The sequence below is a fragment of the Polaromonas sp. genome (assembly GCF_013817205.1).
GTDB lineage: Bacteria > Pseudomonadota > Gammaproteobacteria > Burkholderiales > Burkholderiaceae_C > Polaromonas.
The window spans coordinates 1-52,744 of the sequence record NZ_JACDDD010000015.1 but is presented as its reverse complement, the minus strand read 5'-3'; the positions used below and the strand labels follow the sequence as shown (position 1 = coordinate 52,744).

46 protein-coding genes and 1 pseudogene are annotated in these 52,744 nt (G+C 56.5%); 38 read left to right on the top strand and 9 right to left on the bottom strand.

Annotated features, from left to right (window positions below; translation table 11 throughout):
• Positions 1-61: 61 nt before the first annotated feature.
• The 5 genes and pseudogenes from H0W47_RS18630 to H0W47_RS05590 all read right to left on the bottom strand — a co-directional run bounded on the left by H0W47_RS18630 (position 62) and on the right by H0W47_RS05590 (position 5,546).
• Positions 62-533: pseudogene (locus tag H0W47_RS18630) on the bottom strand (DUF5946 family protein).
• A 252-nt stretch (positions 534-785) separates the two neighbouring features.
• Positions 786-2,015 carry a CaiB/BaiF CoA-transferase family protein gene (locus H0W47_RS05605; RefSeq protein WP_296921706.1) on the bottom strand — a complete coding sequence of 410 codons (1,230 nt, stop codon included), beginning with the start codon at positions 2,013-2,015 and terminating at the stop codon, positions 786-788.
• Positions 2,012-2,338: a polyhydroxyalkanoic acid system family protein gene (locus H0W47_RS05600; RefSeq protein ID WP_296921704.1), complete on the bottom strand. Its 327-nt coding sequence runs from the start codon at positions 2,336-2,338 to the stop codon at positions 2,012-2,014. The genes H0W47_RS05605 and H0W47_RS05600 overlap by 4 nt, the downstream gene beginning before the upstream one ends.
• 20 nt (positions 2,339-2,358) lie before the next feature.
• Positions 2,359-3,369, bottom strand: coding sequence for an aminopeptidase (locus H0W47_RS05595; protein ID WP_296921716.1), 1,011 nt, complete (start codon positions 3,367-3,369; stop codon positions 2,359-2,361).
• Between the two features lie 74 nt (positions 3,370-3,443).
• Positions 3,444-5,546, bottom strand: a complete 2,103-nt coding sequence (locus H0W47_RS05590; protein ID WP_296921702.1) for a molybdopterin oxidoreductase family protein — start codon at positions 5,544-5,546, stop codon at positions 3,444-3,446.
• Positions 5,547-5,610: 64 nt separating this feature from the next.
• Between H0W47_RS05590 and H0W47_RS05585 the strand changes: the two genes are divergently transcribed.
• From H0W47_RS05585 to H0W47_RS05550, 8 genes are all read left to right on the top strand, one after another.
• Positions 5,611-6,741, top strand: a complete 1,131-nt coding sequence (locus tag H0W47_RS05585; protein ID WP_296921700.1) for an ABC transporter substrate-binding protein — start codon at positions 5,611-5,613, stop codon at positions 6,739-6,741.
• Positions 6,742-6,871: 130 nt separating this feature from the next.
• Positions 6,872-8,002: an ABC transporter substrate-binding protein gene (locus H0W47_RS05580; protein WP_296921698.1), complete on the top strand. Its 1,131-nt coding sequence runs from the start codon at positions 6,872-6,874 to the stop codon at positions 8,000-8,002.
• Between the two features lie 265 nt (positions 8,003-8,267).
• Positions 8,268-9,122 (top strand): decaprenyl-phosphate phosphoribosyltransferase, encoded by an 855-nt coding sequence (locus H0W47_RS05575; RefSeq protein ID WP_296921696.1) that lies wholly within the window; start codon positions 8,268-8,270, stop codon positions 9,120-9,122.
• Entirely contained in the window at positions 9,119-10,051 is a 933-nt protein-coding gene (locus H0W47_RS05570; protein ID WP_296921694.1) for a lysylphosphatidylglycerol synthase transmembrane domain-containing protein, read from the top strand. Before H0W47_RS05575 ends, H0W47_RS05570 begins: the two co-directional genes overlap by 4 nt.
• A 10-nt stretch (positions 10,052-10,061) precedes the next feature.
• On the top strand, positions 10,062-11,600 hold the full coding sequence (locus H0W47_RS05565) for a glycosyltransferase family 39 protein (RefSeq protein WP_296921693.1): 1,539 nt from the start codon (positions 10,062-10,064) through the stop codon (positions 11,598-11,600).
• Positions 11,588-12,271 carry an HAD-IB family hydrolase gene (locus H0W47_RS05560; protein ID WP_296921691.1) on the top strand — a complete coding sequence of 228 codons (684 nt, stop codon included), beginning with the start codon at positions 11,588-11,590 and terminating at the stop codon, positions 12,269-12,271. The genes H0W47_RS05565 and H0W47_RS05560 overlap by 13 nt, the downstream gene beginning before the upstream one ends.
• 16 nt (positions 12,272-12,287) lie before the next feature.
• A complete protein-coding gene (locus H0W47_RS05555; RefSeq protein WP_296921689.1) occupies positions 12,288-13,484 on the top strand; it encodes a M20 aminoacylase family protein in 1,197 nt (398 codons plus the stop codon).
• A complete protein-coding gene (locus H0W47_RS05550; protein WP_296921688.1) occupies positions 13,481-14,578 on the top strand; it encodes a M14 family metallopeptidase in 1,098 nt (365 codons plus the stop codon). Before H0W47_RS05555 ends, H0W47_RS05550 begins: the two co-directional genes overlap by 4 nt.
• Positions 14,579-14,654: 76 nt before the next feature.
• On the opposite strand, the gene H0W47_RS05545 is transcribed toward H0W47_RS05550, so the two are convergent.
• The 4 genes from H0W47_RS05545 to H0W47_RS05530 all read right to left on the bottom strand — a co-directional run bounded on the left by H0W47_RS05545 (position 14,655) and on the right by H0W47_RS05530 (position 18,229).
• Complete coding sequence (locus H0W47_RS05545; protein WP_296921686.1) at positions 14,655-15,428, bottom strand: hypothetical protein; 774 nt, start codon at positions 15,426-15,428, stop codon at positions 14,655-14,657.
• Positions 15,429-15,465: 37 nt separating this feature from the next.
• On the bottom strand, positions 15,466-16,125 hold the full coding sequence (locus tag H0W47_RS05540) for a TetR/AcrR family transcriptional regulator (protein ID WP_296921684.1): 660 nt from the start codon (positions 16,123-16,125) through the stop codon (positions 15,466-15,468).
• Positions 16,126-16,203: 78 nt separating this feature from the next.
• Positions 16,204-17,418, bottom strand: coding sequence for a patatin-like phospholipase family protein (locus H0W47_RS05535; RefSeq protein ID WP_367265084.1), 1,215 nt, complete (start codon positions 17,416-17,418; stop codon positions 16,204-16,206).
• A 301-nt stretch (positions 17,419-17,719) separates the two neighbouring features.
• The gene (locus H0W47_RS05530; protein WP_296921682.1) at positions 17,720-18,229 is read right to left on the bottom strand and encodes a phasin family protein; all 510 of its coding nucleotides are present in this window, start codon (positions 18,227-18,229) and stop codon (positions 17,720-17,722) included.
• Between the two features lie 184 nt (positions 18,230-18,413).
• On the opposite strand from H0W47_RS05530, the gene H0W47_RS05525 reads away from it, so the two are divergent.
• The 30 genes from H0W47_RS05525 to H0W47_RS05380 form a co-directional block, all read left to right on the top strand.
• Positions 18,414-20,411: an SDR family oxidoreductase gene (locus H0W47_RS05525; RefSeq protein ID WP_296921680.1), complete on the top strand. Its 1,998-nt coding sequence runs from the start codon at positions 18,414-18,416 to the stop codon at positions 20,409-20,411.
• A 105-nt stretch (positions 20,412-20,516) separates the two neighbouring features.
• A complete protein-coding gene (rfbB, locus tag H0W47_RS05520) occupies positions 20,517-21,581 on the top strand; it encodes a dTDP-glucose 4,6-dehydratase (RefSeq protein ID WP_296921678.1) in 1,065 nt (354 codons plus the stop codon).
• Between the two features lie 7 nt (positions 21,582-21,588).
• Positions 21,589-22,491 carry a dTDP-4-dehydrorhamnose reductase gene (gene rfbD / locus H0W47_RS05515; protein ID WP_296921676.1) on the top strand — a complete coding sequence of 301 codons (903 nt, stop codon included), beginning with the start codon at positions 21,589-21,591 and terminating at the stop codon, positions 22,489-22,491.
• A gap of 108 nt (positions 22,492-22,599) precedes the next feature.
• Positions 22,600-23,145, top strand: coding sequence for a dTDP-4-dehydrorhamnose 3,5-epimerase (gene rfbC / locus H0W47_RS05510; protein WP_296921674.1), 546 nt, complete (start codon positions 22,600-22,602; stop codon positions 23,143-23,145).
• 180 nt (positions 23,146-23,325) lie between these two features.
• Positions 23,326-24,609: a nucleotide sugar dehydrogenase gene (locus H0W47_RS05505; protein WP_296921672.1), complete on the top strand. Its 1,284-nt coding sequence runs from the start codon at positions 23,326-23,328 to the stop codon at positions 24,607-24,609.
• Between the two features lie 11 nt (positions 24,610-24,620).
• A complete protein-coding gene (locus tag H0W47_RS05500) occupies positions 24,621-25,676 on the top strand; it encodes a Gfo/Idh/MocA family oxidoreductase (protein ID WP_296921670.1) in 1,056 nt (351 codons plus the stop codon).
• A gap of 28 nt (positions 25,677-25,704) precedes the next feature.
• Complete coding sequence (locus H0W47_RS05495) at positions 25,705-26,283, top strand: acyltransferase (protein WP_296921712.1); 579 nt, start codon at positions 25,705-25,707, stop codon at positions 26,281-26,283.
• 64 nt (positions 26,284-26,347) lie between these two features.
• Positions 26,348-27,442 carry a DegT/DnrJ/EryC1/StrS aminotransferase family protein gene (locus H0W47_RS05490; RefSeq protein WP_296921710.1) on the top strand — a complete coding sequence of 365 codons (1,095 nt, stop codon included), beginning with the start codon at positions 26,348-26,350 and terminating at the stop codon, positions 27,440-27,442.
• Positions 27,439-28,524 carry a non-hydrolyzing UDP-N-acetylglucosamine 2-epimerase gene (wecB, locus tag H0W47_RS05485; RefSeq protein WP_296921668.1) on the top strand — a complete coding sequence of 362 codons (1,086 nt, stop codon included), beginning with the start codon at positions 27,439-27,441 and terminating at the stop codon, positions 28,522-28,524. The genes H0W47_RS05490 and wecB overlap by 4 nt, the downstream gene beginning before the upstream one ends.
• A 48-nt stretch (positions 28,525-28,572) precedes the next feature.
• A complete protein-coding gene (locus H0W47_RS05480; RefSeq protein ID WP_296921666.1) occupies positions 28,573-29,508 on the top strand; it encodes an NAD-dependent epimerase/dehydratase family protein in 936 nt (311 codons plus the stop codon).
• A gap of 14 nt (positions 29,509-29,522) precedes the next feature.
• Positions 29,523-30,455 carry an NAD-dependent epimerase/dehydratase family protein gene (locus H0W47_RS05475; RefSeq protein ID WP_296921664.1) on the top strand — a complete coding sequence of 311 codons (933 nt, stop codon included), beginning with the start codon at positions 29,523-29,525 and terminating at the stop codon, positions 30,453-30,455.
• A gap of 16 nt (positions 30,456-30,471) precedes the next feature.
• Complete coding sequence (locus H0W47_RS05470) at positions 30,472-31,530, top strand: NAD-dependent epimerase/dehydratase family protein (RefSeq protein ID WP_296921662.1); 1,059 nt, start codon at positions 30,472-30,474, stop codon at positions 31,528-31,530.
• 5 nt (positions 31,531-31,535) lie between these two features.
• On the top strand, positions 31,536-32,537 hold the full coding sequence (locus tag H0W47_RS05465; protein WP_296921659.1) for an NAD-dependent epimerase/dehydratase family protein: 1,002 nt from the start codon (positions 31,536-31,538) through the stop codon (positions 32,535-32,537).
• Between the two features lie 24 nt (positions 32,538-32,561).
• Entirely contained in the window at positions 32,562-33,461 is a 900-nt protein-coding gene (locus H0W47_RS05460; RefSeq protein ID WP_296921657.1) for a class I SAM-dependent methyltransferase, read from the top strand.
• A gap of 18 nt (positions 33,462-33,479) precedes the next feature.
• Entirely contained in the window at positions 33,480-35,366 is a 1,887-nt protein-coding gene (gene asnB / locus H0W47_RS05455; protein ID WP_296921655.1) for an asparagine synthase (glutamine-hydrolyzing), read from the top strand.
• A 5-nt stretch (positions 35,367-35,371) separates the two neighbouring features.
• Positions 35,372-36,256 (top strand): NAD(P)-dependent oxidoreductase, encoded by an 885-nt coding sequence (locus H0W47_RS05450; protein ID WP_296921708.1) that lies wholly within the window; start codon positions 35,372-35,374, stop codon positions 36,254-36,256.
• Between the two features lie 23 nt (positions 36,257-36,279).
• A complete protein-coding gene (locus tag H0W47_RS05445; protein WP_296921653.1) occupies positions 36,280-37,038 on the top strand; it encodes a hypothetical protein in 759 nt (252 codons plus the stop codon).
• The gene (locus H0W47_RS05440) at positions 37,035-37,958 is read left to right on the top strand and encodes a formyltransferase family protein (RefSeq protein ID WP_296921651.1); all 924 of its coding nucleotides are present in this window, start codon (positions 37,035-37,037) and stop codon (positions 37,956-37,958) included. The genes H0W47_RS05445 and H0W47_RS05440 overlap by 4 nt, the downstream gene beginning before the upstream one ends.
• Entirely contained in the window at positions 37,955-39,328 is a 1,374-nt protein-coding gene (locus H0W47_RS05435) for a hypothetical protein (protein WP_296921649.1), read from the top strand. The genes H0W47_RS05440 and H0W47_RS05435 overlap by 4 nt, the downstream gene beginning before the upstream one ends.
• Positions 39,325-39,987 (top strand): formyltransferase family protein, encoded by a 663-nt coding sequence (locus tag H0W47_RS05430; RefSeq protein WP_296921647.1) that lies wholly within the window; start codon positions 39,325-39,327, stop codon positions 39,985-39,987. Before H0W47_RS05435 ends, H0W47_RS05430 begins: the two co-directional genes overlap by 4 nt.
• Entirely contained in the window at positions 39,984-40,691 is a 708-nt protein-coding gene (locus H0W47_RS05425) for a WbqC family protein (protein ID WP_296921645.1), read from the top strand. The genes H0W47_RS05430 and H0W47_RS05425 overlap by 4 nt, the downstream gene beginning before the upstream one ends.
• Before the next feature lie 79 nt (positions 40,692-40,770).
• The gene (locus tag H0W47_RS05420; protein ID WP_296921643.1) at positions 40,771-42,417 is read left to right on the top strand and encodes a glycosyltransferase; all 1,647 of its coding nucleotides are present in this window, start codon (positions 40,771-40,773) and stop codon (positions 42,415-42,417) included.
• A gap of 6 nt (positions 42,418-42,423) precedes the next feature.
• Positions 42,424-43,581 (top strand): ABC transporter ATP-binding protein, encoded by a 1,158-nt coding sequence (locus H0W47_RS05415; RefSeq protein ID WP_296921641.1) that lies wholly within the window; start codon positions 42,424-42,426, stop codon positions 43,579-43,581.
• A gap of 8 nt (positions 43,582-43,589) precedes the next feature.
• Positions 43,590-44,804, top strand: a complete 1,215-nt coding sequence (locus H0W47_RS05410; protein WP_296921640.1) for an ABC transporter ATP-binding protein — start codon at positions 43,590-43,592, stop codon at positions 44,802-44,804.
• Between the two features lie 2 nt (positions 44,805-44,806).
• Positions 44,807-45,592 carry an ABC transporter permease gene (locus H0W47_RS05405; protein WP_296921638.1) on the top strand — a complete coding sequence of 262 codons (786 nt, stop codon included), beginning with the start codon at positions 44,807-44,809 and terminating at the stop codon, positions 45,590-45,592.
• Positions 45,593-45,675: 83 nt separating this feature from the next.
• Positions 45,676-46,560, top strand: coding sequence for a class I SAM-dependent methyltransferase (locus H0W47_RS05400; RefSeq protein WP_296921635.1), 885 nt, complete (start codon positions 45,676-45,678; stop codon positions 46,558-46,560).
• A 6-nt stretch (positions 46,561-46,566) separates the two neighbouring features.
• A complete protein-coding gene (locus tag H0W47_RS05395; RefSeq protein ID WP_296921633.1) occupies positions 46,567-47,907 on the top strand; it encodes a hypothetical protein in 1,341 nt (446 codons plus the stop codon).
• 3 nt (positions 47,908-47,910) lie between these two features.
• Positions 47,911-49,803, top strand: coding sequence for an asparagine synthase (glutamine-hydrolyzing) (gene asnB / locus H0W47_RS05390; protein WP_296921631.1), 1,893 nt, complete (start codon positions 47,911-47,913; stop codon positions 49,801-49,803).
• Positions 49,804-49,893: 90 nt separating this feature from the next.
• On the top strand, positions 49,894-51,129 hold the full coding sequence (locus H0W47_RS05385; RefSeq protein ID WP_296921630.1) for a hypothetical protein: 1,236 nt from the start codon (positions 49,894-49,896) through the stop codon (positions 51,127-51,129).
• Positions 51,130-51,145: 16 nt separating this feature from the next.
• Positions 51,146-52,744: acyltransferase family protein (locus tag H0W47_RS05380; protein ID WP_296921628.1), on the top strand; the 1,599-nt coding region annotated here is incomplete at its 3' end.

Here is a 52,744-nt window from a genome sequence, read left to right as displayed (position 1 = left end):
GCCCTATCGGATATATACCTCCGGCAGAAGCTGAGGCAAACTACTACCGGCAACTCGCCAGTCAAGCCTCCACGGTGGAGGCATGACTTAAACCAAACAGCCTCCATGAAACCCGGGGCGATTCAAACAGCCTCCATGAAACCCGGGGCGATTCAACATCCTTCACGGTAATGTTGCCCATTGCCGAGGGGGGTTCTAACCACGTGAACGTGTGCTTGATCTTTCCAGCGATGAGCATGGCCTCATTAGCTTTCTCTGGCATCAAGCCGTGCTCTAGAAACAAGCATAGCCGGATCAAGTGCAAACCAACGGATTGAATGCTTTGTCGTGAGGGTACGCCCGGGTGTTGTACGGCGTAGGCGTCTACGCTCAATCGATAGCAGGGCCGGATTGCTGTACTCGCGCGCAAGGACGTCCCCAAAGGCAGCCCAGCAAGCAGGCGATGACACCATGTAGGAATGGGTCGGGCCATCTCGATGTGGGAAGGCGGCACCACAGCCCGGGCAGTTTGTGGGGTCGTCCAAGATGATCATCAGTGCAGTCTAAAGAAGTTATACCGCAGTACCTGCCGTATAACTTGGCTGCTGTGGTGTAACTCCGATCACTGATTTTCCGCTAAGCCCTTGCTGTGTCCAGAGTTTTCATGCACGGACGCTACTTGTCATGCAGTTAAATCGCACATCAAACACTGCCTGATTCCAAGCTGGGCCTATTCTAAGCCAAACGAGGCGCTGGCCCTTATGCCACAGGCGCCAATAGCTATCAATAAAATAGCATTCAGCCACTCACCCCACTACCCTGCGTTCCCGCAACGCCGCAATCTGCGCCTCCGTGAGCCCCACCTCACGCAGCACCGCATCGGTATCCTGGCCCAGCGCCGGCGCATTGCGGCGCTGGCTGCCGGGGGTGGCTGAGAGTTTGGGCACGAAGCCCGGCACGGCGAGTTCGGTGCCGTCGTCCATCTGCACGGTCTGCAGCATGCCGCGCGCGGCGTAGTGCGGGTCGGCGGCGATGTCGGCGACGGTGTAGATTTTTCCGGCAGGCACTTCTGCGCCTTCCAGCGCTGCGAGTACTTCTTCCACCGTCAGGCCGGCGGTCCATTGGCCAATCGCTGCATCGATCTCCTGCACACGCGCCACGCGGCCGGCGTTGTCGGCCAGCGCGGGATCGGCGGCCAGGTCGGCGCGACCCATCACCGTCATCAGGCGTTTGAAGATGCTGTCGCCATTGCCGGCGATGAGTGCATAACCCTTGTCCTTACAGCGGTAGGCGTTGCTGGGCGCGATGCCTGGCAGGGCACTGCCGGCCGGGCCGCGCACGGCGCCGAAGGCGCTGTATTCGGGCAGCAGGCTTTCCATGCAGTTGAAGACGGCCTCGTACAGCGCCACATCAACAACCTGGCCCTTGCCCGAGGTTTGGCGGTGTTGCAGCGCCAGCAAAATGCCGATCACGCCGTGTAATGCGGCCAGCGTGTCGCCTATGCTGACGCCGACGCGCACCGGAACGCGGCCGGGCTCGCCGGTCAGGTGCCGCAGGCCGCTCATGGCTTCGGCCACCACGCCGAAACCGGGGCGGTCGCGGTAAGGGCCGGTCTGGCCGTAGCCGCTGATGCGCAGCATGACGAGGCGCGGATTCAGCTTAAGCAGCTCGTCGGGGCCCAGGCCCCAGCCTTCCATGGCGCCGGGGCGGAAGTTCTCGATCAGCACATCGGCATCCTGCGCGAGCTTGCGGACAATCTGCTGCGCTTCAGCTTGGCGCAGGTCCAGCACCACGGAGCGCTTGTTGCGCGACTGCACCTGCCACCAGACCGAGGTGCCGTCTTTCAGCAGCCGCCATTGGCGCAGCGGGTCACCCCCGACCGCTCCCGGTCGGTTCGGGTCTGGGGGTGCTTCGATTTTGATGACATCGGCGCCGAAGTCGGCCAGGGTTTTGGCGGCAAACGGCCCGGCGATAAGCTGGCCCAGTTCCACCACCTTGAGGCCCGCCAGCGGGCCGGCGGGCGCCGCAGCGGTCATTTGGCTGCGGACTTCTTTTTGGCCGCAGGCTCTTTTTTGGCCAGCAGGGTGTCGAGGTTTTTCACGATCTCACCTTCAATCTTGTCCTTGAAGGCGCCGAGCAGAAAGCCCAGCTTCGCATTCAGCTCCAGCAGGTCGGGCGTGACCTTGAGCTCACCGCTGACGCCGGAGCGGGTGAAGGTGACGAGGTCTTCGCTGGCGCCTTCCTCGTAGGTACATTCCATGTCGAACTTTTCCTCGGCCATCTCGGCCCATTTGAAGGCGACCTTGCGCGCCTCGAGCAGGCCCAGGCTGTGTTTGCGTTCGATGTGGATGTCTGCCATGTGTGTCTCCGTGTGTAGCTTCAGCGCAGCGCCAGCTTTTTGAGCCGCTCGTCTTTGGGCAGGCCGGCAAGCTGCCGCACCTCATCATAAAAGACCGGCCAGTTGCTGCCGCTGCGCGCAAACAGTGCTTCAAATCCGGGCACCAGGTCGTCGTAAGCGGCCTGCGCGCCGAAGGAGGCGTTGTTGGCCTGCGCCACCCAGCGGTCATAAGCTTCGATGGTGCCGGCAGGTGGAGCCCATGTTTTTCTGAGCTCGGCGTAGCCGGCCCTGAAGTTGTCCATTGCTATTGTTTTCATAGCTAATTGCGCTTGCGGGGTGAGGGCTGGTGTCGTTTTCGATTCATAAATGCCGGTCAGCGCCCGGCGCGTGTCCCGCGTCAGTGTGCGGAATTGCCGCCGCTGCTGCTCCAGCGCGGCGTAGTCGGCCCTGGCCTTGTCGGAGCGGGCGGCCGCCAGCCAGCGCGCCACGCCCAGGCGCTCGACGGCAGTGGCGAAGGACTCGTTGAACGGTGTGTCGTCCTGCACATAAACCACTTGGTGCGCCAGCTCGTGGAAAATCAGCCGTGCCAGGTCGCCTTCCGGGTAGCCCACAAAAGTGCTGAGCAGCGGGTCACCGCCGGCCCAGTTCATCCAGCCCAGTGTGGAATACGCCGGCACGCCGTACACATGCACGTCTAGGCCGGTGGCCTGCAGGCGTGCGGCTTCGGCGCGAGCCTCTTTCTCGTCGAAATAGCCGCGGTAACCTACGCAGCCAGCCACCGGGAAACACCAGGTCTTGGGTTTCAGCGACAGCGCCGGCGCCGCAGTGACGTTCCAGACCACGGCCTTGCGCTGCAAATCGGCATACCGCTGGTAGCTCGCGTTGTCGGGCAGGTGGAGTTCGCTGACTGCAAAGCGGCGTATGCGCTGGGCGAGTTCGAGCCGTGCTTTGAGTTTTTCCGGCGTCTGGCTGTCGCCGAGCCATTCCGGCAACGGCCGCGCAGCGTTCATCAGTTCCAGGTGGCCGCTGACCGACTGCCAGTAATAAGCCATGGTGCTGCAGCCGGACACGCCCAGCACAGCAACTGCAAGGACGGCGAGGGTTGGTTTTTTGAGGCGCACAGACCTTAGACGGGAGTTGCCTCGTCAAGTTGCACTTCGACCAGGCAGTCGTAAAACACCGGGCCGCGCCCGAGGTCGGTCAACTGCTGGCTGGTGAGCTGGTTCACGTTGGTGCCATCCAGCCCGAGCTTGCGCCACCAGACGCCCAGGCCGTTGACCACACCAGGCCGCGCGCGCTTCGAAACCTCGGCCTTGCAGCGATAGGTGCCGCGCTGGTTGAAGACCCGCACCACGGCGCCATCGGTGATGCCACGCGCGGCCGCGTCGTCGGCATGGATTTCGAGCAGCGGTTCGCCTTCGATATCGCGCAGGCTTTTGACGTTGACAAAAGTCGAGTTGAGAAAATTGCGCGCCGGCGGCGAAATCATGGCCAGTGGGTAGTCGCTGGAACTGCCCGCGGTTTCGTGATTGTCCAAGTGGTCGGGCAGGCCATCCAGGCCCTGCGCCGCCAGCCGTGCGCTGAAAAACTCGCACTTGCCGGACGGTGTTGGAAACACGCCGTCCGCAAACGGTGCGTCGGGAACCGGCAGGGTGGCAAAACCTTTGTCCAACAACTCCTGAAAATCCACCTTGTCGCCGTCGGCATGGCTGAAGGCCGCGCGGCACAGGGTTTCGTCGTCCTCCAGAAAGCAGGGCTCGGTGAAGCCCATGCGCGCGGCCAGCGCTCGGAAGATGGCGCTGTTGGACCGCGCTTGGCCGACGGGCGCAATCGCGGGCCGGTTCAGTACGACATCGGTGTGACCGTAAGAGGCATGGATGTCCCAGTGTTCAAGCTGGGTCGTTGCCGGCAGGATGAAGTCCGCGTAGTCGGCAGTGTCGGTCTGGAAGTGCTCCAGCACCACGGTGAACAAATCCTCGCGCTCAAAACCCTGTACCACTTTGCCGGATTCGGGCGCGACGGCGACCGGGTTGCTGTTGTAGACGATCAGTGCTTCAATCTTCGGGCCGAAGTCAGCCGAACTGTCGCGCAGCAGGTCGTCGCCGATGGTGCTCATGTTCAGCGTGCGCGGCCGGCGCCCGGCCAGCAGATCGGGGCGTTGCAGCGCCGCCTTGTTGATCGGGAACATGCCCGAGCTTGACAGCAGCAAGCCGCCAGCGCGATGCCGCCAGGCACCCGTCAGCGCCGGCAGGCAAGCGATCGCACGCGCCGCATTGCCGCCGCCGCGCACGCGCTGCATGCCGTAGTTCAGGCGGATTGCCGCGGGTTGTGTCGTGCCATAGTCGCGCGCCAATGTGGTGATCTGGGCCACCGGCACACCGCAGACTTCGGCCGCGCGTGCCGGCGGCCAGAGCAGCGCGCGCGCTTTCAGTTGCTCCCAGCCCACCGTGTGCTGCGCGATGTAGTCATGGTCCAGCCAGTCATGGACGATCAGTTCGTGCATCAGCGCCAGCGCCAGCGCGGCGTCGGTGCCAGGCCGCAGCGCGATGTGCTCATGGCATTTGTCGGCGGTTTCGGTTTTGCGCGGGTCGAGGCAGACAATGCGTGCGCCCTGACGCTTGGCCTCCTGCACATGGCGCCAGAAATGCAGGTTGCTGGCAATCGAGTTGCTGCCCCAGATGATGATGAGTTTGGACTCGGCAAAAAACTCCACCTTCATGCCGACCTTGCCGCCCAGGGTCTGGGTCAGGGCCTCGGTGCCGGCTGCCGAACAGATGGTGCGCTCCAGCAGCGAGGCGCCCAGCTTGTTGAAAAAGCGCGCGGCCATGCCTTCGGCCTGCACCAGGCCCATGGTGCCGGCGTAGCTGTAGGGCGCGATGGCTTCCGGGTTGCGCGCGGCGATGGCTTTGAGGCGCGCCGCAATTTCGTCGAGCGCGCTGTCCCAACTGACCGATTCGAAGCGGCCTGAACCCTTGGGCCCGACACGCTTGAGCGGCTGCAGCACGCGCTCGGGGTGGTAACTGCGTTCGGTGTAGCGTGAGACCTTGGTGCAGAGCACGCCGCCGGTCTGGGGGTGGTCCGGATTGCCCTGCACCTTGACGGCCACGCCGTTTTCCACCGTGGTCAGCAGGGCACAGGTGTCCGGGCAGTCGTGCGGGCAGGCGCCGCGCACCTGGCCTGAAGCTTTCGCGAAACTGACACTAGGGGAGATGCTGATTGATGACTGCATAAATAGAACTATATTTTCTGACAAGGAGACAGCCCTGCTTGCAATTCATTCAGGGCAACCCGCCATGAAAACTTTCCACACGCTGGGGCGGACCCTCATCGTAGCTGTCCTGGTGCTCGCTGGTGCAGTTGCGCATGGTGAGGTCGGGGTCAGCAAGACCTCCATCGTACTGGGGCAAAGCGTTGCCCTGACGGGCCCGGGTTCCTCGCTGGCCAAGTATTTTCATCAGGGGGCCAAGCTTTACTTCGACAACGTCAACGCGGCGGGCGGGGTCAATGGCCGCAGGATCGAACTGGTCACGCTGGACGACCAAGGCAACCCGGCCAGTACGGTCGCCAACACCAAAAAGCTGCTGGACCAAGGGGTGCTCTCGCTGTTTGGCTTCTACGGTTCGCCGCAAGTGACCGCCGCCTACCCCCTGATCAGGGACGGCGACGTCCTATTGTTCGCGCCCATGTCCGCAGCGGACGAGTTTCGCGGGGCGCTGTACGCCAATGTTTACTCCGTGCGGCCGGGCTACGCGGAAGAGGCTGCAGCCATCACCAAACACGCTGCCACCCTGGGGGCGCGCAAGCTGGCCATCCTGCATTCGAATGACGGTGAGTCCCTGTCTGCGCTGGACGCAGCGCAGCGGACCATGTCCGGCGTGGGTGCCAACCTGCTTACCAGCGCTGTGTTCTCCAGCGGTGCGCTGGCCGGCAGTGTGGACAAGGCTCTGGCGCCCAAGCCTGAGGGCGTTCTGGTGATCGGGGACTCGCAGAGCGCCGCGTCGGCAGTGCGCGACTTGCGGGCCAAGGGGTTCCGCGGCCCGATTTACGGTTTTTCCAACACCGGCGAAAGCCTGCTGGCCGAGGAGCTTGGCAAGTCAGGTGCCGGCGTGGTGGTGGCGCGCGTGGTGCCCAAAAGTGATAGCACCAAGGTGGCGTTGGTGCGTGAGCTTCAAGCGGATGCTGCTGCAGCAAAGCTGGAAAAGCCCAATGTCTACATGGTGGAAGGTTACATCGCTGCGCGTGTGTACACCGAAGCCTTGCGCCGCGCCGGCAAGGACCCGACACGGGCCAAACTCAAAAAGTCCATCGAAGGCCTGGACGACGTCAGCATCGGCGGATTTCGTGTTCACTTTGTGGAAGACCGCGTTGGCTCGCGGCTGGTCGAACTGGGTCTGATCGACTCGCAGGGGCGGGTTCGCGAGTAGAAGCGCTGCTACTGAGGTCGGTTTTCGAATGGATACAGGAGAAATGCTGATGGACTCCGGCATGGATGGGGTTAAAGTTTTGTTAACAAACGTAACCGTCGCAAAGAACCACTTCCAGGAAAAAACAGCAATGAAAACATATCACTCACTGAGGCAGACCCTGGTGGTGGCGGCGTTGCTGCTGGCCAGCACGGTCAGCCTGGGCCAGGACGGCGTTAGCAAGACAAATATCGTGCTGGGGCAGTCCCTGCCTCTGACCGGGCCTGGGTCGCCGCTGGCCAAGCCCTTCCATCAGGGGGCCAAGATGTACTTTGACCGCGTGAATGCGGCCGGCGGCATCCACGGTCGCCAGATCGAACTGGTCACGCTCGACGACGAAGGCTACGCGGCGACGGCAGCGGCAAATACGCAAAAACTGCTGGCCCAGGGCGTGTTTTCCCTCTTTGGTTTTTATGGCTCCCCCCAGGTCACCACGGTTTACCCGCTCATCAAAAACACCGAGGCAATTCTGTTTGCGCCCATGGCCGCTGCCGACGAATTTAGGGGTCCCCTGTACCCCAACATCTATTCGTTGCGCCCCGGCTATTCGGAAGAAGCCGCAGCCGTGACGAAACACGCTGAAACCCTGGGCGCCCGAAAATTTTTCATTCTTTACGCTGGCGACAGTGAATCGCAGGCGGCGCTGGATTCGGCATCGCGGGTCATCACCAGTCTGGGCGGCAATTTGCTGGGCAAAGACACCCTGGGTTCGGCAGGGCTCGCGGCCACGGTTGACAAGGTGCTTGCAGCCAAGCCTGAATCGGTGCTCCTGATCAGTGATTCAATCGCTGCGGCTCCGGCGGTGCGTGCCCTGCGCGCCAAGGGTTTCCGTGGGGCTATTTACGGATTTTCCAACACGGGTGAAAGCCTGCTGGCCGAGCAGCTTGGCCCTGCGGGTTCCGGCGTCGTGGTGGTGCGGGCGGTGCCCAAAAGCGACGGCGCCCGGGTGGCAGTGGTGCGCGAGTTGCAAGAGGACGCGGCGGCCGCAAAGCTGGGCAAACCCAATGTTTACATGCTGGAAGGCTATATCGCAGCGCGGGTGTATACCGAGGCGTTGCGGCGCGCTGGCAAAGACCTGACGCGCGCCAAACTTAAAAAGGCCGTTGAGGGGCTGGACGAGGTAATCATAGGTGGTTTCCGCGTTCACTTTACCGAAGACCGTGTGGCGTCGCGCCTGGTTGAACTCAGTGTGATTGACTCGCAAGGGCGGGTCAGGGAGTAGGGGGTCGGTTGGCGGGTCACGACGCAAGCTGCCAATATTGTTGACGAGTCGCAGGCGGATGCTATTATTTTGATAGCTATAGCCCCATGAGTTACGGGGGCCAAGTCCATTTTTTCATGGGAAAGCCCGGCCTGCCACAAGATGGGCTCTGGCTGCGGGGCTGATCGCGCCTTGTGCACTGCTCCAGCCCCGCGTGTCAGTTATGCTTGCAGCCGACCGGCCATGCTCCATGTGCCGGCATTCACACGTCCTGCCTCTACCGCCCATGCGCCTCCTGCTCAGCCTCGTCGCCCTGATGCGCCCCCACCAATGGCTGAAAAACACATTTGTATTTGCCGGCCTGGTATTCAGCGGAACCTGGGGCAACGGCCCGCTGGCGCTCACGGTACTTAACGCCTTTGCGGCGTTCTGCTGTTTTTCCAGTCTGGTCTATATTCTCAACGACTGGCATGACCGTGAGGCGGACGCCCGCCATCCGGTCAAGCGCGCCCGGCCGCTGGCCAGCGGCGCGGTCTCGCCGGCTGCCGCCCTGACCCTGGCGGCGGCGTTGCTGGCACTGGGTGTGGCGCTGGCTGCTGGCAACTTCAAATTGCTTCTGCTGCTGGGCCTCTATCTGGCGCTGAACCTGGCCTATTCCTGGCGGCTCAAACATGTGCCGGTGGTTGACGTCACCATCATCGCCTCGGGCTTCATGCTTAGGCTGCTGGCCGGCACGCTGGCCGTGGGCATACCGCCGTCCCGCTGGCTGCTGCTGGCTGGCTTGTTTGTTGCGCTTTTCCTCGGATTTTCCAAACGCAAAGCGGAAACTTTCCACGACGAGGCCGATCAGCGTGCCGTGCTTGAGCATTATTCGCCGGCACTGCTGGACGTTTTCATGGCGGTGACCATGACGGCCTCGCTCATGACTTACGGGATCTTTGCAACCAGCGCGGAGGCGCAGCGCCAGCACGGCGACCGTCTGCTTTATACGGTACCCATCGTGGTGTTCGCGCTGCTGCGTTATGCCTATCAGGTGCACCGCGGGCGCGGCGAGGATGTCTCGCGCGATCTGCTGCGCGACGCGTGGATCCTGGGTGCGCTGGGCGCTTGGCTGGTCGTGTTTCTGGGGCACCGCTTTTGAATCAACCAGAACGGCCGGTCCGCCGCCTGCCGCTCAAGCCCCTGCTGCTGGTGATGGGTGCGGCCGCCACGGTGTATGCCGTGCTGCTCGGCATCTTTGCAGAGACCAGCCCGCTGACGCCGCTGCTGGCGCTGGTGTCGATGGCGGGTGCGCAGGCTATCGCCTTGTGCCTGCTCAACTACCTGCTGCGCGGTTTGCGCTGGCGCCTGTGGATGGCGCATTACGGCCGGCAGCTGAAACTTGGCGAGGCGATGCGGATGTATCTGGCCGGTTATACCTTCACGCCGACCCCCGGCAATGTGGGGGAGGCGGCACGCGGCCTGCTGCTGGCCCGCAATCCGCTGAGTGCAACGCAAAGCCTGGCGATCTTCGGCGCCGAGCGGCTTGCCGACCTGCTGTGCTTGTTGCTGCTGTGTTTGCCGGTGGCCTGGTGGCTGGCCGCGCTGGTGGGGCCGCAGTGGTTGGCGGGGTTGGCGGGGCTCGCTGCCGTGCTGGTCGGGCTTGCTGTGGCCCTGCTGCTCAAGTTCCGCGACAGGCTGCTGGCGCGTTTCGCCTGGTTGCGCGAGGCCTGGACCTGCCTGGCGACCCGTCCGCTGCTGTGGCTGGCGCTGAGCCTGGTTGCCTGGGCCGCGCAGGGTGTGGCAGTGTGGCTGCTGTGCCGAGAGGCCGGTTTGTCGGTGGACATGCTGGAGGCCACGGGTTTTTATGCGCTGGCCATGGTGGGCGGCGCGCTGTCGCTGCTGCCGGCCGGACTCGGTGGCATGGAGGCCATTCTGACCGCCCTGCTGGTGGCCCACGGGGCCAGCGCGGGCTTGGCGCTGGCCATCACGGTGCAGGTGCGGCTGGTCACGCTCTGGCTGGCTGTCGCCATCGGCGCGCTGGCGTTGGTCTATAGTGCCGCCATCTGCCGCGACATCAGTTTCAAATGAACCTTTCCCTATGTTTGCACGCCTGAAGGCCGCGGTCGCTACCGTTTCCATCACCGGCTGGCTGGTCGCCGCCGGACTGTTGTCGCTGTCGATGCGCCTGTGGATCGCCGGGACTTTCCCGATCACTGGCGACGAAGCCTTTTTCTACTGGTGGGGCGTGTACCCGGACTGGGGCTATTACGACCACCCGCCCATGGTCGGCTGGCTGATCGCGCTGATGCGCGCGACCCTGGGCGACAGCATCTGGTCCATCCGCCTGCCGGTGGTGCTGCTGCCATTGGCCCTCGGAGGCTTGGTGGGCTGGGCGCTGGCGCCGCTCGGTCGCGAGAGGGCCGCTTGGGCCGTGCTGTTTTTCTGGCTGGCGCCGCTGAACTGGCTCAACACCCTGATCACCACCGACACGCCGCTGATCTTCTGGTCGGTGCTGTCGGTGGCGCTGGTACTGCGCGCCGAGCGGCGCGAGCGCATGGACAGCAGCGCCTGGATCCACTATGCGCTGGCCGGACTGGCGCTGGGCTGCGCGTTTTTGTCCAAATACTTCTCCGTGGTGCTGGGCCTGAGTTACTTGGTGTATTTCGCGTTGTACCGGCGCGAGCGCTGGCCGGGTTTTGTGCTGCTGGTGCTCTGTGCCTTGCCGGGGCCGGCCATCAACATCGCCTACAACATGTCGCATGGCTGGTCCAACATCATGTTCAACGTCTACAACCGCAATGAAGACGCAGCCTTCGCCTGGAACAAGCCACTTTTGTACCTGGCGATGATGGTTTATCTCATCACGCCGGCGGCCGCCTGGCTGGCCTGGCGGCAACGCACCGCGCTGGCCGCTGTTTCGCGGCAGCAGCGCCTGCTGGCCTGCCTGGTGGTGGTGCCCTTGCTGTTTTTTGCCTTGCTGTCGTTTAAAAAGGTGGTGGGCCTGCACTGGGTGCTTTCGTTCTACCCATTTGGTTTTGCGCTGCTGGCTCTGGCCCTGCCGAAAGACAAGCTCCGGGCCTGCGCAATAGGCATGGCGCTGTTTGCCGGCCTGCATGTCCTCGCGGTAGCAGGGCTGTACGCGACGTCGCCGAACGACTGGAAAGACACCAAACTCTATCCGCGCATCATCCGCAGCTACAAGACGAGCGAGATGATGGCCCAGGTGACTGCGCCGGGTGTGGTGTTGATGGCCACCGCCTACACACCGGCATCGATTTACGGCCACGCGCTCAGGCAGTACGTGCCGGTGTTCGGCCCGGGCAATTTCCATGCGCGGCAGGATGACATGCTGGTGGACTTCTCGGTATACCAGGGCAAAACCGTGCGCATCGTGCGCATGGATGCGCCGCAGCTCGACGAGTACAAACCTTATTTCGACAGCGTGCAGGTGCTGAGTTATGTGCAGGACGGCGTGCCTTTTTACGCGGTCGAGGGCCGGGGTTTTAATCACGCAGCCTACCGTGACGGTGTGCTGACGACGATTTACCAGCGTTACTACAAGATCCCGGCCTGGCTGCCCATGACCGGTTGCCCCTTTTGCGAGCGTCTGTGCGGCCAGGTGCGATGCCAGAAGTAGCGGCATCGCCTGCCGCAGATGCCGCCCCTGTGGAAGTGGCAGCCTTCGATTTTGACGCAACCCTGACGCGCCGTGACACCCTGCTGCCCTATCTGCTGCGCGGGCTGGGTTGGCCGCGGTTTGTGTGGGCGCTGCTGCTGAGCGGTCCCTGGCTGGCAGCGTTTGCGCTGCGTCTGATGAGCAATCACCGCGCCAAGGCGCGCTTGCTGCGTGTCGCACTGGGCGGGCGCACCGAAGCGGAAATCGCGCGATGGACGGATACATTTGTGCGCGACTACCTGCCTGCGCAGTGGCAGCCCGACATGCTGGCGCGGCTGCGTCGTCATCAGGACCTCGGCCACTGTTGTGTGATTGTGAGCGCCTCGCCGGGTATTTATTTACACGAAGGGGGGCGCGTGCTCGGCATGGATGGCGTGCTCTGCACCGAACTGGCGAGCCTGGATGGTGCACTGACCGGCGAGATGGCCACACCGAACTGCCATGGGCAGGAAAAAGTGCGGCGCCTGCAGGCATGGCTGGCGCATCGATGCCTGAAAAAAGCCGTTGTCCTGCATGCCTACGGCGACTCCAGCGGCGACGTGCCCCTGTTAAATCTGGCAGACTATGGCTACTACCAAGGCCAACCTTGGGTCCGCAAGCCGACCGCACATCGCGCCGCGCCACGGGCCTGACCATCAAGAGGTTTTCATGAAAGTCATCGACTCCATCGTCACCCAGGCCGCAGGCATTGCCGCCGTGCGCCGCGATATCCACGCCCACCCCGAACTGTGTTTCGAGGAAGTACGCACCGCTGACGTGGTGGCGCAAAAACTCACCGAGTGGGGCATCCCCATCCAGCGCGGCATGGGGACCACTGGCGTGGTCGGCATCATCAAGAACGGCACATCGAACCGCGCGATTGGCCTGCGTGCCGATATGGACGCGCTGCCCATGCAGGAATTCAATACCTTTGAACATGCCAGCAAGACCGCCGGCAAGATGCACGCCTGCGGCCACGACGGCCACACCGCCATGCTGCTGGCGGCCGGCCAGCACTTTGCGAAAAACCGCAACTTTGACGGCACGGTGTACCTGATTTTCCAGCCCGCCGAGGAGGGCGGAGGCGGTGCGCGCGAGATGATCAAGGACGGCCTGTTTGACAAGTTTCCCATGGACGCAGTGTTTGGCATGCACAACTGGCCCGGCACCCAGGTCGGCAAGTTTGCAGCCAGCGCCGGGCCGGTGATGGCGTCGACCAACGAATTCAAGATCACGATACGCGGCAAGGGCGGCCATGCTGCGTTGCCGCACAACGGTATTGACCCGGTGCCAGTGGCCTGCCAGATGGTGCAGGCGTTCCAGACCATCATCAGCCGCAACAAGAAACCGGTCGATGCCGGCGTGATTTCCGTCACCATGATCCATGCCGGCGAGGCCACCAACGTCATCCCCGACAGCTGCGAACTGCAGGGCACGGTGCGCACTTTCACGCTGGAAGTTCTGGACATGATTGAGCGACGCATGAAGCAGGTGGCCGAGAATATCTGCGCCGCGCATGAAGCCGAGTGTGAGTTCGAGTTTGTGCGCAACTACCCGCCGACCATCAATCACGCGAAGGAAACCGAGTTTGCGCGCAAGGTGATGACCGAGATCGTCGGCGCCGACAACGTGATCGAACAAGAGCCGACGATGGGCGGCGAAGATTTCTCCTACATGCTGCAGGCCAGGCCGGGCTGTTATGCCTTTATTGCCAACGGCGACGGTGCGCACCGCGAGATCGGCCACGGCGGCGGGCCCTGCATGCTGCACAACCCGAGTTACGACTTCAACGATGACCTGATTCCCCTGGGCGCTACCTTCTGGGTGCGGCTGGCCGAGAGCTGGCTGACCAAGGACGCTGCATGACCGGGGTGAATGACGCATTTTCAACAAGTTACGCCCAAGCCCGAGCCAAATTCCTGGAAGCTGCTGCTGCGGCCGAACTCATTGTGGACACGCACCTGCATCCCGAGGCGGGGCGCAACGGCGAGGTGCTGGCCATGGACGTGGTGCGCGGCGGCCCGGCCGATGCCAGATGTTTGCTGATCGTCAGCAGCGCCTGCCACGGTGTCGAGGGTTACTGCGGCTCGGGTGTGCAGGTGTATGCGCTGCGCGACGCCGAGTGGCGCGCCAAGGCCAGGGAGCAAGGTGTGGCGGTGCTCTATATCCACGCGCTCAACCCCTATGGCTTTTCGCACATCCGGCGCACCACGCATGAAAACGTGGACCTGAATCGCAACTTCCAAGATTTTTCCCGGCCGCTGCCGGTCAATGATGCCTACCGCGAGATCCAGCCGCTGCTGCTGCCCGAGGTCTGGCCGCCGACGGCGGAAAATGCCGCAGCCACCAGCCAATACATCCAGGACCGGGGTATGGATGCCTACCAGGCGGCCATCACGCGCGGCCAGCACGAGTTCGACAAGGGCCTGTTTTTCGGTGGCACCGCGCCGACCTGGAGCAACCAGACCCTGCGCCGGGTGATGCAGACGCATGCGCGCTTTGCACGCCGCGTGGCGTGGATAGACATCCACACCGGCCTGGGACCCAGCGGCGTCGGTGAGCGCATCTGCGCCTGCCGCGACGACAAGGAAGCGCTGGCGCGGGCCCGTGCCTGGTGGAGCAACGGCGGCAAGACGCCGGTAACCTCGATTTACGACGGCTCGTCGAGTTCGGCATTTCTGACCGGCCTGATGTGGAACTCGATCTATGAGGAGTGCCCGGACGCCGAGTACACCGGCATCGCGATGGAATACGGCACCCTGCCGCCGTTCGAGATGATGCAGGCACTGCGTGCCGAGCACTGGTTGAATGTGCATCCCGAAGCGCCTGCGGCGCTGGCCGCCCAGATCAAGCAGCAGATGCTGGATGCGTTTTACGTCAACACCGACGGCTGGAAGCAGCAGGTCATCACGCAGGCCCGGGAGTCGTTGTTCCAGGCGGTGGATGGGCTGAGTTCATAGTCTTTTAGGCCTCTAGCCCCCGTCCATCAAGCGCTGGCAGCTATGAAAATCATAGTGTCGACGCCTTGCTTTCGAGTCAGTCTTCCAGCTCGGCTTTTGCCATCTCTACATCCAGCCGCTCCATCGCATCAAGTGGCTGGCTGGCGGCTGCGTGTTCGTAGAGCTTGGTGGCCTCCTTCATTTTCTTGTCGCCTTCGAGCATGACCATCCCGTTGGCGTATTCGATCATCGCGATCGCAGACGTCGGGTTGAGCTTGAGCGCTTCCTTGAACAGCGCCAGACCCTGATCTTTTTTGGCGCCGTAGGTCATGCCGCCTATCAGCGAGCCGACCTTGTCGATGACTTCAGCATGGAAGGCCGCCAGCGCGATGTGGGCGTCGGCGTGTTTGGGTGAAAGCTTGATAGCCTGCTCAAGCGCATTCTTGACCTTGGAGCCAAGGCCCTGCGCCAGCGCCTTGGCCACGCTGATGCCCTGGCCGTAGCGGCCCAGTGCGTAGGCCTGCCAGTACCAGGCATTGGCGTTTTTGGGTTCAGCTGCCTGCTGCGCCTCGGCGCGCCCGGCCACTTCCAAGAACAGGTCCAGCTTGGCCTTTTCCTTGGTCTCCAGGTAGTTGGCGTAAATGCTGGTGGCCTTGTTGGCCACAGTGATGCCGGCGCCGCCCGCCTTCAGGCCGGCTTCAGCCGCCTTCTGGAATTCCCCGTTGTGAAACAGCACCCAGGCTTGCAGCACCGCAGCTTCCTTAGGCAGCGGCTCACAATCACCCTGGTGAAGGCGGGCCCAGCTCTTTTTGAGGCTGGTTGCATCGAAGGCATAGTCGCCCGGGTGGGGGAAGGCTGTCCATTTGGCCATGTTGTCTCCTTGAATATTCTTGCTGGGTGAACGTTGATCAGGTCGGCTGGGTGTAGGCGCCGACCAGCGCCTGCAGGTGCATGCGCTGGCCCTGCTCCAGGTAAGGGATCAGCAGATTGAGCACATGGTGGGCGCCGCGCAGCAGCGCGGACTGCGCATTTTCGGGCTCCAGCGCGTTGCGCGGGTCGCGCACGTACTCAAAGCTCAGCCAGTAGGTCAGCACCACGACCATGCTGGTAGCGGTCGCCTCGACCTCGCGCGAATCGATGCTGACGGCATTGGCCCGGCTCATGCTGTCGAGCATGGCCTTGACCGAGCGGGTCTTGTTCTTCAGGATCCACTGGAAGTGCGTTTCCAGCCGCCGGTTCTTGCTGAGCAGGTCGTTGAGGTCCCGGTAGAGAAAGCGGTACTGCCAGATCAGCTCAAACAGCGAGTGCATGAAAAACCAGGCGTCTTCGACATCCCGCACGCTGTCGCTGGCATTGAGCAGCTCGCTCAGCGCCCGCTCGTAGCGGTCGAACAGCGAGTTGATCAGCTCGTCCTTGGCCGGGTAGTGGTAGTAGAGGTTGCCGGGGCTGATGCCCAGCTCGGCTGAAATCAGCGTGGTCGACACATTGGGCTCGCCGAAACGGTTGAACAGATCAAGCGTCACTTCCAGGATGCGTTCAGCAGTTCGGCGCGGCGCTTTTTTCGCCATGATGTCTACCTCGTGTTTTTCCTACTCTACCGCACGGATGCTACGCCGGGAACTAGGGAAGTCGAGCGGACTCGTGGCTCAGGCCGGGTGGCCCGCCGCCGGCCCCAGAGCGTGGCTCACATCTTCCATGATTTCTTCCAGCGTACGGATGGCCCGGCCAAGCCGGGTTGGCGCCGTCGCCTGGCTGACCAGGCGACGGCGGGGGTCTTCGAGTACCGCCAGATCCAGCGACACACCGTGCCGCGCCAGTTTGGCCGAGAGGCTGGTCTTGCGCGAGCGCAGCATCTGACGGGTTGTCTGGTAAGCATGCTCGGCGAGCTGGCGGCGTTGGCCGTAGCTGAAGGTGTTGGCCAGAAACATGTCCGCGTCGCGCGCGTCGGGCTCGATCAGCACGATGTCGGTGTCGGGGTAGGCGTGTTCATAGTGTTTCATGCCCAGTTCCAGGCGCGAGTGGATCATGGAGCGGAAAGTCTGGCTCAGCACTGCGGGCAGGCCGCCATCGACGAGGCGCGGAATGGACTGCCGTTTCCGGGGCAGGCCGCGCCGCATCACGCGTTGCGCCATCGACAGCGCCGGCACCTGGGTTGCGTCAAACGGTACCAGCGGGTTCAGGCACAACATGAGGTCGATGCCGCCATCCATCGCCACGCCGGCGTGCAGGGTTTTCTTAAGCGCGCCGTCCACGTAATAGCTGTTGTCGATTTCCACCGGGGGAAACAGCCCCGGCAAGGCCGAACTGGCCTGCACTGCCCTGGAGATCGGCACATGGTCCCAGCCAGGCTGGCCGAAGGGTGCGGCCTCGCCGCTGTCGAGGTTGGTCGCCACCAGCGTGAGCCGCGTGCCCAACTCGCGGAAGTCGTTGGTGCGGCCGTTTTTGGAGAACAGCGCGGCCAGGCGCCGGTCTACCTCCTCATTCGAGAACATCCCCGTCGGCAAGGCCGGGCTCAGGGCTTCTAGCGCATGAAGCAGCGACTTTCGCCCGAAGGTAGCGCGCCACAGCGCCGAGGCGGCCAGCCCCGGGAGCATGATGCCCCGGCGCAGGAATTCGCCATAGGCCGGCACCAGCAGCCAGGCCGGATCGAAGACTTCCGAGGCCTGATGGTCGTTTTCAATGAATGCGGCGCACAACTCGCGCGGCGTCATGCGGTTGGCGAGCCCGGCTGCGATAAACCCGCCGGCCGAGACACCGACGTAGTGATGCAGCTTGGTCAATGACAGGCCTTGCAATGACTCGTCCAGCGCGCAGAGCGCGCCGATTTCGTAGATTGCGCCCAACGGACCGCCGCCCGCCAAAGCTAACGCGATACGCGGCCGGGCGGCGGGCCGTTTTGTTATTTTTGCCGAGTCGGCTGGCTGCGCAGCAGCTAGATGACCGCCTCCTGCCAGGGCCAGGGCGATGCGTGGCCCACCCGGCTGGACCGCCCTTTTCACTGGGTTGGCTGGGCGGCTTTGTCCTGAACGCTGGGCAGATGTCATGAGTCGAAAGTGTAGACGCGGGCTATACGGGAGTTTGCTGCTTTGCAGCAATGAGTCCATGAACGGACAGGCATAAAAAAAGGACGTCAAGCGCCCTTTTCATCGTGAAAAAAAAGTCTCAAGCAGACTTGCGCGCCGGGGTACGCTTTTTGGCAGCGGGTTTAGCCGCAGCAGATTTGGCAGCGGCTCGGCGTGGCGCTGCCTTCGCGGCCGGCTTGCTGGCCATCTGTTGCACGTTTTTGTTGAGTTCGTCGATGCGGGCGATCAGCGCATCCACATCCTTGGCCGATGGCACGCCCAGCTTGTTCAGCGCTTTGGCCACGCGTTCCTCAAAAATATTCTCAAGCTTGTCCCACTGGTGGCCCGCCTTGGAGCTGATGTCCGTGGCCATGGAGGCCATTTTGTTGGTGGCCGTGGAGATTTTTTCCTCCGCGACAGCCTGGGTCTTGCGCTGGATGGACAGGCCTTCCTTGACCAGGGTTTCAAAGACCTTGCCGCCTTCTTCCTGAGCTTTGGAGAAGGCGCCTAGGCCGGCGAGCCAGATCTGCTGGGCAGATTCCTTGACGGCGCTGGACAGTTGCGGACCGGATTTTTTGTCGGCGCTCATTTTTTGCAGTTTTTTAACCATGGGGACTCCTGACGAGGGTGTGGGGTTGAGGCCGGCTGGTGATGCGGCACATGACCAAAATATAAGCCCAGTTCGACGCCAGGTTTAGGTAGAGGCTCCTAGGCACGGGTTTGTGCTGACCAGTGTGCGACGGGGCTTGCGCAAGAATCAAACCTTTGTCCAGAGTTGTCTAGCGGAGAACATAATGCAGTATTTCGTCACTGGAGCCACAGGTTTTATCGGCAAGCGCCTGGTCAAGAAGCTTCTGCAGCGCAAGGGGGCCGTCGTCCATTTCCTGATCCGCAAGGAAAGTGCGGCCAAGGTGGAAGCGCTGCGCGAGTACTGGGGTGTGAGCGCGGCCAGGGCTGTGCCTGTGCACGGCGACCTGACCACCAAAAAGCTCGGCGTCTCCGCTGACGACATCAAAAAGCTCAAGGGCCAGATCGATCACTTTTATCACCTCGCGGCGGTTTACGACCTGAGCGCGGACGAGGAAAGCCAGATCGCCGTCAATGTGGAAGGCACACGCCATACCGTCGAGTTCGCCAAACTTGTTGACGCCGCGCACTTCCACCACGTGAGTTCAATTGCTGCTGCAGGCCTGTACGAAGGTGTGTTTCGAGAGGACATGTTCGAGGAAGCCGAGAACTACGAGCATCCTTACTTCATGACCAAGCACGAAAGCGAAAAAATCGTTCGCAAGGAATGCAAGGTACCGTGGACGGTGTTTCGGCCGGCGATGGTGGTGGGTGACAGCACGACCGGTGAAATGGACAAGATCGACGGGCCGTACTACTTCTTCAAGCTGATCCAGCGCATGCGCCAGTTGCTGCCGCCGTGGATGCCCGCAGTGGGCCTGGAGGGCGGCCGCATCAACATTGTGCCGGTGGATTTTGTCGTTGATGCGCTGGATGTCATCAGCCACAGGGCCAGCATTTCCAAAAAGTGCTTTCATTTGGTGGATCCGGTGGGCTACCGTGTCGGCGACGTGCTGGACATTTTCAGCCGAGCCGCGCATGCGCCCAAGATGAACCTGTTCGTCAATGCGGCCCTGCTGGGCTTCATTCCGCGTGGTGTCAAGAAGAGCCTGATGGCGCTGGCCCCGGTCCGGCGCGTGCGTAACGCCATCATGGCCGACTTGGGTTTGCCTGAGGACATGCTCACCTTCGTTAATTACCCGACGCGTTTTGACTGCCGGGAGACGCTGGCGGCCCTGAAGGGCTCTGGCGTCGAATGCCCCAATCTGAAAGATTACGCCTGGCGTGTCTGGGATTATTGGGAGCGTCACCTCGATCCTGACCTGCACATCGACCGCTCGCTCAGGGGGACTGTCAATGGGAAGGTGGTCCTGATCACGGGCGGATCTTCGGGCATTGGCCTCGCAGCGGCACACAAATTTGCCGAAGCCGGGGCCACCACCATTATTTGTGGCCGCGATCAGGACAAGCTGGACGAAGCCTGCAAGGAGGCCAAAGCCAAAGGCTACAACTTCATTGCTTACCCGGCTGACATCGCAGATATGGCAGATTGCGACCGTTTTGTACAGACCCTGATCGCCAACCACGGCGGCGTTGATTTCCTGATCAACAACGCGGGCCGGTCCATACGTCGCGCCATTGAGGCCAGCTATGATCGCTTCCACGATTTCGAGCGCACCATGCAGCTCAATTACTTTGGCTGCCTGCGCGTCACCATGGGTTTTTTGCCCGGAATGGTGGCCAAGCGCAAAGGCCACGTGGTCAATATCAGCTCTATCGGCGTGCTGACCAATGCGCCGCGGTTTTCGGCCTATGTTGCTTCCAAATCGGCCTTGGACGCCTGGACCCGTTGCGCGTCCAGCGAGTTCGCCGACCAGGGCATTACCTTCACCACCATCAACATGCCGCTGGTGCGCACGCCGATGATTGCGCCCACCAACCTGTACAACAACGTACCGACCCTGAGCCCGGAAGAAGCGGCGGACCTGGTGGCCCAGGCTTGCATCTTCAAATCGGTGCGTATTGCGACCCGCCTGGGCATTGCCGGACAGGTGCTGCACGCGCTGTTGCCGCGCGTGGCACAAATCGCCATGAACACCAGCTTCCGCATGTTCCCCGATTCATCGGCGGCCAAGGGTGCCAAGCCGGGCGACAAACCTGTCAAACAGGTGCTATCTCCTGAAGCCGTTGCCATGCAGCAGATGATGCGGGGTATTCATTTCTGATTTTTTCGGAGCTGTTCCTGGGGACAATCGCGCAGAGGTAGAGGCCGCCCCAAAGGCATAATGCAGGCGGGCGCCAAGCGGCGACCGTACGAGTAGGGCAGGCCCATGATTTTGGTTACCGGTGGCGCGGGTTTCATCGGCGCGAATTTTGTTCTTGGTTGGCTGGCCGTGCACGATGAGCCGGTTGTGAACCTGGACAAGCTCACTTATGCGGGCAATCTCGAAACGTTGCGGCCCCTGCAGGATGACCTGAGGCATGTATTTGTGCAGGGCGACATCGGTGACGGGGCGCTTGTTGCCGGGCTCTTGGCCCGACACCAGCCGCGCGCGATTGTCAATTTTGCGGCTGAGTCCCATGTGGACCGGGCCACCTCCAGCCCGGAGAACTTCGTCCAGACCAACATAGTGGGAACGTTCCGCCTGTTGGAAGCTGCCAGACAGTATTGGGGAACGCTCGCAACGGAAGCCCGGTCGGGATTCCGTTTTTTGCAGGTGTCTACCGATGAGGTGTACGGCTCGCTTGTGCCCACCGCTGCCGCTTTCAGCGAAACCCATGCCTACCAGCCCAACAATCCCTATTCGGCCAGCAAGGCCGCTGGTGATCATCTGGTGCGTGCCTATCACCACACACACGGGCTGCCCGTGCTGACGACGAACTGCAGTAACAACCACGGGCCCTTTCAGTTTCCCGAAAAACTGATTCCTCTCGTGATCGGCAATGCCCTGGCCGGAAAGCCGCTGCCGGTGTACGGCGACGGACTGCATATCCGGGACTGGCTGTACGTCGGCGACCATTGCCGCGCGATTGAGTGCGTGCTCGAATCGGGCACGCCGGGCGAGAGCTACAACGTCGGGGCCAGCAGTGAAAAAACGAATATCGATGTGGTGGAATCGGTCTGCGCCTTGCTGGATGAGTTGCGGCCCCGCGCACAGGGAAGTTACCGTGAGCAGATCGCTTTTGTCCAAGACAGACCCGGGCATGATCGTCGCTATGCCATTGCTGCCCGCAAGCTCATGATGGAACTCGGCTGGAAGCCGGCTGAAACCTTCGAAACCGGCCTTCGCAAAACGGTGCAGTGGTATCTGGATCACCCTGACTGGGTCAATTACGTGCAAAGCGGCGCCTACAAGGAGTGGGTCCAGCTGCAGTACCGGGAGACCGCAGCTTGAGGCGCGCGTGAAAATCCTGCTGTTCGGCAAAAATGGGCAGGTTGGCTGGGAGCTTCAGCGCAGCCTCGCGCCGCTGGGCGAAGTGCTTGCGCCCGACCGCCGTGGCGGTGATTGGTGCGGTGACCTGTTTGACCTGGACGGTTTGAGGGATACAGTCATGCAACTGCGGCCTGATGTGATTGTTAATGCAGCGGCCTACACCGCTGTTGATCAAGCTGAAAACGATGCAGCCGTAGCGCACGCGGTGAATGCGCAGGCTCCGGGGGTGCTTGCCGAGGCTGCTGCGGTCCTGGGCGCATGGCTGGTTCACTACTCGAGCGACTATGTGTTTGATGGCAGTGGCAGCCGGCCGTGGGTCGAGGACGACATGACTGGCCCACTCAACGTTTACGGCAGGACCAAGCTGGAAGGAGAGAATCGCATCAAGTTGGCGTGCCCTAAGCACTTGATTTTGCGCACCGGCTGGGTGCATTCTGCCCGGCGGGGAAACTTTGCAAAAACCATGTTGTGTCTGGCCCGGGAGCGCGAAGTGCTGACGGTGGTTGACGACCAGTTCGGGGCTCCCACCGGCGCGGACCTGCTTGCCGATGTCACTGCGCACATGCTGCTCCGCACCCGGGATCCGGGGGGCGCGACATTTGCCGGCACTTACCACGCGGCTGCTGCCGGCGAGACCTCGTGGCATGGTTATGCCAGTTTCGTTCTTGAGCGAGCTAGCGCTGCAGGCATGGCGCTTCAGGCCTCATCGGCCACGGTGAAGCCGGTACCGACTGCCGCTTTCCCGGCGCTGGCCGAGCGCCCCCACAACTCGCGCTTGAGTACTGCCAAACTTCAAAACGCATTCGGCTTGCGCTTTCCTGACTGGCAGAGCGGTGTTGCCCGCATGCTGGGCGGAATGGCAGGATGCTGATCCAATACTGGGCCCACCTTGCCGCCGGTTCAGGCAGGCGCGAGCATCGGCTCACCCGCTGTATCTGCAAGTCATGCGGGTGCATTTGATGATGGAGAGGAGGCAACGATGAAGGTTACGCCCACCGCAATTTCCGGGGTACTGGTCGTTGAACCCCAGCTGTTCACAGACTCTCGCGGCTTCTTTTTAGAAAGTTTCAACCAGCGCAAGTTCGATGCGGCCACTGGCACCGGTTTTACCTTTGTTCAGGACAACCACAGCCGCTCGGGGAAAGGTGTTTTGCGCGGTCTTCACTTCCAGGCACTCCAGCCCCAGGGGAAACTGGTGCGGGTCGTTCGTGGCGCGGTGTTTGATGTGGTTGTGGACATCCGGGCGGGCTCTCCAGATTTTGGAAAGTGGGCAGGCTTGGAACTCAGCGAACACGACCATCGCCAGTTGTGGGTGCCGCCGGGCATGGCGCACGGATTTTTGGTACTCAGCGATAGCGCTGACGTTATATACAAGACGACTGACTACTACGCGCCTGAGATAGAGCGATGCATAAGGTGGGACGATCCCGACCTGGCGATCGGATGGCCTGCCGGCATTGTCCCGCTGCTTTCACCCAGGGACCGCGATGCCCCCTCGCTGCGGAGATGCGTTTTGCCAGGCTGAGGGGCGCCAGAAAGGCGCTGGGTGCTAACCCTTAAGGGTGGGGGCCGAGGGCTGGTCCTTCGCCTTACAATATACCCACATCAATCGGGAGCAACTGGGGTCGGGCCATACGCAAATCTGCGCAAAAGCTTGAAGCCGGCGCCCCTCAGACGGTCAGCGGACCAAACCACGCAAAAGAGCATGAACAGAAAAATAGCAATGGTAGGACTGGGCTACGTGGGGCTTCCCGTAGCAGTGGCATTTGGCAAAACGCATTCGGTTGTGGGATTTGACATCAAGCCGGCCCGTATCGCTGAGCTGAGATCCGGGAAGGACAGCACTGGCGAGGTAACTTCTGAGGAGCTAGCTCAGGCGGATATTCGGTATACAGACCAGATCGACGATCTGAAATCATGCGATTTCTTCATCATTGCCGTGCCCACCCCGGTTGACACCGGCAACAAGCCAGACCTGTCGCCCCTGATCGGCGCGTCGCGGTCTGTTGGACAAGCTCTCAAACCCGGCGATATCGTGGTGTACGAATCTACCGTGTATCCCGGGGCGACAGAAGAGGACTGCATCCCTGTGCTAGAAGCCAGCTCCGGCCTCAAGTTTGGTACCGACTTCACTGTGGGCTACAGCCCGGAGCGCATCAATCCCGGTGACAGGGAGCATACGTTCACGAAAATCAAAAAAATCGTGTCAGGGTCTGATGAGCGCACGCTCGAATTGGTGGCCGAAGTTTACAGCTCGGTCGTGACAGCGGGTGTTCATCGCGCCAGTTGTATCAAGGTGGCTGAAGCTGCCAAAGTGATTGAAAACACGCAGCGTGATCTGAACATCGCGCTGATGAACGAGCTTTCGGTGGTCTTCAAGCGAATGGGCATTGACACCCAGGAGGTGCTGGAAGCCGCTGGAAGCAAATGGAATTTTCTTCCGTTCCGCCCGGGTCTCGTTGGGGGCCACTGCATCGGCGTTGACCCCTACTACCTGACCCACAAGGCCGAGAAACTGGGCTACATCCCTCAAGTCATCCTGGCCGGTCGGCGAATCAACGACAACATGGGGCGCTTTGTGGCGCGCAATACCATCAAACAGATGGTTGCCCAAGGCATTGACGTGGCACGCTCGCGTATCGGTGTGCTTGGTATTACCTTCAAGGAAAACTGCCCTGACACGCGCAATTCCAAAGTGGTGGACATCATCCGCGAACTGCAGGACTATGGTGTGGAGGTGATCGTGTGTGACCCGCACGCGGACGCGGAAGAGGTTCACGAGGAATACAAGCTCCGGTTGGGTGAGATCAGTGCTGCGCAGCCCGTGGACGCCCTGATTATTGCGGTGGCACATACCGAATACAAAGCACTGACACCCCTTGAGCTGCGTGGCATGACCCGTGGCGACAAGCCCGTGCTGATTGACGTCAAATGTATTCAGCCCCGCCAAGCGCTTGAATCTGCCGGCTTTTGTGTCTGGCGCCTGTAAAGACCTACTGTATGAAGAGCAACATTACCGACCGGAAGATCCGCTTTGCCCTGGTGGGCTGCGGACGCATTTCCAAAAATCACTTTGACTCCGTTGCTCAGCACGGCGATCGGGCGGAATTGGTGGATATTTGTGACATTGACCCGCTAGCGCTGGATGCCGCAACAAAGGCCACTGGTGCCAAGGCTCACGCTTCCTTGACGGCCATGCTGGCGGCAACCACTGCCGACTGCGTGATCGTGACCACGCCCAGTGGTCTGCATCCGCGGCAGGCGATAGAAATTGCGCAGAGCGGTCGGCATGTGCTGTCTGAAAAACCCATGGCGACCAAGTGGGAAGATGGCGTGCGTATGGTTCGTGTGTGTGAGGAGGCCGGCGTCCACCTTTTTGTGGTCAAGCAAAATCGCCGCAATGCCACGCTCCAATTGCTGAAGCAGGCGGTCGAGAAAAAGCGCTTCGGCCAGATATATATGGTGACGCTCAATGTCTTCTGGCAGCGCCCTCAGGTGGGTTATTACGACCAGGCGAAATGGCGCGGTACCTGGGAGATGGATGGCGGCGCGTTCATGAATCAGGCCAGCCACTATGTTGACCTTTTGGAGTGGGTGGTAGGCCCCATCGAATCGCTGCATGCGTATACAGCCACATTGGCGCGCGACATTGAAGCGGAAGACACGGGTGTTTTGAGCGTGAAATGGCGTAACGGCGCGTTGGGTTCGGTCAATTGCACCATGCTGACCTATCCGAAAAATCTCGAGGGATCCGTCACCATTCTGGGTGAAAAGGGCACGGTCCGTATTGGCGGTGTAGCCGTGAACGAGGTCAAGGAATGGCAGTTTGCCGATGTTGACCCTGACGACGAAAAAATCAAGGAAGCCAGCTATAGCACAACGTCTGTTTACGGCTTCGGGCACCCGCTTTATTACGACAATGTCATCAAGGTGCTGCGCGGTGAAGCCGAACCCGATGTGGATGGACGCGAGGGTCTGAAGACGTTGGAAGTGTTGATGGCGACCTATCGCTCCGCGCGAGATGGCGTGCGTGTTGGTCTTCCCCTTGAGCTTTGAACTCGCTCCTGGACGGTTTGAGGGCAATATGAACTACAGCGCGCATTCCACTGCCATTGTTGACGATGGCGCGAAAATAGGTGCGGGCACCCGTATCTGGCATTGGGTGCACGTTAGTGCGCAGGCTCGCATCGGTGAGCGTTGTTCGCTGGGGCAAAACGTGTATGTTGGTAACGATGTGCACATAGGCAACAACGTCAAGATCCAGAACAACGTTTCTGTCTACGATGCCGTGACACTCGAAGATGATGTTTTTTGCGGCCCAAGCATGGTGTTTACCAATGTCTTTAACCCGCGCTCTGCGGTCACCCGCAAAGACGAATATCGCCGGACCCTGGTAAGACGCGGTGCAACCCTTGGGGCAAATTGCACCATTGTTTGTGGCGTGACGGTGGGTGAGTATGCATTTGTCGGTGCCGGCGCAGTGATCAACAAAGACGTGGGCGCTTTTGCGTTGATGGTTGGTGTGCCAGCCAGGCAGATTGGCTGGATGAGCCGTTTTGGTGAGCGCTTGGCGCTCCCGTTAGAGGGCTCTGCCAGCGCCCGCTGCGACCATACCGGCGAGCAGTACCAGCTCAATGATGGCGTCTGTTGGCTGATCGCGTGACCTATCTGGATTTTATAGGAGCCTTATGAACGCCGTGTTGAATGCAACCACCGCCATGCCGAAGATTGAGTTTATTGACCTGAAGGAGCAATACCGGGCGTTGCAACCTTCCATTGATGCGCGAATGAAAAAAGTCCTTGATCACGGGCAGTACATCATGGGGCCAGAGGTCGCCGAACTCGAACTGAAACTCGCGGCCTACACCGGTAGCAGGCACTGCATCACCTGCTCTTCGGGTACCGAGGCGTTGCTGATGTCGATGATGGCGCTTGGAATAGGCCCTGGTGATGAAGTCATTACCACGCCCTTTACCTTCGCAGCAACTGCAGAAATGATTGTTTTGTTAGGTGCAAAGCCTGTATTCGTTGATATTGAGCTCGATACCTGCAATATCGATGCCAACTTGATTGAAGCGAAAATCACGCCGCGTACGCGGGCCATCATGCCCGTTAGCCTGTATGGGCAAGTGGCTGACATGGATGAAATAAACGCCATTGCTGCGCGCCACGGCAATATTCCCGTCATTGAGGATGCGGCGCAAAGCTTTGGCGCTGATTACAAGGGGCGCAAGAGCTGCAACTTGAGTACCTTCGGTTGCACTAGTTTTTTCCCTAGTAAACCGCTTGGCTGCTATGGTGATGGTGGCGCGATCTTCACCAATGATGATGTGCTGGCGAAGGCGTGTCGCGAAATTCGTGTTCATGGCCAGAGCGAACGGTATGTGCACACACGTGTCGGTCTCGGAGGCCGTATGGACACCCTTCAATGCGCGATAGTGCTGGCCAAGCTGGAGCAATTTGAGTGGGAAGTTGGCAAGCGCGTTGAAATCGGAGCCCTTTATAACGCCACGCTAAAAAAGTTGGGGATAAGCGCAGTTTCCCAAAAAGCCGATAGAAACAGCGTTTTCGCCCAATATACGGTGATGGTTGACGATCGGGATATGGTGCAGGGCAGGCTGAAAGAGGCTGGCATCCCCACCGCAGTGCATTACCCGATCCCGCTCAACTTGCAGCCTGCCTACGCACAATTGTGCTGCCCGGATTGCACACCCAAGGCCTCCCAGGTTGCCAGGAAGGTAATGAGCCTGCCCATGCATCCCTACCTTGACGAATCCACACTGGCGCGAATTACCAGTGCGCTGGCGTCGGCGGTGGCATGAGTATCAAGGTCGTCACTATTGTCGGAGCGCGCCCGCAGTTCATCAAGGCGGCGGCCGTGTCCAGAGTCGTAAGAGATGACTACGCCGGAAAAATCGACGAAGTGATTGTGCATACGGGACAGCACTACGACGCAAACATGTCCAGGGTTTTTTTCGAAGAGCTGGATATTCCTGAGCCTGGATATAACCTTGAGATCTCAGGTGGCCAGCACGGCGCCATGACAGGTCGCATGCTCGAAGCGGTGGAAAAAGTCTTGCTGGCGGAAAAGCCGGACTGGGTATTGATATACGGCGATACCAACTCTACGCTAGCCGGCGCTCTGGCGGCCGCCAAGCTGCACATCCCGGTGGCGCACGTCGAAGCGGGTTTACGCTCCTTCAATATGCGTATGCCCGAGGAAATCAATCGCATTCTCTCGGACCGCATATCAACGCTGTTGTTTTGCCCTACTGAAACCGCAGTTCGCAATCTGCAGGCAGAGGGGATACTCAAGGGAGTTCACAATGCTGGCGACGTAATGTACGACGTCGCTCTGTTCTACCGTGATCGGGCTCGGCAGCAAAGCTCAATATTGGGTGATCTGAAGCTGGAGTCGCACGGCTTTGCGCTGGCTACCTGTCATCGGGCGGAAAACACAGATGACCCACAAAGGCTGGGGCAAATTTTGTCAGCTCTGGCGGAAATTGCAAGCCAGTGTCCGGTGGTTTTTCCTTTGCATCCACGCACCCGAAAGCTGATCGGGGATTATGGGTTATCACGCCTTCTGGGTAAGCTGGTGGTAACAGAGCCACTCAATTTTCTGGATATGGTGGCGCTTGAGCAGGCTGCGCATTTTATCCTTACAGATTCGGGGGGCGTACAGAAGGAGGCCTTTTTCTATGGCGTTCCCTGTCTGACCATGAGAGATGAAACCGAGTGGGTTGAAACGGTTGAGTTGGGTGGAAACCGGCTGGTAGGGGCTTCAAGCTCGGCTATTGTCGATGCCGTGGCTGAAATAATGTCGGGACAACCCGCAGACGCTGCTGCGTCACCGTACGGGACAGGCAAGGCGGCCTTCAAGATTCTGTCTCACCTTGCCTGAGCAAGACCGGCCGCTAGATCAAAATATTGAATTTGTAAAGGAATGGAAATGAAGGTTTTTGTTACGGGCGGTTTGGGGCAAATCGGCTCCCATGTGGTCGAGATGCTGCTGGAGCGCGGTGATCAGGTCGTCGCGATCGACAACCTGGCAACCGGGCGGCGTGAGCATCTGACCGAGCATCCCAATTTGAAAATAGTGATCGACACCATTGCCGACAAAAAGGTTGTGGACGAACTCATCGGAGACTTCAAGCCCGACGCAGTCGTCCATACTGCTGCGTCTTACAAAGATCCTGACGACTGGTACAACGATGCATTGACCAATTGCGTTGGCGGTTCCAACATGGTGGATGCCGCCAAAAAATTCGGAGTGAAGCGCTTCGTCTATTTCCAGACGGCCCTTTGTTATGGCCTTAAACCCCTTCAGCAACCCATTCGACTGGATCATCCGCGCTTGCCCGGCAGCAGCAGTTATTCCATTTCAAAAACCACGAACGAGTACTACATTGAGCTCTCGGGTATCGACTACGTTACCTTCCGCCTCGCCAACGTCGTTGGCCCGCGCAATGTTGCCGGCCCACTACCAATTTTTTACCAGCGGCTCAAAGACGGCAAGCAGTGCTTCGTAACGCAGGCACGCCGGGATTTCGTATTTGTCAAAGACCTAGCCAGGGTGGTTTTGAAAGCCTGCGACGGAGTGGGGCAAGGTGCCTACCATTTTTCGTCCGGCAAGGATGTGGCTATTCAGGAGCTTTACGACGCTGTTGTGAATGCGCTGGATGTGCCAGGCAAGCCCAAGGCCGAAGTCAAGGAGCTTGGCCCAGACGACGTATTTTCTATCCTGCTGGATCCCTCACGCACGTTTGAAGATTTTGGAAACATTGAATTCACCCCCCTGCAAGAAACTGTATCTGCAGCGATGGCCTATTATCAGAAGTACGGCACGTTGGGTGAATACACCCACCTGCGTCAAGAGCGCAAGTAAGAGGGCCCGCCGAGATGCGAATTCTAATAACGGGTGGCGCTGGATGCCTGGGCTCTAATTTGATCGAACATTGGCTCCCACAGGAGCACCAAATTTTGGTCATAGATAACTTTGCCACAGGCAAGCGCGAGGTGGTGCCTGAAGTTGATGGCCTCACTGTCAAGGAAGGCAGTATCGCGGATGAATCCCTGGTGAATGACTGCTTCACCGCCTTCAAGCCGGATGTGGTTGTCCACGCTGCGGCGGCGTATAAAGATCCGGACGACTGGATTGAAGACTCACGCACCAATGTCATCGGCAGTGCTTATGTTGCTCGGGCAGCCAGAGCTGCTGGCGTCAAGCGCCTGATCAATTTCCAGACAGCGCTTTGCTACGGCCGGCCGAAGAGCCTGCCAATCTTTGCTAGCGACCCGACGGCGCCGTTTACAAGTTACGGCATAACCAAAACAGCTGGTGAGCAGTTCATGCTGCTATCGGGCGTGCCAACACTGTCTCTGCGGATTGCTAACGTGACTGGCCCACGCTTGGCCATCGGTCCGATCCCGACTTTTTACAAGCGCTTGAAAGCTGGGCAAAATTGCTTCTGCTCGGACACGTCACGTGACTTCCTTGACATGTCCGACTTCCTGAACTTCATGGATATGGCCATTCGGGCAGATGCACCGACGGGTGTCGCGAATCTTGCTAGCGGAGAGGCTCACTCCATCAAGGAAATATTCGATATCGTCACCGACTACCTGGGACTGGGCGCGAAAGAGGTGCCTGTGGTTCCGCCTGCAGCGGATGATGTGCCGGTCGTGTCACTCGACGCCTCAGAAACACACCGGACGTTTGGCTGGAAAGCGCAGATTGGATTTGCGGAGACGATTCGGCGTCAATTGGCCTGGTACGACAAGCATGGCGTAACAGATGTGTTTTCGCATCTAAAAGCGCCATCGATCAAGTAATCGAGACAGACAACATATGACTACATTGAGTTTTTCGGGTGCACGGGTCCTGGTCGTGGGGGGGGCGGGCTTTGTGGGCAGTAACCTGGTTCACCAAATCCTTGAACAAGCGCCCAAGGAAATCATCGTCGTGGACAACCTGCTGTCCTCCGATGTGGCAAACATACCGGCAGATACGCGCGTACGCTTTGTTTTTGGCTCTATCACCGAGGATAGGATCCTCGCGGCGATTCCCGAAGATCTGGACTACGCCTTTCATCTTGCGTGTTACCACGGCAATCAATCTTCGATTGCCAATCCGCTGGCGGACCATGACAACAACACGCTGACTTCACTCAAACTCTTTGATCGTCTTAAAGAAATTAAGGGACTGAAAAAGCTTGTCTATGCCGCTGCGGCGTGCGCCGTCGCCGAGAAAACGTACGACACCCCAACCGCGACCACCGAAGAGCAGCCAGTAACGCTGTATCACGACAGCCCGTACTCGATCTCAAAAATTATTGGCGAACTTTATGGCAACTATTACTTTCAGCAGCATCAACTGCCATTTGTAAAAGCCAGGTTCTCCAATGTGTACGGCCCGCGAGAAATTCTGGGAGCTGGACAGTGGCGCGGCACGGTACACACCGTCTGGAGAAACGTAACCCCCACCTTCGTGTGGCGTTCGCTCAATGGCGAAGCCCTGCCCTTGGACAATGGCGGAAATGCAAGCCGTGACTTCATATTCGTGGAAGACATGGCGCGCGGCCTGATGGCTTGTGCATTGAAGGGCGCCGTGGGGGAGGTTTATAACCTGGCGACGGGCAGGGAAACCAGCATACTTGAACTAGCCACCATCATCAATGAATTCACCGGCAACAAAACTCCGCTCGATTTGCGTCCTGCGCGTGACTGGGATCGCTCGGGCAAACGCTTCGCATCCACAGAGAAGGCGTCGCGCGAGTTGGATTTCGAAGCCAAGGTTGATATTCGCAATGGATTGCGCCGAACGGTCGACTGGACCAAGGCCAATCTGGAAACCATCAAGAAGTGCATGGCCAAACACGACAAGATGATGTCTCAAGTACAAAGGTAATGAACATGGATCTGCGTGGCAAAAAAATTGTCGTCGTCGGTGGCGCTGGTCTCATCGGTTCACACACGATTGACCACCTCGTCAAAGAAGACGTCAAGGAAATTGTTGTCTATGACAATTTCCTGCGCGGGAGTCGCGAAAACTTGAGCGCCGCCTTGAACGATCCACGGGTGAAGATTTATGACGTAGGTGGGGATATCACGCAGACTGACATTCTTCAGTCTGCGTTTGAGGGCGCAGACGGCGTCTTCCATCTGGCAGCACTTTGGTTGCTGCAGTGTCACGAATACCCTCGAAGTGCTTTTGATGTAAATGTGCGCGGCACCTTTAATGTGATGGAAGCCTGTGTTGCAAAGGGCGTAAAGCGACTTGTGTATTCCTCGTCCGCATCCGTCTATGGCGACGCTGTGCACGAACCGATGGCGGAAGACCATCCTTTCAATAACAAAAACTTTTATGGTGCAACGAAGATCGCCGGCGAAGCCTTTTTGCGTGCCTTCCATCACCGTTATGGCCTGAACTATGTTGGGCTTCGCTATATGAATGTCTATGGCCCGCGCCAGGACTATCATGGTGCCTACATTGCCGTCATTATGAAAATGCTGGATGCCATAGACAAAGGTGAGAGTCCCACGATCATGGGCGATGGCTCCGAGGCCTTTGACTTTGTAGCGGTTGAGGACTGCGGGCTCGCCAATGTTTGCGCCATGAAATCCGCCACGACCGACACCAACTACAACGTTGGCACCGGAAAGCGAACTTCGCTCAAGGAACTGGCCCTGTTGCTGCTGGAGATTACCGGTTGCAGTAAACCCATCAACTACGCGCCCCGTAGCCAGGCCACATTGGTTCGCAATCGCATTGGCAGTCCATTAAAAGCATCCCAAGAGCTTGGTTTTACATCAACGATTGATTTGCGTGAAGGGCTGTCCCGATTGATCGAATGGCGTGCCAGTCACAAAGCCGAGGTTGCCGCTCGCCGCGTTGCGGTGGGGTTACATGAATGAGATTACTGCTCGGAATGGCTGTTTGTGAGCGCCAGTAATTCGATGTTCGATAGCAAACGTTCTTTTTCAATCGAAAATTGTGAACAGGCCATTTCTCGTGCTGACATCCTTAAGAATGCGTCTGCACACATGCAAGCTATTGGTGATTGTTTGCAAGTTGCAGTATCGCCAGATTCGGGTCTGCCAGTATCGTGGATTCCGGAATCCAACATTCTTGTTGATGTTGAAGGGAATAGTTACCCCTTGCGCGGAAAAGATGGGCTTCCACTTTTGATACCAACGCGTTTACAGCGTCACTACACAGATCGGCTTCGCATTGAGGATAAAGATGTCGTAGACGCTTACTTGCAATACTTCTATCTTTCGCAAGTAAAACAAGCAGGTGTGGTCGCCGAAATAAATTCATCAGCTGACGATGTTCATTATCAGCGTCACCTTTTTAGGATGAAGCAGTTTCTTTCCAGTGCGCACGGGTTGGTGTTAGACGTTGGTTGTGATGATCCAGACATAGGTCGAGGACTCTTGCCGGAGGGAGCGAAATATATTGGCTTGGACCCATTTTGTACGAGAGAGTCGCCATTTCGAATAGTTGGATTTGGTGAAAGCTTACCTTTCCGAGATGGATCTTTCGATGCCGTTGTTTTTAATACCAGCCTTGACCATATTCTTGATTGGCGTTGTGCGATTAATGAGGCTTGTAGAGTTCTTGTTCCTGGTGGATACATATACATAAGCACATTGATCTGGACGGATCGTGCTGATCTTGTGACAGATGCAGTCCATTTCCATCATTTCCGAGATTATGAAATATTTGGGGCGTTCAAGGACGTCGGTTTGTTGCCAAGCAATGAGCGGAGGTATGTCTATAAAGGGGCAGAGCATCGGCACGGCCTTTATGTGTCGGCTTGTAAGCCTGAGAAGTGAGCCGAAAGAATAAGCTCGATGTGTGGTATCGCTGGTCAGATTAACCTCAATGGCGATGCCGTTTCCCCGATCATTCTTAAGCGGATGACAGACGCTATTGCCCATCGTGGGCCTGATGGTGAGGGTCAGTGGATTGAAGGAAACATAGGTATAGGACATCGCCGCTTGGCGATTCTTGATTTGTCCCCTGCCGGGCATCAACCCATGGTTAGCGCTGACCAGCGCTATGTTCTCAGCTACAACGGCGAGGTTTATAACTACCGAGAGTTGCGAGGCGATCTGGAGGCGGAAGGAATCCGCTTCCACAGCACAACCGATAGTGAGGTTGTGCTGAACGCGCTGGCATTCTGGGGCCTGGGCGCCCTTTTAAAATTCAACGGCATGTTTGCTCTGGCGTTGTGGGACCGAAAAGAGCGCACACTGCTTCTCGCCCGGGACCGCTACGGTATCAAGCCTCTCTATTACGCACAACAGGGCGGGCGCTTTGTATTTGGGTCGGAACAAAAGGCGATCCTCGCTCAGCCGGATTTCCGGCGAAATCTGAATAAACGGGCGTTGTTGGAGTATTTCACCTTCCAGAACATTTTCACGGACCAAACACTGCTGGAAGATATTCATCTGTTGCCTGCCGGACACCACTTGCTGCTTGCGGCGCACGACGGAAGCATTTCTCGCCGCCAGTACTGGGACTATCGTTTTCGCGAGCCCGACCAACCCGCCAGCAAAGGTGAGTATGTAGAAGAGCTCGATCGCCTGTTTCGCCAAGCTGTAAACAGGCAACTTGTCAGTGACGTGGAGCTTGGTGCCTACTTGTCTGGCGGCATGGATTCAGGTTCTATCACAGCTATTGCCGCGCAGAGTTTTCCCAATCTCAAGACCTTTACCTGCGGCTTTGATCTGAGTTCCGCTTCGGGCATCGAACTCGCCTTTGACGAGCGGGCAAAGGCCGAGGCCATGTCAGCCCGCTTCAAGACCGAGCATTATGAAATGGTACTCAAGGCCGGCGACATGGAGCGTTGCCTTCCAAAGCTGGCATGGCACCTGGAGGAGCCGCGTGTAGGCCAGAGTTATCCTAATTTTTATGCGGCAAAGCTCACCAGAAAATTTGTCAAGGTCGTCCTCTCCGGCAGCGGTGGCGACGAACTTTTTGGTGGATATCCATGGCGCTACTACCGGGCAAGCAACTGCCAAAGTTTTGAGCATTATATTGATCAGTACTACCTCTACTGGCAGCGGCTGGCAAACAATACGGAGCTGAAGGCCATGTTTGCCCCTGTGTGGGGTGAGGTAAGTGACGTCTGGACGCGCGACATTTTTCGTGACGTGTTTGCCACGCATGACAATACGCTGGACCGCCCGGAGGATTACATCAACCATTCTTTGTACTTTGAGGCCAAAACCTTTCTGCATGGCCTATTTGTCGTGGAAGACAAACTTTCCATGGCTCATGGGCTGGAGTCGCGCGTGCCGTTTATGGACAACGATCTGGTTGACTTTGCCATGCAGTGCCCAGTGGGCCTCAAGCTCAACAATCTGGCAGAAGTGTTGCGTATCAATGAAAATGAGTCGGGGAGCAAGCAGGGAAAGTACTTTCAAAAGACCAACGACGGCAAACAGATTCTGCGTGATGTGATGTCGCGTTACATACCCGACGAGATAACAAGGGCGGAAAAGCAAGGTTTTTCTTCTCCTGATGCAAGCTGGTTCAGAGGCGAGAGTATTGAGTTCGTGAAGCGAAGCTTGCTCAAAGAAAATGCGCGGATTTTTGAAGTACTTGATCGCAAATCTGTAGAAGATCTGGTGGGAGAACATTTGAGCGGTCAGAAGAATCGGCGTCTTCTAATCTGGTCTTTGTTGAATGTTGAAAACTGGCTGCGACAAATTGAATGCGACCTCGCTTTGTGAGCAAGATGCGGAAAATATTAATTACCGGATCGTCTGGACATCTCGGTTCGGCAGTCCTTAAAAAGCTCCGAAATCATTACGAGGTTCATGCGATTGTTCGTCTAGAACCACACGCTAAAGCTGAAGGCGTGGTCTATCACGCGATTGATTTATCGCGTGACTGGTCAATTACTAAATTACCCAAGCGTATCGATGCTGTGGTGCATCTTGCGCAATCCAGAAATTATCGGGATTTTCCAGAACGCGCTCTGGAGGTTTTCTGGTTAAATACTGGAACAACCGCACTACTTCTACAGTATGCGCATCAAGCGGGGGCATCGCAATTTATCCTTGCTTCTAGCGGCGGTTTATACCAACCTGCCACTTCAGTTATTGATGAACAGACTCCACTACGCCCGCCCATAGGTAATCTGGCGTATTACTTTAGAAGTAAACGGGCGGCTGAACTGCTTGCAGAGGCATATTCAACCATACTGCACACCACAATCCTTCGCCCATTTTTCATATATGGACCAGATCAAGCGCCAGAAAAACTGATTGCCAGATTGATAGACAGGGTGCGTGAGCGTTTGCCTGTACAGATAGCTGGAAACGGGGGACTCAAGATCAATCCGATTCATGTTGATGATGCTTCGGAAATCATTGGTGCCCTACTAGCGTCATCGGTTGGATCGCAAATACTGAATGTTGCCGGTCCAGACGTTGTTTCAATACGAGAGATTGCGGAAACTGCCGGCAAGCTGCTGGGGATTCAACCAAAGTTCGAACAAGTGGTGGGTCGAGAGGAGATGTTGGTGGCTGATCACGGTGCGGTGCGCGCTTTGTTGAATCGGGAGATGACTTCGTTTCCTATGGGTATGAGATCAATAATCTCTTTACCCAACACTTAACTTGCGGTTTCGGAGGTATAGAAATGGCGTCATTCGACCCCCACTTCGGTCTGATAAACGAAATAGATGTCGACGACGAAGCTTCGTGGAAAGGCAGGATATTCCTTTCATTTGATGTAGATTGGGCCCACGATGATGTGATTACCGACACGCTAAGTCTGCTCGAGGGGCACGCAGTTCCTGCCACTTGGTTCATAACCCACCAGAGCCCGGCAGTTCAGCGGCTAGTAGGTAGTGGACGACACCAAGTCGGGATACATCCCAACTTTAATCCACTGTTGGGCGGAGATTTAACTGCCGGTACGAATGCCGGCGATGTGCTATCAGTGCTCCACGACTTGGCGCCTTCTGCAAAAGCCGTTCGATCTCACTCACTTACGCAAAGTGAGCGATTGGTTGACTTATTTATAAGTCGTGGAATTACTCATGCCAGCAATGTATTCATTCCATTCAATCGTATTTCGAGGCTGACGCCTTGGAGATTATGGGGCGGGCTCACGGTTGTCCCCCACTGCTGGCAAGACAACGTTGCGATGAAGATGGCGCTCAATATACCGACGCTGGAGGACGCTAGGGAAAGTCTTATTATTTTCAATTTCCATCCGATTCACGTGTTTTTAAATTCAGAAGAAGTCGAACGCTATGAGCGAACACGTCACTTGCACCAAACCCCTGGGGAAATGATCAAGCACCGCTACGAAGGTGAAGGCACGCGGAGCAGCTTGATGAAAGTACTCAATTTCGGACGCAATGGCAGCTTCTGCAAGGAAGATCGGCAATGAAGATCGCCCTCATTGGACGTTCAGAGATACTGTATGACGCCGCTTTGGCTTTGGAAAACGCTGGGCATCAGATAGTTAGCATAATCACCGCGAAAGAAGCTCCTGAATACACGCGAACAATCACTGACTTTGAGATGTTAGCGGTATCTTTAAATGCTTCTTTTGCTGTGGGGCCACGCATCGCAGAGCATCGAGAACTTCTTCGGGCTGCAGCCGCAGATATTGGTGTTAGCTACAACTACACTGGCCTGGTTCCAAGTTCGGTCGTTGCGCTCTTTCCGCATGGCATTCTTAACGCCCACGGCGGCGACTTACCCCGTTATCGCGGAAACGCATGTCAAGCATGGGCGATACTTAATGGCGAAGATCGTATAGGTCTCTGCGTGCACAAGATGGTTGGCGGCGAGTTGGACAGCGGGGATATCATCGCCCGTGATTATTTTGATCTTTTGAATAGCAGCACGGTCACAGAAGCTTGGGCGTGGATGACAAAGCGTATCCCGCTAGTTTTCATCGAAGCTTTAGATCAGCTAGAAGCGAACCCTGGCTATGTGTTGGAGGCCCAGTCAAAGAACCCTGAGCACGCCCTCCGCTGTTACCCGCGGCGGCCAGAAGACGGCCGGATCGATTGGGATCGAACAGCATTGGAGGTCTTGAGGTTGATTAACGCCAGCAACAAGCCGTATGCTGGGGCATATTGTGGATACGAAGGCCAGCGGATGATTATCTGGGACGCGGCGCTACTGGAGGATGGAGAAGTGTTTTGCGCAGTTTCTGGGCAGGTGACCCATGTTGCTCAAGGCCATATCGTAGTCGCGTGTGGTTCTGGCAAGTTAATAATCCGGAAAGTGCAGATTGAGGGGGATGTTGAGGGCGCTCCGAATCGTTACATCACGTCGATCAGAAAGAGACTGACGTGATCTCTACCAAGAATCATCCTCTGAACAGCAAGCCAAGTGATACTGATTTCACGGTCAATGCCTATCGCGAATTATTGAAACTTGCCAAGCTGAATTTTGTTTTTGCATCCTACGACGAAATTCCGTGGGCAAGCCGCTTTGTTCTGTGGCGACACGATTGTGATTACTCTTTGAATCGAGCGCACGCGCTCGCGACTGTTGAAGCTGCCGAGGGCGTGCGTGCCACATATTTTCTCAATCCTCATTGCGAGTTTTATAACTTGTTCGAGCGAAGCCAATATCGACTTGTCAGGGAAATATTGGAGATGGGGCACAAGATAGGTCTGCACTTCGATGCGGCCTTCCATGACGTTGTTGATGAAGATAGTCTGTCAGCGCACGTGCAGCGCGAGGCGGCGCTTCTCGAGGGCCTGTACGGCGTGAAACCATCGGTTTTCAGCTTCCATAACCCTGCTGCGTCACATTTGGCCTGCGATGCGGAGGTCTATGGCGGATTGTTGAATTGCTATTCTGGTCGATTGAAAGCAGAAGTGCCCTATTGTTCAGACTCGAACGGATACTGGCGTTTCAGACGCTTGCCGGATGTGCTGGCTGAAGCGGCCGATCCCTGTCTTCAGGTTCTGACACATCCCGGCTGGTGGCAAGACAAGGTCTCTCCACCACGCCAGCGGATCTTTCGCAGCGTTTACGGTCGCGCCAAGGCGACTATGCAACTTTACGATGATGGGCTCGATGTACACGGTCGTGAGAATCTTTCGGGTGCCTCCGTCTCACTCGCCTTTATGCGACCACTCAACCCCGAGCGTTATCAATTCTGCGACATGTTGTGGATGAGCGGGCAATTCGAAGCCCTCTTTGGGGAGCTCTGGCGGTTGCATGAAAGTCAGATCAATAGACTGTGTAAAGCGATGATGCACAACCAGTGGCAGGTACCAGCTGCCCAGATCGATATGCTCTTCGAAGATCCGTCCTTGTCATTGGAGGGATGGCAACTTTTCTCTGCTGTGTTTGATGAGTCGTGGAAGGGGGTATCAGGCGTCGACTCTACAAACCATTTGGAATGGATTGCTGTGCGCACCCAGTTGGTACATGGCCGCGCGCCGGTCGAGTATGGACGGCTTCAAGGCGGCTGTGTTTATCTTTGCCAGATCATTGCGTCTTTGGCCGCGTGGGGCAAGACGTCGACACTCAGCTACGACGGAGTAGGGGATCTCCAAACTATCGGGCTGTCAACTTGCAACACGGAAAATGGCGATCTGAAAGAACGACTTCCGGAGAGTGCTACCCATAACTCCACTTCCTTGACAGAGCGTTGGTTGAAGTTTAAGCAGAACCTGAATACGGTTACCGCAGGTGAGGCGGAAATATGAGCAAATTGCGAGCGATATTGCTGATGCCGCCAGCGCTGGGCGCGTCTGCCATCAAACTCGCTGCAGAGGCAGGCGTGGCTCTGGAGGCACAAATCGTCAACGACTTGGACGCCCTCAAAAAAGCCCATGAGAAAAAGTCTGACTTGCTATTATCTTTTGGCACTGGGGTTATTGTGCCCCCAGCCATTCTGGATCTTCCGGGCTTACTTGCATTGAATGTTCATGCCGCATCACCTGCTTATCCGGGGCGCGACCCTCATCATTTTGCGGTATACGATGGAGCCAAGGAATACGGCGCGACAATGCATTGCATGACAGCCCGCGTTGATGCCGGGCCTATCGTTGATGTTGAGTTATTTGAAGTGCCGCCGCATGCCACGCCGGCCACGTTGCTAGAGAGCGCTAATTTGGCAGGACTTGTTCTGGTGAAGCGCCTTTTTGATGGGCTAAGGGACGGCAATACGCCCACGCGATTGGATAGTATTTCTTGGGGTACTCGCAAATCGACCAGAAGAATGTTTCTGGAGATGTGCAGGGTGGACAGCACGATGTCTCTTGATGAATTTAATCGGCGGCTGAGGGCAACGGGCATGCCTGGGTACAACAACGTTTACGTTGAATTGCATGGACGTCGTTTTTATATCGAAGGTCAGCAGTGACCCGACTCGTTGCAATCCATCAGCCTAATTTTTTTCCGTGGTTGGGTTATTTCGACAAAATTGCGCGGTCCGACATTTTTGTGTTTCTTGATGATGTGCAGTTTCCAAAAACAGGCGGTAGTTGGTCGAATCGCGTCAGGATAATCGTAGGCGGTGCAGATTCCTGGGCGAGTGCTGCGATTGATCGGGATTATCACGGTACTCGTGACATCAACCAGATGAACTTCCTGACCACCCATCCATGGCGGTTGAAAATTTTCCGGAGCCTGGAGTCCAGTTATCGTAAACATCCTCACTACAAAAGCACGATGGATGTCGTTGAACCTTTGCTGAAGAATGCCGAGGCAAATGTTGCCGCTTACAACATCCATGCCGTCACTGTGCTGGCACAGCATTTGGGATTGGACGCCACCAAGATGCGCCGCAGTTCAGACCTGCGGGGGACAGGCCGTTCCAATGAATTACTTTGCTCACTCACTCATGCGGTAGGGGGTGCGGCGTACATGTGTGGTGGTGGTGCTGATGGATACCAGGATGAGTCCGTTTTCAAGGAATCGGGAATCCAGCTGGTTCGGCAAGAATTTGTGCATCCAGTTTATTCGCAAGCCGGGGTCAACGAGTTTGTCCCGGGCCTTTCGATTGTGGACGCCCTGATGAACCATGGTGCATCAGCGGTAGGCGCCTGGATCGAAAGAAGACGCTAAAGGCGACTTTCATTGGGTGATCCAGCGGCTGAGAGCATGCCGTCGCGCACTCACAATGGCTTACACTCCTCCATTAAGTATGGGGCTGCCGTTGAAATTCGTAATCCTGAAACGCATCAAAAGCGCATTTTTGCAATCCAGCTATGTGCAGTCGGAGATTGCTTCGGTGCGAGCGAATCTCAAGGCCGAACTCAAGGCAGAGCTCAAGGCTGAACTCCACGCCGAGCTCAAGGTTGCCCTCAAAACTGAAATCAAAACCGAACTCCACGCTGAGTTGAAGGTTGACTTGGCGCAGGCGATGCAGCGCTTGCTGCAGTTACCTAGAACCGTTCACGATTTTTGTGCGGATATAAGCGTTAGAAGAGCCAAGGGGACTCTGAACTCCGAAACAAACGCACTTGAGCTTAGACGCCTGGTGCGCACTTGCGCAGGTCTGGCGCCAGATCCTCCCGGCGTGGTGGAAACCGCAGACCTCCTTGCTGAGTTTCGCTTCCTCCACGCTTCTGCTCTTACGTTAAGGCCGGCTTTCGAGGCGGTGGCTGCGCCTCGCGTGCTTTTTTGCGGCCAAGCCTACTACAACAACTGGTACCTGTCGCGTGGACTGCGTAAGCTGGGATGGCAAGCGGATGTTTACAACTGGGACACCAACCCCTCATCGCAGATTTATTACCATGGGGAGGATTTTCGTTTGGGCGGCGATGTTGCTCATACCCTGAACGGCGAACTCGGCTTTTACCTTGCGGGGTTGTACCGCTACGACGTGATGCACTTCGCAAATACGCACTGCATAGCGTTCGGCTGGGCTCTTCAAAGTGCAGCGACCAGTGAGGCTGGCGAGGGCGCCGAGATTTACCTGCTGAAAGATCTGGGCAAGAAGATTGTTTACTCCAACAACGGATGCCTGGATGGCGTGTCGCAAACATCGTTTTCCAAGTGGGGCCCAGAGTCAGTCTGCGCGATCTGCCGTTGGCAGAATGAGCCAACAGTCTGTAATGATGAGCGTAATCTGAAGTGGGGGAAGTTTCGCAACTCCGTAGCCGATTTTCAGTGCACCTTGGGCGGAAATCGAGTTGACTACAACGATGACCCGCGGGTGCATGAGGTGCCGGAGTTCTATTGTCTGGATTCGGAGGTATGGAACCCGGGCCTGGAAGTCCCACCGAACTACCTACGGCCTGTGTTGGGGAGCGGGGGCGTCAGGCTGTATCACGCGGTTGGGAACCGTGAGGAGCGGACGCGCACCGATGGCGTCAATATCAAGTCGACCCACGTTTACATGCCGGTCATCGAGCGCTTGCGTGCTGAGGGCTTGCCGATCGACCTCATTGAGCCCACTGGCATTCCGAATATAGAAGTTCGCTTCTTGCAAGTTCAGGCGGACATCTTTCTGGACATGTTGACGTACGGCTGGTTTGGCGCCAACGCCCGCGAGGCAATGATGCTGGGCAAGCCAGTTATCTGCTTTATTCGCCCTGAGTGGCTGGAAAGCCTTCGCGAGGAGATTCCAGAATATGCCAACGAGCTGCCAATTATCAGTGCTACGCCGCACACCATAGAGGGTATATTGCGCGATCTTATTTCTAACCCGGCAAAGCGGCTTGAAATCGGCCAGCGCAGTCGTGAGTTTGCCCTCAAGTGGCACTCCGCCGAAGCAGCCGGGAAGCGTTTCGATCAAATTTATAGCGCTTTGCTGGCAGGCGAGTCGCTGTTGCGGACCAGGGAATAATTCTCGATGAGCATGGGTGCATCCGACATCGCCTTACGCTGCACCGGCGTCGCGAAAACGTTTGCCGTGCAGCGTGATTTACGCGTCTGGCGCCTTTTGCTGGGCTCGGCCGACGATGGCAAGGGGCCTGTAATCGAGGCGCTGCGAGACATATCGCTGGAAGTGCCGCGCGGCAAGATACTGGGTATCCTCGGACGTAATGGGGCGGGCAAAAGCACCTTGTTGCGCCTGCTTGGACAAGTCTATATGCCGACGCGTGGTCAAATCGATGTATTTGGCTTGGTCGCCGGATTGTTTGAGCTGGGAGGCATGGGTAATCCGAATCTGACTGGGCGAGAGTATGCCGTGCGTTACCTGCGCATGATGGGGGTGGAAACTGTCGACTTGTCAGCTGTTCTGGAAGATATCCTGGAGTTCTCTGAGTTGGACGATGCTTTTGATCAGCGTGTCCGCACTTATTCCTCCGGGATGGCGGCGCGCCTTTATTTCTCGGTGGCGACTGCCTATCAGCACGAGATTTACCTCATCGATGAATTGTTGTCCGTGGGAGACGAGCACTTTCAGGCCAAATGCTGGCGCCGCATGCGGGAGCGGCTTTTGGGTGGCGCTTCTGGGGTTCTTGTGACACATGATTGGGCGGCCATCGTAAAGCTATGCGAGACCGCCTGTGTAATTGATGCGGGAACCTTTTCATTTGTTGGGCCAAGTGATCAGGCGGTGGTGCACTATTTGAAGTTACCGAAACCCTCGGCCTCCGGGGCAAGCTTTGGCGCATCGTTACCTGAGGAGTATCTGGTGCGCTCGGGGGAGACCACTCATATTCAACTTCCGGTGGATATCCACGAGGCAGGTGCGGTTGACTGCGCAATTTCTATAGAAATACTGCGTATTGGCATTGGCTGGGAGATTTTGATTCTTTCTGACTACATACGAGTGGGCGATAAACCGGGTAGCTACCGCGTCATGTTCGAGGTTCCAACATTGCCTCTGATGCCGGGTAACTACTCCCTCAATCTGTTTCTTAACCACGCCCGAAGTGATGGTGGCGATTGCCGTTCATGGACTTATGGAAACGGGCTTCGTCTTGTTGTTGATGGCGTGGCAGGAAATTGCGCTGTTCGCCTTCCTTATGCCGCACGACGAATATCGGGGGCTTCGGTATGAGCCTGTATGTGACCCTTGAAAACGTTTCTAAGGTCTATCCGGTAGGCAAGTCTTCTGCGGCAGATCTGATAAGTGCGATGGGACAGAGTGGGAGCGAAGACGGCAACTCCGGTGGCAAGGTGGCGGTGGACCAAGTGAGCTTCACACTCAGGGAGGGGGAGCGGCTCGGCATCGTGGGCCGCAACGGTGCTGGCAAGTCCACTTTGCTGCATATGATTGCTGGCATTTCGAACTCAACCTCGGGCCGGATTCTTACAAACGGCAAAGTGACATCCATCATGACCTTGGGTGTGGGCTTGCGCGACGATCTGAGCGGGCGCGAAAACATCTATGTTGATGGGGAAATTCAAGGAAAGTCGCGTTCAGAAGTCGATGAGGTCGTCAGTCAGATAATCGATTTTGCCGAATTGGACAAATTCATTGACTATCCGGTTCGCACGTATTCCACAGGAATGAAGTCCAGGCTCGCTTTTGCGATGATCAGTCATATTGACCCCGAAATCTTGATTATCGACGAAGCCTTATCGGTCGGCGATGCGGCCTTCTCATTGAAGGCCAGCGCCAGGATTCTTGAAATCTGCGCCAAAGGAAAAATTGTCATTCTTGTGTCGCATGGGATGAAGTCCGTGCAGGATATTTGCAATCGCTGCATCTATCTGAAAGATGGCCGCGTCGTCATGGACGGGACGCCTGCAGCTGTCACCAAGGCCTATATTGATGAGGTGCGAGGCGAGGATGACGCAGCACTGCTGACCCGGTTTGCTGCCTATGTCGGCACACGGTCTCTGGTAGCCGGTTATAGCATCGAAAGCACGGCGTTGCTGTCTGGAGAGACGTCGACGCATGTTGTTCGCGTCGAAGCGCTACAGAGGTTGAGAATTCAAATAAATGTCTCAACGAAAAACGCATTGGCTGTTTGCCGCGTTTGCATCATGCGACTCGACGATCTAAAGGTTTTTGAGCAGGATTTTCCCGTAGCTGACTATTCTCTCGCCGGCGGCACAAGTGGATTGGAGCTTGAGTTCTCTCCACTGGCCATCGCCCCTGCAGTCTACCGTCTAGATGTCGAACTGCGGGAGTCTGCTTCAGATCTCGCTGAAGTCTTTGCGCAGTCGTCTTCGATCTTTGAGGTGTACTCGCTGTCACCTCCGACGGGCGGAAAGCCAATGCTTTACTACCCTGTGTCTGGCAACGTGAAGCCGGCTTCAATTTTGGAGAAGTAAACTTGTTTGGATTCAATCGGCACGACGTCCGGCTTCTCTTGAACCTGTTCAAGATGAACATTCGCGACCGCTATCTGGGGTCTTCGCTTGGCAGTTTCTGGGCCGTCACCAATCCGCTGTTTATGCTGGGCCTCTATACATACGTGTTCGGATTCGTATTCAAGGTCAAATTACCAGGCGCAGACACAACCCTCGCTTATGTAATCTGGCTCATCAGCGGGTATGGCCCTTGGATTGCGCTCCAGGAGTCAATCATGGCATCGACGACATCCGTGGTGGGCGCTTCGGGTATGGTGAAAAATATGGCTTTCAAGACAGAGCTTTTGCCAATCGCGGGTACCTTGGTTGGAGTAATCAACTTGGCTGTAAGTCTCTCGTTTCTTTTTGTATTGCTGCTTTGGTCAGGAGCATCAATCACATGGCACGTTCTACTTTTGCCAGTGGTGGTGGTACTGCAGTTTTCATTTGCAGCTGCGATAGGCATTTGGCTGTCTGCAATCGCTGTATTTATCCGTGACGTCATTCAAATCCTGCCGACGGTATTGACAGCAATCATGTTCATGACTCCAATCTTTTACTCTTTCGAAAGTATGCCGAAGTTTGCCCAGAGCATGTCGGTTGTCAACCCTCTCTATCAGATCGCTGATGGATATCGTGCAATACTCTTGGAACACCGTGTGCCGAATTTATCTGGGCTGCTTTATGTCGGTTTGTTGTCGCTTGGCATGTTCTATTTTGGATTAATCGCATTCAGACGCGCAAAGGGGTATTTTGATTCTGCGATTTAGATAACTGTACAAAATCGATACCTCCGGAGGGTTGACACTAAAATATTCCGGCTGTCGGCGACGATCTCCTTTTAACACATAATATGAAATCGGCAGCGCATTTCGTCAAGGTCTTAATCGTCTTCTTGGTCTTAAAAAATAATATGCAAACTACTAAAATTTCTGAAAAAAACGCGGTCTATTGGGATGAACTTTGTGGAAGCAATATTGCCAAAGTACTCGGCGTTACTGATTCATCTATTGCTTCGCTCAAGAAGTTTGATGATTGGTATTTTGACTATTATCCATATCTATTTGACCATATACCATTTGCAGAAATGCCGAACAAAAAGGTGCTCGATATTGGTCTTGGGTATGGCACAGTGGCGCAGCGCTTGGCAGAATCTGGGGCGTTGTATACCGGACTGGACATTGCGCAAGGACCGGTATCCATGGTCAACCACAGGCTGTCCCAATGTCATCTCGCAGGAAACGCGGTTCAAGGAAGTATTCTTAGTCCGCCGTTCGACCCCGGCACTTTTGATTACGTCACAGCGATTGGCTGTTTGCACCACACGGGGAATCTGCAGTTGGCTATCGATCAGTGCTACCGCTTGCTCAAACCAGGGGGACGGCTGATCTTTATGGTTTATTACGCTTATTCGTATCGCAGGCTTTTGACGTCACCAATTCTTACCCTTAACTACTCTATGAAGGAGTGCTTTGGCTATCATGGTGTGGTCGGGGAAAGCTCAAAAAAGCAAAGTGCGGCATACGACGCCAGTGCGGAGGGTGATTTAGCTCCTCATACTGATTGGATTTCTGCGCGGTCCTTAAAGCATTTCTGCAGGGCTTTTTCCTCTGTTAATGCCACTACTGAAAACATCGCACAGGAGCGTCCATTTCAAAAGAGATCGAGAGAAGATTTGCTCAAGACAAAGTGGCCATCTATTGTGGGGTTGGACATATATGCGACTGCAACTAAGTAATTGGCCATGAATGTTTTAATTCTCTACAACTCGACGCAGACTTTCACAAATACCGTTTATGAACATCTGGCTTGTTTTGCAGAGCATTCCCAACACCGAATATTTTTTGCGCACGTCGACGCTTATTTTGAATTAAATGTCAATCTGCTAAATTTTGATGCGGTCGGTATCCATTTCACACTAAGACTTCCTTTTGATCAAATCTCTCCGTCGGTATCCGAAGCTTTAGAGAATTATGGTGGGCTGAAATTCCTCTTCATTCAAGATGAATATGACCACCCGAAGAGAGCGTGGCATTGGATCAAAAAGTTGGGCATGCGGCTGGTCTTCACCGTAGTCCCGGAGGCTGGTATAGCCACTGTTTATCCCAGAGAGGAATTTCCTCAAACACGCTTTGTAACAAACCTCACGGGTTACGTTCCAGAAAAGCTTCCCCCTACCCATCTACTCCCGCCGCCTTCTCAGCGTAGTTTGATGGTGGGTTACCGTGGCCGACCTTTACCCGTGCGATATGGTCAGCTCGGTTTTGAGAAGGTCGCAATCGGTGAAATGGTTAAATCCTACTGCGATCAATTTGGTGTAGAGAATGATATTGCCTGGAGCGAGGACGAAAGAATCTACGGACCTAAATGGTATGACTTCGTCGTGTCGTGCAGATCTATGCTCGGGTCCGAAAGCGGCAGCAATGTATTCGATTGGGACGGCACGCTCTCTCAAGAAGTCGAACACTACCGGAATGAAAATCCCGGCACACCAGATGAAGATATCTATCACCGCATTATTCGTCCCAGGGAAGTTGATGGGCTGATGAACCAGTTGTCACCAAGAATTTTTGAAGCCATTGCTTCAAGAACTGTTTTGGTTCTATTTGAAGGCGAGTATTCGGGGGTAATCCGACCTTGGGAGCATTTCATCCCATTGAGGAAGGATGGCTCAAATTTGCAAGATGTTGTCCAGTTGTTGAAGGACGATTCGTATCTTGACGCCATGGCTGAGCGCGCCTGGCTTGACATCATTCGCTCAGGAAAATATTCATACAAATCATTTGTTGGAATGGTAGATGAGGAGCTAGGCAGCTCTTTAACGGATTTGGGCGAGGTAACCGGGAGTTTCCAGAAGGCACCCATGACACAAATTCGGACGGGTTTTCCGACTCAGATTACGAGCTGTCCAATTCGGGCGTACCCTCCAGAGCGTTTGAACGACACGTTTCTTCAGTTGTTTAGTGCATCTCGCGGCCCTCTAGATTTCGCCAAACGCCTCGCGATTTACTTATGGCGGAAGCTGCCGGAATCTGTCAGGTTAACTTGGAAGCCGCGAGTGATGCGGCTTGTTGGGAAAGGTTGAAGAATGTGCGGAATCTTTGGTTTTGTTGGAAGTGGCCCGTTTGCTGTGGAGCGATCGTCCGATGCGCTTGATGTCGGCTTGAGCCGCATTCGTCACCGAGGCCCCGATGGTACGGGCAAGTGGACCTCGGCTAACGGACAAGTCGGCTTTGGACACGTACGACTTTCAATCATTGACTTGCAGATGGGTGCGCAGCCGATGCATAGTGATGACGGACGTTACACCATCATCTATAACGGGGAAATATATAACTACATTGAACTTCGCCAAGAGTTGGGTGAAGGTGAGTTTCGCACCCAGTCTGACACCGAGGTTGTATTGCGTGCATTTCAGCGTTGGGGTTCGGACTGCTTAAACCGTTTGCGAGGGATGTTTGCGATCGCGATTTGGGACGCAGTCGAGCAAAAGTTGTTTTTGGCACGTGATCGCTTTGGAATCAAACCCCTCTACTGGGTTAAAACCTCAGACGGGCTCTATTTTGCTTCTGAGATAAAGGCGCTGCTCCCTTTCTTGGAGCATCGCCTCGTAAACGAACGGGCGCTTTCGGATTATTTTAGTTTTCAGTTCTGTTTGGGCGAAAAAACCTTGATGGATGGTGTTTGGCAATTTCCTGCCGCACATTTCGCCACGCTTTCTCCTGGTGAGCCGCCTAAACCGATGAGATATTGGGAGGTTCACTATAGGGTCGACTATGACCACACGGAGCGTTGGTTTACAGAACGCTTGCGCGAATTGCTGCTTGATTCAGTTCGCGTTCACCTGCGCGCGGATGTTGAGGTAGGCAGCTATGTTAGCGGCGGCGTGGATTCCAGTTTGCTTGCTGCACTGGCGCGAGACGTTCGCCCGAACGGTCCGTTCAAGGCTTTCAATGGACGTTTTTTGGACGGCTCCGGCTTTGATGAATCGCAATATGCCAGAACACTGGCAGATGAACAAGGCATGCAGTTGCATGTGGCGGATATTGGCGAGCAGGATTTTGTTGATAACATCGCAAAGGTGATCTGGCACTTGGATCAGCCTGCGGCAGGGCCTGGCTCTTTTCCGCAGTACATGGTTTCCAAACAGGTGGGCGAGCATATTAAGGTTGTGTTAGGTGGCCAAGGTGGCGACGAAATCTTCGGCGGGTATGCTCGTTACCTGGTTGCGTACTTCGAGCAATGTATCAAAGGGGCCATAGAGGGATCGCTGGGTAATGGCAACTACGTCGTCACCTATGAGTCCATCATTCCCAATCTCGAAACCCTCCGCCAATACAAGCCGCTGCTACGCGAATTTTGGTCGAATGGCTTATTTGGCGAGCGGGACGAACGTTACTGGCGGCTAGTGAACCGTGCCAACACCTTTGGGGACATTCTTGCGCCCGGGGCAATCAATCAAAAAGCAACGTTTGAAGAGTTCAAGAGTATCTTCTGGGGCCAGAATGTAGGCAAGGAGTCCTATTTTGATTCCATGACTCATTTCGATTTCAAGACTTTGTTGCCCGCTCTGTTGCAAGTTGAAGATAGGATGAGCATGGCTCATGGTGTTGAGTCAAGAGTACCGTTCCTCGACCACCCTTTGGTGGAATTTGCGGCTACGATTCCCGCCAATATCAAGTTTCAGAACGGTGAACTGAAACGCTTGCTCAAATCAGCATTTGCGAATCGGCTGCCAACTGCGATTCGCGAGCGCAAGGACAAGATGGGATTCCCGGTGCCCCTAAATTTGTGGCTTAAACGTGGTGGGCCGACGCGTGATTTTATTGGGGACATTCTCGGCTCGAAACGTGCACGTGATCGGTCTTACCTAGCCAACGGTCTGTCGATTGATTCAATACTAGATTCACAGAGCGTTTATGGTCGAAACCTTTGGGCTCTTTTAAGCCTTGAATTATGGCATCGACAGTTTGTAGATTGAAAAGTGAAGCCCAGTCTCGATAAACTAAACATCTTGGTACTGCATAGCCTGGGAGACGCCAGAGCTGTGCCGTTTTTTCTGAGACATCACGTGTTCATTCTGGAGAGAAGCTGCCCCGAGCATAATTATCTCTACCATGACACCGCTCTTCCTTTGCCCAATTACATCAAAGACACGCCTTTCGATTTGATTGTGTTGGACGTGACTTTGCTCTGCGGACGCTGGTCGTCCACTAAGGCTTTCGAACGTCTGAAGACTGCATATTCTTTTGTCAAAGACAGTAGCGCAGTAAAGATGGCTTTTCCACAGGATGAATATGATTGCCATGAGTTGTTGGATGAATGGATGTGTGAATGGCGAATAGATGTTGTGTACTCTGTAATTGCAGAACATCGGGAGCTGCTTTATCCAAAATATCACAAAACGGGAGAAATTCGTCTCGCTTATACAGGGTATATTGATGAAGTTCTGATCGGGGTCAGGCCCAAACCATTTGATATTAGATCAATTGATGTGGGTTACAGAGCAAGAAAACTTCTTCCTTATTTTGGCAGGGTCGGCGAGACAAAGTGGACCATAGGGCGCGATTTTGCAAAGAAAGCTGAAAACGCAGGACTTGTCACAGATATAGTAATTGGTGAACAAGGAACGCTTTTGGGGGAAGCCTGGCTGGACTTTATCGGCAATTCGAAATTCACTCTAGGAAGCAACAGTGGTAGCAGTCTGTTGGACCCCAGGGGAAAAGTTCAGCATGATGTTCGGGCTTACGTAACCGCACATCCTGAAGCCTCTTTTGAGGAAGTGGAAGCTGCCTGTTTTAAAGGGCAGGACAGCCTGCACGAATTTACCGCGATTTCACCTCGAGTGATGGAGGCGGCACTTCTAGATAGTTGCCAGATTCTGGTTCAGGGGCGCTACAGCGGCGTAATTGAGCCGTGGGAGCATTACATTCCTATCAAAGGTGATGCGTCAGATTTTGAACGTGTGCTTGAGGCGATGCAGGACCGGCCCGCTGTTCAAAAAATGATAAGTAGATGCCGTTCCGCAATTCTTGATACAAATGAACTGCGATGCCAAAATCGGGCCCAACAAATCATTGACACCGCCATAGGGCTAATTTCCAAGAAAAATGTTCGGAGCTCAGTTGATGATGTCCAGGATGTCATACAGCGCTACAAGAATGATGTGACTACTGAGCGGTATGAACTAGTGTGGCGACAAAGGAGGTTACGGCAAAAGGTTGTGCGCGCCCTGAATACTTCGCCCGTCTTGTTAAGACTGGCACGATTTGCCTACAACTACGTTAATAGACGAACGTGGTCATGACGAAATTTTGTGGTCCATGACATACCGCCCAGACATTGATGGGCTGCGGGCAATTGCTGTTCTATCCGTTGTTTTCTTTCATGCTGGAATTCAGTCGCTTTCCGGTGGTTTTGCGGGGGTAGATATTTTCTTTGTCATTTCCGGGTTTCTAATCACCCGAATATTGATGGAGATGAAAGAAGCGCAGCTTTTTCCGTTGGCAAGTTTTTATATACGACGAGCCAGACGGATTTTGCCGGCTCTCTACGTAGTGATTGCCAGCATTTTTCTGCTCGGGTTACTCGTTTTGCTGCCGCTCGAGCTCGCTGGCCTTTCTAAATCGATCCTGGCAACCAATCTGTTTGTATCCAACTTCCTTTTCTGGAGACAGGCTGGGTATTTTGATGTTGCTGCGGAACTCAAGCCTTTCCTGCACACTTGGTCTCTGGCGGTAGAGGAGCAGTTTTATGTTGTCTGGCCCCTGCTTTTGGCTTTATCGTATCGCCGTGGATGGAAGCTGAAGTGGACAGTCGTGACGTTGCTTGTTCTTTCGTTGGCCGGAGCGTGTTTCCTGTTGGCAAAGACGCCCGATGCGGTGTTTTATCTGCTCCCGTTTCGCGCCTGGGAGTTGTTGATGGGTGCCGCGCTAGCCGCCGGTTACCTGGGCTCTATCGCAGGCAGTCGCTGGAAACATATCTGCTCGCTGGTGGGCCTGGGTTTGTTGCTTGTCAGCGTCTTTTTTTTGAATAAGGCTTTGCCATTTCCGGGCTGGAACGCGTTGCCGCCTTGCCTGGGTGCTGTTTTGCTGATTGCCGCTGGCAAAGATGCTGTGGTTAATCGCTATGTACTGAGTGCGCGCCCTTTGGTCTTGGTCGGATTGATTTCGTACTCACTGTATTTGTGGCACTGGCCGCTACTTGTCTATATTCGGGTCCTGAATCTGGGTCAGCTTCCAGTGGCAGAGGCGATTGTTGCTGTCGGTATCTCGATGGTGCTGGCGTGGTTGACCTGGCGCTACGTTGAGCAGCCTTTTCGTGGCGGCGGCGAGGCGGGCCGACCCTCTGGGCTGCTTGTAAAATTTGCGTTACCGGGGCTGTTACTGTGCGCAGCAGCAGGGACGACGCTGGCCTACAAAGGCTTCCCTGATAGGATTCGTCCCGATGTCATGGCGGCACAAGAAGCCGCTCTGGATTTCAATGCCTCAAGGGCTGGTTGCCATCTTGACATGGCGAATATTGTGTTGCCCCCATGGGCCAACTGCACGAGTCAACGTCTTACAGGGACAACAAAAACAGGCGTGGTGGTTTGGGGGGATTCCCACGCCGAGGCCATAGTTCCAGGCGTGCGGGTTATGTCTGGGCTTGCCGAGTCTGAAATGCTCCAGTTGACCAAAACCAGCTGTCCGCCGTTGATAGGGGCAAAGGTGATCAGAGGTGGTACGGAATATCAGGAGTGCGAAACCTTTAACAGGAAGGTCTTGGCTTCATTGACCGAAAGCAGTGCTGTGACCACCGTAGTGTTAGCCGCGCGTTGGCCGGTATATGTTTTGGGCGCACCGTTTGGGGTGCCGGAAGAATTGCCAGGGACGGTTGGCTATTCTTTGAATATCGGTGTCGCAAATAGGCCGGTACCAACC

Coding starts and splice junctions, on each gene's coding strand:
- H0W47_RS05445 (WP_296921653.1), top strand. CDS start 36,280: ATGGCGTCATTCGACCCCCACTTCGGTCTGATAAACGAAATAGATGTC.
- H0W47_RS05605 (WP_296921706.1), bottom strand. CDS start 2,015: ATGACCGCTGCGGCGCCCGCCGGCCCGCTGGCGGGCCTCAAGGTGGTG.
- H0W47_RS05525 (WP_296921680.1), top strand. CDS start 18,414: ATGCAGTATTTCGTCACTGGAGCCACAGGTTTTATCGGCAAGCGCCTG.
- H0W47_RS05550 (WP_296921688.1), top strand. CDS start 13,481: ATGACCGGGGTGAATGACGCATTTTCAACAAGTTACGCCCAAGCCCGA.
- H0W47_RS05545 (WP_296921686.1), bottom strand. CDS start 15,428: ATGGCCAAATGGACAGCCTTCCCCCACCCGGGCGACTATGCCTTCGAT.
- wecB (WP_296921668.1), top strand. CDS start 27,439: ATGAGTATCAAGGTCGTCACTATTGTCGGAGCGCGCCCGCAGTTCATC.
- H0W47_RS05475 (WP_296921664.1), top strand. CDS start 29,523: ATGCGAATTCTAATAACGGGTGGCGCTGGATGCCTGGGCTCTAATTTG.
- H0W47_RS05415 (WP_296921641.1), top strand. CDS start 42,424: ATGAGCATGGGTGCATCCGACATCGCCTTACGCTGCACCGGCGTCGCG.
- H0W47_RS05450 (WP_296921708.1), top strand. CDS start 35,372: ATGCGGAAAATATTAATTACCGGATCGTCTGGACATCTCGGTTCGGCA.
- H0W47_RS05565 (WP_296921693.1), top strand. CDS start 10,062: ATGTTTGCACGCCTGAAGGCCGCGGTCGCTACCGTTTCCATCACCGGC.
- H0W47_RS05555 (WP_296921689.1), top strand. CDS start 12,288: ATGAAAGTCATCGACTCCATCGTCACCCAGGCCGCAGGCATTGCCGCC.
- rfbC (WP_296921674.1), top strand. CDS start 22,600: ATGAAGGTTACGCCCACCGCAATTTCCGGGGTACTGGTCGTTGAACCC.
- H0W47_RS05585 (WP_296921700.1), top strand. CDS start 5,611: ATGAAAACTTTCCACACGCTGGGGCGGACCCTCATCGTAGCTGTCCTG.
- H0W47_RS05440 (WP_296921651.1), top strand. CDS start 37,035: ATGAAGATCGCCCTCATTGGACGTTCAGAGATACTGTATGACGCCGCT.
- H0W47_RS05505 (WP_296921672.1), top strand. CDS start 23,326: ATGAACAGAAAAATAGCAATGGTAGGACTGGGCTACGTGGGGCTTCCC.
- H0W47_RS05495 (WP_296921712.1), top strand. CDS start 25,705: ATGAACTACAGCGCGCATTCCACTGCCATTGTTGACGATGGCGCGAAA.
- H0W47_RS05420 (WP_296921643.1), top strand. CDS start 40,771: ATGGGGCTGCCGTTGAAATTCGTAATCCTGAAACGCATCAAAAGCGCA.
- asnB (WP_296921655.1), top strand. CDS start 33,480: ATGTGTGGTATCGCTGGTCAGATTAACCTCAATGGCGATGCCGTTTCC.
- H0W47_RS05575 (WP_296921696.1), top strand. CDS start 8,268: ATGCGCCTCCTGCTCAGCCTCGTCGCCCTGATGCGCCCCCACCAATGG.
- rfbB (WP_296921678.1), top strand. CDS start 20,517: ATGATTTTGGTTACCGGTGGCGCGGGTTTCATCGGCGCGAATTTTGTT.
- H0W47_RS05595 (WP_296921716.1), bottom strand. CDS start 3,369: ATGGCTTATTACTGGCAGTCGGTCAGCGGCCACCTGGAACTGATGAAC.
- H0W47_RS05540 (WP_296921684.1), bottom strand. CDS start 16,125: ATGGCGAAAAAAGCGCCGCGCCGAACTGCTGAACGCATCCTGGAAGTG.
- H0W47_RS05465 (WP_296921659.1), top strand. CDS start 31,536: ATGGATCTGCGTGGCAAAAAAATTGTCGTCGTCGGTGGCGCTGGTCTC.
- H0W47_RS05580 (WP_296921698.1), top strand. CDS start 6,872: ATGAAAACATATCACTCACTGAGGCAGACCCTGGTGGTGGCGGCGTTG.
- H0W47_RS05600 (WP_296921704.1), bottom strand. CDS start 2,338: ATGGCAGACATCCACATCGAACGCAAACACAGCCTGGGCCTGCTCGAG.
- H0W47_RS05560 (WP_296921691.1), top strand. CDS start 11,588: ATGCCAGAAGTAGCGGCATCGCCTGCCGCAGATGCCGCCCCTGTGGAA.
- H0W47_RS05500 (WP_296921670.1), top strand. CDS start 24,621: ATGAAGAGCAACATTACCGACCGGAAGATCCGCTTTGCCCTGGTGGGC.
- H0W47_RS05470 (WP_296921662.1), top strand. CDS start 30,472: ATGACTACATTGAGTTTTTCGGGTGCACGGGTCCTGGTCGTGGGGGGG.
- H0W47_RS05400 (WP_296921635.1), top strand. CDS start 45,676: ATGAAATCGGCAGCGCATTTCGTCAAGGTCTTAATCGTCTTCTTGGTC.
- H0W47_RS05430 (WP_296921647.1), top strand. CDS start 39,325: ATGAGCAAATTGCGAGCGATATTGCTGATGCCGCCAGCGCTGGGCGCG.
- asnB (WP_296921631.1), top strand. CDS start 47,911: ATGTGCGGAATCTTTGGTTTTGTTGGAAGTGGCCCGTTTGCTGTGGAG.
- H0W47_RS05530 (WP_296921682.1), bottom strand. CDS start 18,229: ATGGTTAAAAAACTGCAAAAAATGAGCGCCGACAAAAAATCCGGTCCG.
- H0W47_RS05395 (WP_296921633.1), top strand. CDS start 46,567: ATGAATGTTTTAATTCTCTACAACTCGACGCAGACTTTCACAAATACC.
- H0W47_RS05480 (WP_296921666.1), top strand. CDS start 28,573: ATGAAGGTTTTTGTTACGGGCGGTTTGGGGCAAATCGGCTCCCATGTG.
- H0W47_RS05590 (WP_296921702.1), bottom strand. CDS start 5,546: ATGCAGTCATCAATCAGCATCTCCCCTAGTGTCAGTTTCGCGAAAGCT.